Below are 57671 nucleotides of genomic sequence, written 5' to 3'. Positions count from 1 at the left end.
ATGCGCAAGGCCGCCGTGAGCAGGTCCTGGACGCCCTTGATGTGTCCGCGGAGCTGGTCGCGCGCCGCTGAGTGGATGGGGAACTTCGCCTGCTTGGGGGTCCGCTTGGCCCGGTCGGCGGCGTCGATCATCCGGTCGGCAGCATCGGAGCGCTTGTAGTGCTCCTCCATCTCTTTGGCCAGTTCCTCGGACTCGACGCGCCCCTCGGTCCAGCCCTGGATCGTCTCCAGCGTGTGTCCCAGTGTGCCGTCGGGTGCCGCGAGGACCTGCAGCACGATCGTGCCGCGTTGGTACTTGATGGTGCGCTGCGGCAGGTCGAGCGCAAGCTGGCGCGCCCGCTCACCGATCTCCTCGCGCCTGTCGACGGCGGATGCGGCTGCCGGCGCGTCCAGGTTGCCTGGCCGGATCTCGGCGGACTGCCGCACCGCGTGCACCAGCTCGTCCAGCACCCGCGCCCAGGGCCCGGACAGGCCCGACAGGGAGGTGTAGTCGGTCAGGACGCTGCTCGCCCAGCGCGCCGACAGGCCGCTCCGGATGGCCGCGGTCAGCAGGACCAGGTGGGCATCGCGGTCGTGGTCCCAGGGACGGTCCTCGTCGGCCGTCCCGAACAGCTCCTCGGCCTCCACCTGCAGGTCAGAGGCCCAGACCGGGGACGCGTGGAAAGCGGCATCCGCGAACCCGAGCGCGAGCGCGCGGTGCACCGGGGCGCCAGCGGCGCGGGTCAGCCAGTAGGACTCGGCGAGCCGGCCCTGCGTGACCAGGTTGACCACCGGGGCGGAAGCACCCGACCACACGTCCGTCGCCGACTTCACGGCGTGGGTGGAACGGCGTGGGGCGGGGACGGGGAGCGGGTCCGGTACCACGGCATTCTTCGCCGCAGGCGTTTCCGATGAAGAGGCGGCAGGCTGCTCGCCCGCAGCGCGAAGCGTGGCGGGCCTGGGCTCCTCGGACTCCCTCGGGTCGTCCGGCTCCTTCGGCGCGAGCACCTCGGGCGTCCGGCTCTGCTTCTGCTCCCTCTCCGGTTCGGCCGTGGGGCTGGTCAGGGCCTCGACGGTGGAAGTCTCCATCTCGATGGTGGACATCACATCGTCAACGGGGACGATCATCTCCGACTCGGCAGCGCCAGAAACTTCTTCCGAGTCGCCCCCGGCGTTGACAGGCGCCGGGTCCGGGTCGCTCTCGGAAGTCTCCTCCCCTGGCTGACCGATGCCGGCCTCCGTACCGAAGCGGGGAGCGTCACCCTCGTCCGGCGCCTGTCCGCGCAACTCCCGAATCCGCTGCTCGTACTCCGTGATCTGGTCGCGGAGGTGACCCCGAAGCATCTCACTCGAGGTCGCCTCGAACACGGTGCGGGCCTCGTCGAGCGCCTGCGCGGTCTCCAGGATCTCCCGGTCGATCTCCTGCCGGCGACGCTCATCATCCCGGATACGATCGACGAGCGCCTCGGCCGCCTCCCATTCCTGGTCGTCGCCCCAGGCGCCCCCCGCATCGGCGTCTGCGAGGGCGCGGCTCAGAGCTCGACGCTCCTGAACCCACAACACGGCTTGGCGCAGCAACTTCCGGTCACCGGCCAGCCGTCCGGCGCGGACGGCCGCGACGAACACGTCCAGCCGACTGGCCAGAGCCTCCGCAGCCTCTTTCAGCCGAACCGTCTCCTGCCCGATCCCGTCGGCGTCCGGTTTCAACACGATTTCGCTCCCCCGCGCTCCTGGTGGAGCGGTCCTCTCTCCATCGGCGCTCGATCTCGACGCATCGGCGGCATCCCGCACCGCCTGGCCCGCACAGGAAAGTCGTTCGTAGTCGGCTTCCGTCAGGGGAGCCGCATGGCTCGCGGCGACCTCATGAAGCTCCTCTGCGTGGTCACACGCGAGCCGGTGGGCCGGCAGATCGCCGAAGAGGAGGAGTCCATAGAGCATGAGCTGCGCCAGGTCCGGCGGCAGATCTCTCAGCATCTGCGTGAGCTGCGTAAGATCGGGATTCGGTATCTGCTCCTCGTACCCCAGCTCGCACAATCGGGAGCCCGCGAGCCTAGCGCCGCACGCACAGAGGCTGACAAGCAGCTTTTCGGGAGCCCGGGTTACCCACATGCGGGCGCCGGGGGTCTTGCGCAGCTTCGAGGTCGCCGGTCCACCGTGGTACTGCAGGGCCGAAGGGCCATGCGTCTTCTCGACGTGCCGGAACAGCATGAGCACCAGTTCAGGCTTTTCCTGCAGCCACTGCCTGAACGACGAAACCGAGAACACCATCCACCTCCTTGCCCCGCGCCCGCAGCGCACCTCTCCCCAGTTCCCGTCCCTCGGCTCACGCGCGGCTCGCGACCTCATGCCGCTTCGCCACGCCCAGACTCAGAGGTTCGGTAACCGGTAGTCATATCAGACCACGACGACAAGGCCTTACCTTCTGGGTGGATCACGTCCGCTGCCGTAGCGCATCGACGGCTGTGACCTCGCTCAGACAACGGCGGGGCTGATCCCGGAACATCTCGAGGGCCGCGTGTGTGCCCGCAGCGTAGGTGGACCAGCCTCATCAGGAGGTTGCGTCCGAGGAGGTGGTGTAGCGAGTAGCTCCGTAGAGGGGTGGCTGGCTGCAAGCTCGCCTTCCGCGACCTGCCGGCGTGCGTGTCACGAACCCTTTCTGCCATGGTCGCGCGCGGGCAGAACAAGTGCCGTCTTGCTGGCCGCCGGATGTGCCTGCCTCAGTGGGTTGAGCGGGTCCTAGCCCGAGGGCTGTGGGGTGCCGGTGGCCTGCGGCGGGGTGAAGGGGCTGGGGCTGGCGGCGAGGCCGTCGCTGGTGAGGGTGGGGGCGAGGTCGGTGAGGAGGGGGTGGGTGGCGGCGACGGTGCGGAGGATGCCGGTGGGGGTGTTGTAGCTGTCCAGGCGTCGGCCGCGGCCGCTGGTGAGCAGAGGACCGGTCTCGGGGGTGCTGTGGGGGGCGGCGGTGCGGCGGTGGGGGAGGTACTCGGCGACGGCGAGCGCGACGGGCGGGGGGACTTCGCGCAGGGCGGTGCCGCCGCCCTTGAGGGTGATGCGGGCGGTGGTGCGGTGCTGTTCGTGGATCCAGTCGTCGAGGTCGAGGGCGACGGCCTGGTGGGCGCGCAGGTCCATGCCGAGGATGAGGTAGCCGAGGGCGCGGGCGCGTTCGGCGTGCGGGCCGCGGTAGCGGTCGAGGGCGGAGAGGAAGAGGGCGGCTTGGGTGGCGTCGAGGGCGGGCCGGCCGGGGGGCAGGGTGGCAACGGGAGGTCGCAGGCCGCGGGGGAGCGGGTTCCTCACCCGGGGGTCGGTCTCGGCGGCGTGGCGGTAGAAGGAGCGCAGGCAGCTGATGCGCCATGCTTCGGTGCGGGGGTTGCCTGCGGCGGCCCAGTGGCTCACGTCGCGGGCGCTGGCGCGCCACACCTTCGCCCCGATGTGCTCGATCCAGGCGGTGGCCTCGCGCTCGTAGTCCTCGCGGGTGCCCTCGGCGTAGGGGCGGCCGGTGAGCCAGTCCTGCAGGACGGCGTAGGGGTCGGGCTCCATGGGACAGAGACTTGCACGAAGAACGACTTGTGATAACAGCCTTAGCAAATCTCTCGGGACCTGGCGCCTTCCGAAGCACCGTTCGGAAGGCGCGCGTGAGGGGCGCGGCGCATCTCCGCAAGAAGAGTGGCCCTGTCATGGCTGTTATCACAAGTGAGTGCGGGATGCGGGGCTCCGCACTGGCTATCGGCAGGTCTTCGGGAACCGCCCTGCCGTTGCGGACACCAGAAGGACGTGGAGTCCTTCTTGCCCAGCCAGCAGAACCCGACCGGCGACCGCCGCGCCTTCGCCGCGCTCTTCGACGAGCACGCCCGGACGGTGCACGCGCACGCGGCCCGCGCCACCGGGGACGGAAACACCGCCGATGACGTGGTGTCACTGACGTTCCTCGAGGCCTGGCGCCTGCGGGACAGACTGCGCGGCGACGTGGTCAACCCGCGGGCGTGGCTGCTGGGCATCGCCACCAACGTGCTCCGCAACACCGCGAGAGCCGCGCGCCGGCACCGTGCGGCGATGTCCCGCCTTCCTCCCCGTGAGCCGGTGCCGGACTTCGCCGACGAGGTCGTGGGCAGGATCGCCGACGCCGCCACGGCAGCCGCAGCCGTGGCGGCGCTCGGGCGGCTGCGCCGCAGCGAACGCGAGGTCTTCACCCTCGTGGTGTGGTCGGGACTGGGCTACGCGGAGGCCGCACAGGCCCTGGGCATCCCCGTGGGCACCGTCCGGTCCCGGCTGTCCCGCGCCCGGGACAGACTCCGCAGGACCGTCGCGGCACAAGGCCCGCCAGAGCGGAGATCGAGGGAACCGGACCGCGGCCGCGGACACCACGTCCACGACAGCCGGTCGTCCATGAGGAGCCACCCGGGGAGGCAGCCGTGACCACCGCACCCGCAGACAGCCATGAGCAGGACGAGCACCGCGAGCGCCGCGAACTCGGACGACTGCTGCCACCGCCGCCCCACCCGGGCCTGCCACCCGGCCGTCTGGGCACGACCAGGGAGTTCCTGCTGAACGAGATCGACCGCTCCCACCGCGCCTCCGCCCCCACCGCCCGGCGACGGGTCCGCCTCGTCCTGACGGCAGCGGTCGCCACCGCCGCCGTCGCCGTGGTGGTGGCCACCCAGGGCAGCGGTGCGCCGGGTGAGAGGACGCCGCCGGCCACTACGGCATCCGTGCAGCTCCTCAACCGAGTGGCGCAGGTTGCCTACACCCAGTCCCAGGCGCAGCCCCGCGCCAGCCAGTACACCTACGTCAAGACGGTCGGCCACAGCACTTCACTGAGCGAGAAAAGCGACGGCTCGATGCAGCGCGACACCATCACTCAGAACCGGGAGGACTGGACGCCGGTGGACGGCGACCGGCCAGGCCTCCAGCGCAGCAGCGGCGGCGACCGGCAGACCCCCGCCCTCCACGGCGGCACGCTCAACTCGCCCACCTACGCGTTCCTGGCCGACCTGCCCACAGACCCGCAGGCCCTGCTGAAGCGGATCTACGCCGACGCCGACCTCAACCACGGACCCGGCTCCGGGTCGACCACCGGGCCGGACCAGGAGGCCTTCACCACCATCGGCGACCTGCTGCGTTCCTCCGTCGCGCCTCCCCGGGTCAGCGCGGCGCTGTACCGGGCCGCAGGGCGCATCCCCGGGGTGGTGACGGTCGACGACGCCGTCGACGCCGCCGGCAGGCACGGCGTGGCCGTCGCCCGGGTCCACGGCGGCGAGCGCTCGGAGTGGATCTTCGACAGGCGGAGCCTGCGCCTGCTCGGCGAGCGCACCGTCCTCCTGGAGGACGGCCCCTGGGGCAGGACGGGCGACGAGGTGACCTCCATCGCCGTCGTCGGCCGCGGCATCGTCGACGCCGCAGGGCAGACCCCCGGCACGAGATCGAACCCCTGATCGAAACCAGCCCGTCGCCGGCCGATCCGCCTGAAAGGCCGGAGCGGTGCGCACGTGTGCACGAGGTGACGAACGCTGCCGGTGTGCCCCGACCGGGTCAGCCCTCCCGGCGGGGCAGCAGGCTGGCGGGGCGCAGGGTGCCGGGGCCGTAGCGGACGGCGGCCGACGCCTTCATCGACTCGCTCACCAACCCGAACACCGTCCGGAACTACGGCATCGCCATCGGGAAGATCGCCGAGCGGATCGGAGAGGGCCGCCCGCTCGCCACCGTCGCCGACGACGAGGTCGGCGGCGCGCTGGAACTGCTCTGGGGCGACTCGGCGGTGAACACATGGAACGCCCGCCGCGGCGCGGTGCTCTCCTGGACGAACTGGTGTGCCGAGCGCGGCTACGACGGGCCGGCGGTCCCGGCCTGGGCGAAGCGGATGCCACCCCCGGACTCCGACACCCCGGTCCGCTCGAAGATGGCGATCGACCGGCTGATCGCCCGCCGCAACGTCCACCTGCGGGAGAAGACCCTGTGGCGGACGCTCTACGAGACGTGCGCCCGCTCCGAGGAGATCCTCGACGTCAACATCGAGGACCTGGACCTGGCCGGGCGCCGCTGCCCGGTGAAGGCCAAGGGCGCCCAGCCGAAGGTGCGTCGGCGCGGCACCGCCCGTGCCGACTACGTGCTGGAGACGGTGTTCTGGGACGCCGGCACCGCCTGGCTCCTGCCGCGCCTGCTCAAGGGCCGCACCCGCGGGCCGGTGTTCGTCACCCACCGCCGCCCCGGCCCCGGCAAGGTGCTCTCCGCCCGGGACGTCTGCCCCGACACCGGCCTGGCCCGCCTCTCCTACGGCCAGGCCCGAGCCCTGCTCGACCAGCACACCGCCCTCGCCGGGCCCGGCACCGGCTCGGACCTGCACGAGTACCGCCACTCCTCCCTGACCCACCTCGGCGAACAGGGCGCCTCCGAACTGATGCTGATGGCCAAGTCGAGGCACAAGAAGGTCGAGAACGTCCGCCGGTACTTCAAGCCCTCCGCCGAGGCCATCGCCGAGGTGACCAGCCTCCTCGCGCCCGGCGACGCCCGACGCTGATGTCCTCTTCACTTTGACTGATCACGGAAGGCCCACACGTCGGCCGCTGGTACTCGACGCCGACGTAGGCGTCGACGAAAACCACCTGGTCAGGCAGTCGATAGGACTGTCACATCCCGCGTATAGAGTCCGCCCGAAACTCGCAGGTTGCTGCTGAAGGAGCACAGGTGTCGAGAACAACCCCGCCCCGACCTGTGGACATCGCGTCCCTGTTCCCGGAGCTGGCGCCGTTGGCCCGGCAGGCCGTCCGCCTGCACCCACGTGCCGGCGTGCCGTCCGTCCACGACAGCTCCGTCGGCGGACCGCTCCTGTGGCCGTCCGACGAGCAGTGGCCGACCTGCGCGCAGGAACAACCACCACTGGAAGCCGCCCGTCTCCCTCGATGACGTCCGCCGAAGGCGGGCGCTGCTCGAAGCCGCCTGGCTCCGCCACCGTGAGTCAGGCGAGGACCTCCTCACCCCCGACCAGCGTGCCTACCTCGACGGGCTCCAAGCCGGACACCCTCCGCGCCCCGGGCCGAACGCCCTGCTGCCGGTCGCCCAGCTCTACTTCCGCGACGTCCCCGGGCTCACGGGCCCGGAGGGAGCCGACCTCCTGCAGGTGCTGTGGTGTCCTCTGCACCACGACGGCGAAGCGCTTCCCGCGGCCCGCCTCGTCTGGCGCAACGCCGCGGGCGCCGGCGAGCTGCTCACCGACCCGCCGAAGCCCGCCGACGTCGAGCACTACGGCCACTACGTTCCCGAACCCTGCGTCCTGCACCCCGAGGTCGTCACCGAATACCCCGCATCGCACGAACTCCCGGAAGAACTCGCCGACCGCCTCTACGCCTGGGGAGAAGAGCAGGAGGACGACCCGGATGCAGAACCCGGCGGTGCCTACTACCAGTACGAGCTCTCGGTCGCCCCGGCTGGAAGATCGGCGGCTGGGGCCCGTGGAGCTTCCGCGATCCCTCGCCCATGCACTGCCCGAGCTGCGAAACCGAGTACCGGCCCCTGCTCACCGTCAGCAGCGGGGAGTGGAACGGCGGAAGTGGCAGCTGGATCCCTCTCGAAGATCGGGTCCCCCCGGAGCGCACCGGTCTGCGCAGCCCCTCCGACCCGCCAATGGTGGAGATCGGCAGGGGCTACAACATGCAGATCTACATCTGCCCGACCTCGTTCGACCATCCACATCTCGAAGTCATGCAGTAAGTCCTTCACCCGGTCGTGTGCTGGGCGTCCCCCACCCACCTGTAGCGGTCAACTGACGACGGCTGGCTGTGCGATCTCGTCGATGTCTACGGCGGCATCCTCGACGAGGCCCACCAGTTGGTGGCCGGCACCCCGGCGCCCGGCCCGAGATGTGGCCGCTGCAGGCCGCCGAACCCCCGGTGCCGGACGGCACCGTGCTCTCCGAGCAGCGGCAGACCACTGTCGAGATCGGCGACCTCACCGAGGGCGTCGCGCTGCGGCTGGCCGTACGTGGGAAGGGGGGAGACCCTGCCAGGCTTCGGAAGCAGGCCCCGTCCTGAGCGAAACCGGGCTCCGCGGACGGCATTGACTTCCCCTGCCGCCTCCTGATGTGCTGACCCGTCAGGTGCGCCAGGAGTCTCAGGGGGAGAGATGGCACTGGGCAGGCGGTTTCCGCGGCCTTCGGCATTGCAGCGCATGTTCTTCGACCGCGAGGACTGCCTGGCCCGCTACGTCGAGGGGCTCGAGAAGATCGGCAACGGTCCCCGCGTCCTCAACGTCGTCGGCGTCGGCGGCATCGGCAAGACCCACCTGCTGCAGGAGCTGCGCCGCCGCACCGACCCCGCCCGCTACCGCACGGCGGCCCTGGACCTCCAGGTCCCCGAGCTGCGCCAGCAGGAGACGGCCGTCGACTCCCTGCGGACGGAGCTCGGGGCGCAGGGAGCCGAGTTCGACCGGTACGACATCGCCTACGCCACCCTGTGGCGCAGACACCACCGCGAGCAGTACCCGGCCGACGGCGGGACCCGCTTCGTCGAGCAGAGCGAGCTGCTGTCCTCCATCCTCGACGACGGGGTCATCGGCATCCCGGTCTTCGGCACCGCCACCCGCCTGGTCCGGCTGGCCCTCAAGGGCGTGGCGAACAAGCGGCGCAAGGACCTGATCGCCTCGGACGAGACCCTGCGCATCCTCGACGAGCTGCCCACCGGGGAGCTGCTGTACGAGACGCTGGCCCTGTTCGTGGACGACCTGCGGCTCTCCGGCAGCACCGCGCGGCCGCCCGTGCTGTTCATCGACGCCTACGAGGCCCTGGCCCCCTCCCCGCTGTCGGTCGGCCGCGACGGAGCGGCCGACCAGTGGCTGCGCGACCTGCTGGGCCAACTGGACTTCGGGCTTGCGGTAGTCGCCAGCCGCGAACCCCTGGCCTGGGCCGCGGCCGACCCGGACTGGCGCGGACACATCGCGACGGTCCGGGTCGGCGATCTTCCCCTGTCCGCCCGGGAGGACCTGCTGGCGGCCGGCGGAATGGACGACCGGCGGCTGCGCCGGACGATCGCCGAGGCCAGCGCCGGGGTTCCCTACTACCTCCAGCTCGCCGTGGACACCGCTGCCCGGGCCGACCGCGGCTCCGCGCCGGTGGTGAGCACCGCGCAGATCGTCCAGCGCTTCCTGCAGCACGTGGCCCCCGACGAGATCCGGCTGCTGCAGCTGCTCAGCGCCTCCAGGCTGTTCGACCAGACGATCTTCCGCTTCCTCGCCCGGAAGTTCGACCTGCCCGGCGGCCTGCTGGTGTGGGAGGGCCTCACCTCCTACTCCTTCGTCTACCCGGCGGCCGCACCGGGCTGGCACCGACTGCACCAGCTCATGATCCAGACGCTCCAGGGGCAGCTGTCCCCCGCCGTCGCCCGCGAGGTGCACCGCGGCCTCGCCGACTTCTGGACCGCTCACGCGGACGGCACGGACGACGCGGCAGCCGCCCGCACGCTGCCGCGCTCCGCGGCCCTGCGCGAGGCCGCCTACCACGGGCTCCACGCCGGCACCGCCTCCGCGGCCAACGTGCTGCGCACCGCCGACGCGGCCGCCCTGGCCGGAGGGCGCCAGGTCGTCGACGGCATGGGGGACGACCTGGCCGAGTACCTGCACGTCCGGCCGGACGCCGATGCCTCCTTCCGCACCGCCGCACGCTGCCTGGAGGTGGAAGGCCTGCTGGTGCTCGGGGACGCGACGGCGGCGATCACGGCCGCGGGGGACGGCCAGGCCGGTGTGGCCGACCCCGTCTCGCGCCGGTTGACCCTCGCCACGGCCAACGCGCTGCGGATCGCCGGGGAGAGCCGCGCCGCCCTGGCCATGTTCGAGGACATCTGGCGCCAGTACTCCGGCCCGGGCGACCTGCCCGCCGGGTTCGGCACGGCAGACCTGCTGATGTGCACCGGGGACTTCTCGGGTGCCTTCGACCTCGTGGAGCAGGTCACGGCGGTCACCCCGGCGGACGACCTCGTCATGCAGGGCGACCTGCATCGGCTGGTGCACCTCGCACACCGCTTCCTGCTGCAGCCGGACGAGGCGCTGGCGGCCCTGGGGGAGGCGGCCCGGTGCTACGACCGCGCCCAGTGGGTGATCGGGCAGGCGAACGTCCTCACCAACCGCCTGGAGATGCTCGCCACCAGCGATCCGGAAGCCGCCCTCCGTGCCGCTCCCGCAGCCCTGGAGGCGCAGCACGAGCTCGGCGCCCTGCACGAGACGGGCAAGTCGCTCACCGCGCTCGCCATCGCCGAGACCCTGCTCGACCGTACCGCCGAGGCCGCCGCGACCTTCGACGCCGCCTGCGCCGCCCTGGACCGCGCGGGCTACCGCTCCGGACGAGCCAGGGCCGAGCTGTACCGGGCCCTGCTGCACCTGCGCCAGGGGGACGCCGAGGCGGCACGGCACTCCCTGAGGTGGGCGGTCGACGAACTGCGGGCCGTCGAGGTCTACCCTTCGCTCGTGCTCCTGGCCCGGCGCTGGGCCGACAGGCAGGGCTGGGACGAGCCCGGGATCACCCGGGCCGCCGAGGCCGCCCTGCACCTGGTCAAGCCCCTGGGGTCCCTGGAGGGCTTCCTGGACCGGATGGACTCGTACCTCGACCGACTGATGGGGTAGCAGGCATGCAGTGGCAGTCCCTCTACGAGCAGGCACGCGCCCAGCAGGACCGGGCCGGCGGCTACTACAACACCAACGTGCAGGTGCGGACCGACGCCGGCGACGTCAACCTCCGCATCCCGCTCGACGGCGCGGACTCCATGGACATCCGGCTCTGGGACGAGGCCGACGTCCTGCGGACGATCCGGCCCTACGTCTCCCACGCCCCTCGGCTGCGCCACTCCTCGGAGCACCCCAGGTTCCAGGTGCAGGACTTCATCGAGGGCAGGGTGGTCAACGACTTCGCCCCCAGGGGAACGCCGGTCCCCGACCACGTGCTGACGGACGTCGCCGGCCTCACCGCCGAACTGGCACGCATTCCACGGGAGCGGGTTCCCGCCCTGCCGGCCGGATGGCCGGCCGACGGCGACTGCCCGGCCTTCGGCAGGCGTCTGGCCCAGCTGACCGAGGAGGTGCACCGCACCTTTCACGACGAGTACGGGGAGCTCTTCAAGCGGCTGGACATCCCCGATGCGCCCCTGGCCGTGGTCGACGAGCGCTGGGACGAGCTCTCCTCCCGCCCCTACCGGCTGGTCCACTCCGACCTGCACCGGAAAAACATGATCGTCTCGTCCGGCGCGACGTTCTTCCTCGACTGGGAACTGGCCCTGTGGGGCGACCCGGTCTACGAGATCGCCGTCCACCTGCACAAGATGGACTACGTCGACGCGCAGCGGGACGAGGTGCTGCGGCTGTGGCAGCTCCGGATGCCTGCGGAACTCACCGCGTACTGGCAGGACGACCTCCAGGTCTACCTGGCGCACGAACGCGTGAAATCCGCTGTCGTCGACACCGTGCGCTACTCCAAGGAGTTCGCGGCGGCCGAGGGCCGACAGGAGCGCGACCGGCTCGCACGACGCCTGGCGGGCAAGCTCAACGCCGCACGGCCGGTGTGGGGCCTGCCGGCCGACGTGACGGACCGAGGGGTCCACTCCGTGCTGTCCTCCGCGCCCTGCTGAATAGGCAGGACCGCCGGAGAAGGAAACCACGTACTGAACGTCAGACACTCGGCAATCGGTAAGGCGGCAGATCCGCAGCGCATCCCACTCGCATGGCGGGAAAGGGTCGCACAGGACAAAAGCGCTCCGCTTCGATGGAGCGATTGAGCACGGGCTGCACTGCAAACTCCCAGCCGCGGGCCGAACCTCGCCTGCCAGATTCCTGCGAGAAGCCTGCACAATCTGCTGCTACCCGGGTCAGCATCAGGGCATGAGTGAGGCTTGGAAGGTTATTCAGAACGGTCCTCGTGATCGGTAAATCTCCAGCACCGCGACCGTCGCGAGGACGGTGCCGAAGCGGTCGAGCGGTCCTCGGTAGGGCGTGGAGAGAATCTTCCAGGTCTTGAGGTGGGCCACGGCGCGTTCGACGGGGCTGCGCAGGCGGGCGTGGTGGCGGTTGGCGTCCTGCTCGGCATCGGTCAGCGGGCGGTGGCGCGGCTTGCGGTGCGGGATGCGGCAGTCGGTGCCCAGGTAGCCCAGGTCGGCGACGGGGATGCCGGTGCGTATCGCGCCGGCCAGACCCGATTTCCGGTAGGCGGTGCTGTCGTGGCGGGCTCCGGGCAGGGGCCGGCCGACGGCCAGGAGCCGGCCGCGCAGGTCGGCGGCGAGCTGGATGTTGTGGCCGGTCCGGCGGTGCTTACCGGAGTTCATGCCGGAGGTGTTCTTCCAGGCCCAGCTCGGGGTGAGGGTGCCGTCGACCAGGACGAGTGTCCCGCGGCGGATGCGCCGGGCCGGACGGGTGGCCTGCTCCAGAACGGCGGCGATCACGGGTGTCAGGGTGCGGCACAGGCGGGCGACCGTGGCCTGTGAGACGCCCCAGAGCTCACCGGCGAGCTGCTGGGTGGCGTTGTTGCGCAGGACGAACAGCACCAGCGTGACCGCATCGGCCAGCGGCAGGGCCCGGGGCCGGCCGCGTCGGCGGTGGAAGGACGGAACGGCGCGGCCGACCAGGTCCACCAGCCTCTCCAACTGCCGTCGGTCCAGTCCGGTAGTACGGTGGCACGGCAACGGCCCCTCGCTCGCAGCATCGGTTGGTGTAGGAACCCCGAACGCTACCGGCAGGGGCCGTTGTCACGCCCACCGTGAGCCACCACACGACCGTTCTGAATAACCCTCTTGGTGTATTTGATGCACCCGTTCACGCACCGCTTCTATGCCCTACGGGCTTTGAAGGTGCTGCGCACATCCATAACAAGCGGGAGGCGGCCAAGGAGCTCTGTTTCTATGCCCTACGGGCTTTGAAGGTGCTGCGCACGCCGGCCGGTACCCGGTGGACTTCGACATCAAGTTTCTATGCCCTACGGGCTTTGAAGGTGCTGCGCACTGCCGACCGACAAGTCCACCCAGCTGCGCCGTCAGCGTTTCTATGCCCTACGGGCTTTGAAGGTGCTGCGCACATGGCTACATGTACTGGTTCGGGGGCTCCCTGCTGGTGTTTCTATGCCCTACGGGCTTTGAAGGTGCTGCGCACCCTATCGCACATGAAGGGGCGTTGAACAGCACAGATGAAGATCGTCGCGCGGTCCTGCCATCGAGCCCACCTGAAGGTGTGTGGCGCAGGCCACATTCAAGGTGATCAAGCGGTTGACATGCAGAAACGACATGCGCGCACCTGACTCCTTTCCGGGCGTGGCGGACAAGGCTGTACGTGGTCCACCGCAGTGCTGTGCCGGGGATGACGGGCGGCGCGCCTGCGGCTCACCGCAGATTGGGGCTGCGGGTGAGGCCGACCAGAGTGAGGATGTCGCCGATCATGTGCTCGAAGAAGGCGTCGATGCTGGGAAAGGCGAAGGCGAGGTGGCGGGAGACAGCCAGTCCCACAGTGCCGTAGACCTGGCGCCAGCAGGTGAGCATGACCAGGACGGCTCCCAGGGGGAGGTCGGGTTTGACGGCCTGCTGGTAGACGGTGAGCTGGCTGCGGAGGACGGGTTCGATGCGGTCGTCCTCGGGATAGCGGAGGACGCCGTCGCGGATGAGGCTCAGGAAGAGCTCCCCGAAGGCGCCGCCGAGCTCGCGGGCGAGCACTTCGGGGATGCCTGCCTCGGCGGCTGCGGCGGAGGGGTGGGCGTCGCCCATGAGGAGGCTGAAGCCCGCGGGGTTGGCGAGGGACCAGGTGAGGATGGCGCGGATGCCGGCGTGGAGCTGGGCGCTGCGGTCGTCGGGGTCCTGGCGGTGGAAGGCGGCGGCGACCTCGGCGATGAGGTCTGCGGTGAGGTCGTCGTAGAGGGCGCGGACCAGGCCCTGCCTGCCGTCGAAGTAGCGGTAGAGGGCGGGCGGGCTGACGCCGACCCGGTGGGCCACGGCGGTGAGGCTGAGGCCGTCGAGTCCGTCGGCGGCGGCGATCTCGCGGGCGGCGGCTTTGGCGTCGCGGATGAGCTGCTGGCGCAGCCTGGTGCGGCGCGGGACGACGGGGTCTTCGGTACGGGCGGTTATGTCCGCTTCCACGGGTCCTCCTCGCGGCCCCGCACCTCTCGACCGCGGCACGGGTGCCGCATCGGCTGGTGTCGATTGGTGCAGACCGCTTGCGCTGATGGTGGGTCAGCCAGTTTATTGGGCTCGCAACGTTACGGTGCTTCACCGCCGGTGTCAGCCGCATGCGGTGGTTCTGTCGTGTCGAGTCGGGGGACGGGATGCGCGTACGCCTGGTGGTGTTCGAGGCATGGAACATCAGCCGCTTCATCTTCGTGACGAACAAGCGCAGGGAGATCGCAGGTGCCTCCGGGCTGATCACCTACCTGGACCGCAAGTGGGTGCAGGACGCCCTCCGCGGCCTGCACGCCGGCTTCGAGCCCGGGTGGCGGATCGAGCACCGCCCCGTGGAGCTCCTGGAGACGGGGGCCGGAACGGCCAAGGTCCTGGTGCGCGACATGGAGGAGGCGCGCCGGCTGGTGACGCTGGTGACCGGTGCGGCGTTGCGCGACGCTCCGGGGCTCGAGGTCTGCGGCGTGGTGAGCGAGGCCTTCGACTGGTCCGTCGAAGGGCAGTTGCACGGCGCGCTGCAGGAGGCCGCCGGCCTGCTGGCGCCGGTGCGGACCTCGCTGCCCGGCCCGGACGCCCGGTTCCTGCGGCTGCCGGTCGCGGACCAGTGCCGCAGCACGGGCCTGCCGGCGGAGTCGCTGATGCGGCAGCCGGACGGCTCGTACGAGCCGCGCTCGGCGGAGAGCAGCGCCAAGTGGCTGGCCTACGGCCGGCAGGAGGAGGGGGCGGGGCTGGGGCGGCTCGCCGAGCTGGCCGGCACCGAGCCGCGGGCGCTGGGGAAGGTCGTCGAGCATCTGAACGACGAGGCCGAGTGGGTCGGGGTCGTGTATGCGGACGGCAACGGCCTGGGCAAGGTGTTCGGCGCTTTCGAGGAGTGCGTCGACGGGGGGTCCAACCGCGCCTACGCCGACACGCTGCGCTCGTTCTCCGGGGCCATGCAGGCCGCGGCCCGCCAGGCGTTCGGCGCCGCGGTCGGGGAGCTGCGGGAGGCGGGCGCCGCGCTGGGGAAGGGGCGGGGGCCGGTGCCGGTGCTGCCGCTGATCCTGGGCGGCGACGACATGGTCGCGCTGTGCGCGGGGCAGTGGGCGCTGCCGTTCACCGAGGCCTACCTGCGGGCGTTCGAGCGCCTGGCCGCCGCATCGGAGGCGATCGCCGGGCCGCTGCTCAGACAGGGCCGCGTCTCGGCGCTGTCGGCGTGTGCGGGGGTGGCGGTGGTCAAGCCGCACTTCCCCTTCGACGCCTCCCAGCGGCTGGCGTATGCGCTGCTGGTGGAGGCGAAGCAGGTGAAGGCCGAGGTCGACGGGCCCTGCTCGGCGCTGTCGTTCCACGTGCTGCACGACAGCTCGGGGGCGGACCTGGACCGTATCCGCGGACAGATGGAGGTCGCGGACGGGATCCGCGGAGGCGGACCGCCCCGCGAGGGGGGCGGCGCCCTGCTGACCGCCCAGCCGTACGTGGTGGGCGACGCCCGGCGGGACGCGCCCTGGGTGCGCGGCCGCCACTGGGACGACCTGCTGCAGCGGGCCTCGGCCGTGGCCGCCCGGAGCGAGGACGGGGACGGGGGGCAGGGCGGCGACGGTGAGCGGCGGCTGCCGGCCTCGCAGCTGCACGAGCTGCGGGAGGCGCTGTTCCTGGGGCCGGACGTCGCCCAGGCGCGCTACTCCAACCTCCTCCCCCGCTACGGGGACCGCGGGCTGCGGACGCTGGGGGACGGGGCGGACAGCCTGTTCTGGCGGGAGCGGCGCACCCGGGACGGGGGGCCGGGCCGCCGGGTCACCGGACTCCTGGACGCCCTGGACGCCGACGGATTCCTCCCGGTGGGAGCACAGCGATGACCGCACTGGCCCTGAGGGCGACCATGCTCGGCGACTGGCACGTGGGCAGCGGAACCAGCCGCCACGCGCACGTCGACCGCCTGGTGCAGCGCGACGCCGACGGACTGCCCTACATCCCCGCCAAGTCCCTGGCCGGCGTGTGGCGCGACGCGTGCGAGACCGTCGTCCACGCCTTGGACGGCGGCGGCAGCGGGCCGTGGCACGGATGGCTGGTCCACCTCTTCGGCAGCCAGCCGGCGCTGGAGGAGCGCGGCGTCCTCGACAGTACGGACGGCGGCCCGCCGCGTCCGGCCGCGCTCCTCCTGGACGGGCTTCACTACCCGCCCGCGCTGGCGGACGCGCTGCGCGGCAGGCCCGCCCTGCGGCAGGCGGCGGTCTTCCTCAAGCCGGGCGTGGCCCTCGACGACGCCACCGGGCGGGCCGACGACAGGATGCTGCGCCTCGAGGAGATGGCCCGCGGCGGCACCGTGCTCACCGGCCATGCAGAGCTCGACGGCGTGAACCGGCTGGACGAGGCGCAACTGGCCTGCGCCTGGGCGCTGCTGGACGCCAGCGCACGCCTGGTGGAGGGCGTCGGCGGGAAGCGCCGGCGCGGCGCCGGCCGCTGCCGCCTCGACCTGGTCGCGCCCCCTGCCGACTGGCGCCGCCTGCGCGGCCTGCCGGTCCCGCCGCCGCTGCCGACGCCTGCCGCCCCCGCCCGCCCCGAGCCGCTGCCCGTGGCGGCGGACCGGCAGGACCAGCAGGAGGGATGGGAACTGGCGGACCTGCGCCTGGTGCTTCACCGGCCGCTGGTCGCACACGAGCGCACGGTCGGCAACGCGGTGCGCAGCGCCGGGCGCGTCCCGGGATGGACCCTGCTGCCGGCCGTGCTGGAGCGGCTGGACGCGCCCGCCGCCGCGCTCGCGGCGCGCCGGGGGGAGCTGGCCGTCACCGACGCCACGCTCGAGGTCGACGGCGTCCGGGGACGGCCGGCCCCGCTGGCGCTGCTGCACGCCAAGGGCGAGGGGACCGCCCGGTGCAACCTGCTGGCCGAGACGCCGGCGGCCGGTGTGCCGATGGAGTCCTTCGACGGGCACTACGTCGGCGTCCACCGGCCGGGCAGGCCGCTCGTCCCCCGGAGGTGCACGCTCACCGAGCACACCCACAACACCATCGACGACCGCAGACAGCGGCCCGTCAAGGAGCTGGGCGGGCTGTACACCTACCAGGCCCTGGCGGCCGGGACCGTGCTGCGCGCCCGGGTGCGGGTGCCCGCGGGCCTGCTGCCCGCGGGCTGGCAGGAGCGGCTGTCCGGGACCTGGCGGCTGGGCCGGTCCCGCAAGGACGGCTACGGCCTGACCGAGGTCACCGCGGTACCCGCGGAGGAACCGGCGCTGCGGGCGGTGCCGGCAGGGCCGCTGCGGGTGTGGCTGCTGTCGGACGTCCTGGTCCTGGATGAACGGCTGCGCCCGAGCACCCGGCCGGAGCACCTGGCCGCCGAGCTCGGGCGGGCCCTGGGCGTCGAGCTGCGGCCCGCGGACGGGGCGGGCGGGCCGGGACCGGCGGGGCGGGTCGGCGAGCCGCACCGCTCCGACCCGTGGCACCGGCGGTGGGGTCTGCCCCGGCCCTCCCTGCTGGGGCTGGCGGCAGGCAGCTGCCTCTCCTTCGACGTCGTCGCGGGGAAGGTGACCCCGGAGGCCGTGCGCCGGGTCGAGACGGCCGGTGTCGGACTGCGCCGGGCGGAGGGGTTCGGGCAGCTGGCCGTCGGCGACCCCCTGCTGTACACGGCCCTGGACGGCGCGGACGCGCCGGCCGAGCCGGCCGAGCCGGGCGAGCCGGGCCGCCCCTCCTCGGACGGGCAGGAGCAGGCCTTCCCCGGCGGCGTCCTGGAGGCCCACGGTGCGGCGGTGGCGGTGCTCGAGGAAGCGGCCTGGCGGCAGGAGATCCGCCGCAGGTGCGAGGCCCTGGCCGGCGGCGACCGCGATGCGGTGCTCGGCGAGGACCACCGCACGGTGCCCGCGTCCCAGCTCGGCGGCCTGCGGACCCTCGTCGCGCACCTGCAGGGGCCCGGCGACCGGCGGACGCGCACCTGGTTCGAGCGCCTGCGCCCCACCCCCGGCGGGCAGCGCCGCCGCCCGTGGCCCGACGGCACCGTCGAACGCGTCGGCGCGCTGCTCACCGAGCCCGGCACCGTGTGGGACCTGCTCGACCTGCCCGAGGACATGCTCACCGGCCACCCGGACCGCATCCCGGACCTGCGGGAGCGCCTGTGGCCGCACGCGGTCCGCACCCTGGTCGAGGACTGCCTGACCGCCCACGCCCGCACCACCCGCACCCGGGGGGAGGACGCACGATGACCACGACGACCACGACGGACACGACGGCCACCGAGGACGGTGCCGACCGTGCCGAGGACGCCCGGGCGGCGACGTCCCGGCTGCGGGTACGCGGCTGGCTGCGCGCACTCGCACCCCTGCACGTCGGCGGCGTCGGGCAGGACCCCAACGCCCCCCTGTCCGTGGCCCTGGACGGACGCGGCCGGCCGTACGTACCCGGCACCAGCCTCGCCGGGGCGCTCCGTTCGCTGCTCCACCCCGGCCCCGATCCGCGGACGGGCCCCCGCGGCGAGGCGGCCGGCCGGCTGTGGGGCCACGCCGAGGAACGCGGCCAGGGGGGATCGGCGAGCCGGATCGTGGTCCACGACGCGCTCGTCACCACCGGGTGCGGCCTGGACGGCGACGGCCTGCCGCTGGACATCCTGGACGCGGCACGGCTGGAGACGCGCTTCTCGGTCGGCATCGACCGGCGCACCGGCACCGCCGCCCACGGCTTCCTGCACGCCCGCTCGGTCATCCCCAAGGGCTCGCTGCTGCGGCTGGAGCTGGACCTGAACACCCGCGCGGAGACGGAGGAGGCCGACACCGCGCACCTGAAGGCCCTGCTGCACCTGCTCTCACGCGGACAGCTGCGGGTCGGCGGCGCCCGCACCCGCGGCCTGGGCCGTCTGGAGCTCGTCAGCGGGCAGACCGAGGTCCGGGAGCAGCGCTTCGACAGCGCCGCAGGCCTGTTCGCCGCCCTGGCGGGCGAAGGGGAGCGGTGGGCCCCCGCAGCGTGGCAGGAGGCGCCGGCGCCCGTCCGGCAGGTGCTGTCGGTGTCCGTCGTGTGGAACCCGACGGGGCCGCTGATGGTCCGCTCCGGCACGGACGGCTTCACCGTCGACGCCCTGCCGATGGTCGGCGCGGCAGCACCCGGGAAGGTCGCCCTGGTGCTGCCGGGCAGCTCCCTCAAGGGAGTCCTGCGCTCCCGCGCCGAGCACATCGAACGCACCGTGCGCCGCCTGGACGCCCCCGGCACCGACAACGACGACGCGCCCGAGGCCGACCGCAGCGCCGCCTTCCGCCGCCAGCTCGACCAGCTCCCCGCCGTCAGCGCCCTGTTCGGCGCGGCCCCCCTGGGGGGAGAGGACGACCCGCGGGGCGCCGGCGTCGTCACCGTCGACGACTGCCAGGCGAAGCAGCTCATGCCCGCCGACCTGTGGGACCGGGTCCACGAGCCGGCGGCCGACGAGGCGTCCTCGCCTTTCGCCGAGCTCCGCGACCGCCACCGGCTGGAGCGCGCGGACCACGTGGCGGTCGACCGCTGGACCGGCGGCGCCGCGGACGGCCGGCTCTACAGCGTCCTCGAGCCCCACGGCCTGACCTGGAGCACGATCGGCCTCACCGTCGACCTCGGGCGCCTCACCCACCGCCACGGTCCGCTCGCCGAGGCCGCCCTGGCCCTGCTGCTGCTCGTCCTGCGCGACCTGAAGGCCGGCCGCGTCCCCCTCGGGTACGCCACCAACCGCGGCATGGGGGACATCGACGTCCGGTCCGTCACGCTCACCCTGCCCGGCCGGGCCGACCCGGTGGAGCTGGAGGAGTACCTGGCCGGCGCCGAGGCGGAGAAGCTCACCGCACGCTGGTGCGACTACATCGACGGGAAGACGGCATGACCACCCTCCACGGCCGGTCGCACCCGGACACCACGCTCGCGGACGCCCTGGCGGCGGCCGGGTTCACCGGAGCCGTCGCCCTGCTGTCCTCACCCCACGAGCACGTCGCGGCCCGGGCCGAGGGGGGCCGCTGCAGCACCCCTGCCGCCGACCCCTACCCCCTGGACGCCGTCTTCGAGGCCCGCGTCTTCGACGAGGACCGGGAGCTGCGCTGGCTGTGCACGCACGGGATCCGCGGCCGGGCCGTCCTCCTCGCTGAGGACGAGGCCCTGCTGCCGGGCTCCTTCCCCGAGCGGGTGCCGCCGCTGGCCGCCGTCGGAACGCTGGACGCCCACTACCTGCTGTGGGGGCGGCCGCGGCTCGGGGGCGACGGGTGGACCGCCCTGCACACGCCGCAGATCGGCACCCTCCACGTGCCCTGCCCCGCCCCCGGCCCGGACCGGCGGCTGCGCCTGGCCGCCCGCGAGTACGTCTGCGTGGAGCCTCGGCACGGCAACGCCCACGTGGCCGAGGAGCGGCTGCTGCGCATCGAGCCGACACCGGCGGTCCGGACACCGGCCGCCCAGGCGCCGGACTCCCGCACTTCGGACTCCCCGGCACCGACCGTCCCGACACCGACCGCCCCGACCGGGAGCACGCATGGCTGAGCAGACCAGGAGCGGAGTCCTGTCCTGGGACGAGGAGGCGCAGCAGCTGAAGGTCTCCGTCACCGAGGAGGGAGGCCGTCGGCGCCCCGTCAGACAAGGTCATGACCTGGGCCCCGACCTGAAGGAGATCCCCGGGGCCGAGCTGGACGGCATGGAGGTGGACTTCACCTGGACCGGCGGCAAGATCCGTGACATGCGGCCCCGCGGAAGCACGGCGCCGGCCAGGGTGAGGACCAAGCGGGCCAGGAGCGACCGCTTCATCAACCCCTACACCTTCCTGCCCGCCACCCCCCGCGCGGCCGCCGAGGGCGACCTCGCCGACGGCGCCCCGGCCGGCCACGACCGCCTCCACGAGGACCGGTGGACCGGCCTGCTGCGGGTGCGCCTGACCACGGTCACCCCGCTGCTGCTCCTGGACCCCTCGCGGGCGCGGCAGACCGACCAGCACGGCGCGGCGCACGCCGTCCACCCGGTGCTGTACCGCAACGGCCGCGTGCACCTGCCCGCCACCTCGGTCAAGGGCATGCTCCGTGCCGCGTACGAAGCGGTGACCAACTCCCGCCTCGGCGTCTTCGCCGGGCACGACGGCAGACTCGCCCACCGGATGAAGCCGTCGGTCAGCCGGTCGATGGTCCCCGCACGCATCAGCGACGACCTGGAGACGGTCATGCTGCTGCCCGGGGACACCCCGCCCGGCGGCCAGGCGAAGCAGGGCGGGGCCCCCCTCCTGCACGCCGCCTGGCTGCCCCGCTACAAGGGCCGCCCGGTCCGGTACGAGGACGGCAGCCTCCCCCGCCACGGAGACGAGGTCGTCGCCCTCGTCGAGCGGGTCGAGCACCGCCGTCGGCGGCCCGGCTTCGACTTCTGGCAGGTCAGGTCCATCGCCCCGAAGGACGGGCCGCTGCCCGCCCGACCCGGTCCGGCCCCCCGGAGCGGCGCCTCCGCGCACCGGCCCACCGGCCGCACCAAGCAGATCCGCGGCTGGGTGTGCGTCACCAACCAGAACATCGGCAACAAGCACGACGAGCGGGTCTTCTTCTCCGACGCCGCCGGTCCCGTCGAGCATCCGCTGTCCCCCGCGCTGCGCGAGCAGTGGCGCGACACCGTCCGCGACTACTGGGCGGCCCACCAGGACAAGGACGTCCCCGAACGCGACCGCTTCGCCCAGCAGGGCGGCACCCCCGGCGGCACCCGCACCGGGGAGGAGGGAACGACCTGGAGCCCCCACCAGTACGACCCCGACTACCGCACCCTCCGCCCCGGCTCCCTGTGCTACGCCCACGTCTCCGCGGACGGCCGCACGGTCCTCGGCCTGTACCCCGTGATGATCGCCCGGAGCCTCTTCGCCCTGCCTCCCGCGGACCTGCTGCACCCCTCGCTGCAGCCGGCCCGGTCCCTGCCAGAGCTCTCCCCGGCCGACCGCGTCTTCGGCTGGGTCTCGCCCTCCGGCTCCGGCGCACATCGCGGCCGGCTCCGCATCGGGCCGGTCACCCCGCAGGACGTGGTCCCCCAGACGTTCGAGGACCCGGGCCTCCCGCTGGCCGTCCTCGGGCAGCCCAAGCCGCAGCAGGGCCGCTTCTACCTGGGACGGGGACCGCAGGGGACCGCCCCGCTGTCGAGCAGCACCCCCAAGGACCGGTGGTACGGCCCCGGGCAGGCGCTGCGCGGCCGCAAGGCGTACTGGCACCACAGCGGCCTGGCACCCGACCACTGGGAGGAGCCGACCGAGGACCGCAGCCGGACCGCCGACCGCGCCGGCCGGTTCAGGGAGTACCGCCGCCCCGACGGTGCGCACGGCCCCCAGCGCGACACCCAGAACCGCTCCGTCCTGGGCTGGATCCCGCCCGGCTCCACCTTCACCTTCGACGTCACCGTCACCGACCTCACCGCGGTGGAGCTGGGTGCCCTGGTCTGGCTCCTGGACCTCCCGGAGGGCCACCACCACCGCCTCGGCTACGGCAAGCCGCTCGGCTTCGGCAGCGTCCGCCTGCAGCTCGACCCCGACGCCTGCGCCCTGCGCACCGGGCAGCAGTGGGCGGACTCCTACCGGAGCCTCGACCCCGCCGCCGACCAGCCGCCCGCCGGCCAGGCCGGCATCCTCGAGGACGCCCGCCGGTGCTTCGCGGAGGCAGCGGCCGAGGGGCCGCACGCCGAGGGCCGCCACCTCGAGGCGTTCCTGAAGGTCGCCTCCGGGTTGGACGACGCGGCCGTGCACTACCCCCGCGTCCGCCCCCGGGACCTGCCCGCCGGGGAGCACGTCCCCCCGCACCCCGAGGGCAAGTCCTTCAGCTGGTTCGTCGCCAACGACCAGGAGGAGAACGGCCGGACCATGTCCGGCCGCGGGCAGAGCCTGCCCGCGTGGGACAACCCCCACCTGCCGTTCCACGACGAGAGATGACCACGGCTGCCCGGCGTCGCGCAGCCCTCCGCCCGACACCTCCCAGGAGAGACCCGTGACCACCAGCACCGCCGGAGACCGCACGCCGATCCCGGAACGGCAGGACCAGGACGCGTTCGTCACCGCGCGCGCCGCAGCCCGCACCACCTACGGCACCGCCGACCGCATCCGCCTCCTCCAGACCGCGGGCACCGTCGGGTTCGCCGTCGCGGCGCCGCTGCTGGCCCTGCTCTGGCCGGACGCCTCCAAGGGGCTCGCGCTCGCAGCCGCCGTCTGGCTGGTCGCCGGCCGGGCGGTCCTCAGGCCGTGGCAGCAGCGCTGGCACCAGAGAGGCGTGGTCTTCCAGGAGTACTACGACACCGGGCTCTTCGGCCTGGAGTGGAACACCGCGCTCGCCGAACCGAAGTGGCGGGTGCGCGAGGAGATCGCCGCAGGCCACTGGAAGACCGTGCCCAAGGACCGGGGCTGGTACGAGGACGTGCCTGTCGCCGCCTGGCCGCTGGACGTCCTCGCCTGCCAGATCCAGAACCTCCTGTGGTCGCGCAGGAACCACGCCGCCTACGCCCGACTGCTGTGGGCCGCCCTCGGGTGCGTGACCCTCGCCGCCCTGGCCCTCTGGGCGGCCAAGGGCCTGTCGGTCGGCGCCTTCGTGGTCCAGCTGTTCGTCCCGCTGGCCCCCGCCCTGCTCGACCTGGCCGAACTGCCCCAGCAGCACCGGAGCGCGGCGCAGGCCCGGATCCGCGTGGAGGACAGCATCGACCAGCTCTGGAAGCTGCGCGACTCCGGCCGCGAGATCACCCCCGCGGACTGCCGGGAGGTCCAGGACGCCCTCTTCGCCCTGCGGGAGTCCAACCCGCCCGTCCCCACCTGGCTCCACGAGCGCCTCCACGGGAGCACCCGGAGCGCCAACGCGGCGCGAATGGAAGGCATCCGGGAGGACATCGCCCGCTCCGCGGCCTCCTGACTCCCGGACACGCGCCCCTCGAGGAGGCACCGATGCCCGCCCGCTGGACCCTCCGCCTGCACACCCCCTCGCCCACCCGTCCGGCCACCCCGGCCCAGCTCCACGGCCTGGCCTGCGCCCTCCTCGAGGGCGCAGGCGCCGACCACGCCGCACAGCACAAGCCCTTCGCCGTCTCCCCTCTGCTGGGCGCCGACCCCAGCGCCGGCGAGACGGAGCTGTGCCTGGGGTGGCTGGACGACTCCCGCGCCCCCGACCTCGAGGTCCTCACCGGCCACCGGCTGCGACTCGGGAGCCAGTTCCTCACCGTCCGGCACGCCCGGGTCGAGGCCGCGCCCTACGAGGTGCTGCTCGCCGCGCCGCCGGCCCGCCACGCCGAGATGGCCTTCCTCACCCCGGCCTTCTTCAGCCGGGCCGGACGCTGGATCCCGCTGCCGGACCCGGAGCTGCTCTACCGCGGTCTGCTGCGGAGGTGGAACGCCCACAGCGGCACCCCCGTCCACCCCCAGACGGAGGAGGAGCTGCTCGCCACGGTCGTGCTCACCGGGCACGACGTGGCCAGCGCATCCGTCGACCTCGGCCCCGGCCGCCGGACCGGCTTCACCGGGACCGCCTCCTTCAGCCTCCTGGGCCACGCAGGCCATGACACGGCCGACGCCTTCGCCGCCCTCACGCGCTTCGCCGCCGTCGCCGGCGTCGGCGGCCAGACCACCCACGGACAGGGCTACGTCCGCACCGCCCTGACCACTGCCCGGCCCCGGATGTCCGGCCCCCGGCCCGTGCCGCAGCGGCGGGGCGCCCCACGGCGGGAGGAGGCCGTCCGTGGGTGAGCTGCTGCACCGGGCCGCCGCCGAGGACAGACTCGCTGCGGCCTGGGCGGAGGTCCGGGAGAACGACCTCGCGGACGGCGAGAAGAGCCGCCAGGTCGCCGCGTTCGAACGCGGCGTCCTGCGCCGCCTCGCCGAGCTGGGCGGGCAGCTGCGCGCAGGCGCGTACGAGCCGTCCCCCGTGACCGCCCTGGAGGTCCCCAAACCCTCCGGCGGCACCCGCCTGCTCGCGGTGCCCCAGGTGGCCGACCGCGTCGTGGAGCGGGCCGTCCTCGAGGTGGTCGAGCCGTACGTCGACCCCGTCCTGCTCCCCTGGAGCTACGCCTACCGCAGAGGGCTGGGCGTCCGCGACGCCGTCCACGCGCTGGCCGAGGCCCGCGACGCAGGCTGTGCGTGGGCGGTCCGGGCCGACATCCGCGACTGCTTCGAGGACATCCCGCGCCGGCCCGTCCTGACCCGCCTGCGGGAACTGGTCCCGGACGACGAACTGTGCGCGGTCGTCCGGCGCCTGGTCGAACGCCCCGCCGTCGGGCCGGCCGCCGACCGGGTCCGCACCGGAAAGGGCCTTCACCAGGGCAGTGCCCTGTCGCCCGTCCTGACCAACCTGTACCTGGACTCCTTCGACCGCGCCCTGCTCGCCGCCGGCCACACCGCCCTGCGGTACGCCGACGACATAGCAGTACCCGTGGCCTCCCGAAGCACCGGCGAGGAGGTCCTCGCACACGCGGCAGAGGCACTGCACGGTCTGGGGCTGCGGCTGAACGAGGCCAAGTCGCGCATCACGTCCTTCGACGAAGGCGTGGAGTTCCTCGGCCGCACCCTGGGCCCGCGCGACGGCCTGCGCGGGGAGGAGCTCGCCCATCCCTTGGAGGGCACCGTCCACGTCACCGAGCCCGGCGCCCTGTTGCGGACCCGCGGCGACCGCCTGCGTGTCGTGAAGGGCGAGCAGGTCCTGCTGAACCTCAGCCTCCGACGGGTGCGGCAGGTCGTCTGCACCGGACGCATCGGCATGAGCACCCCGTTCCTGCACCGCGCCCTCGAGCACGGCGTGGACGTCGTCCTGCTGGACGACCTCGGCCGCTACCGCGGCCGACTGGCCGGAACCGCCGGCAGCCACGTGGAACGCCGGGCCGCGCAGCACCGCACCACCGACGAGCCCGACCGAGCCCTGCGACTGGCCCGCGCCTTCGTCACCGGCAAGATCACCAACATGCGCACCGGGCTGCTCCGCGCCGCCCGCCGCACCTCACCCATCGACGCTGCACCCGCGGCAGCCCGCATGCTCGCCGCCCGCGCCGATGCCGCCCGGGCAGCCACTCGTGCCGAACTGATGGGCTGCGAAGGCGCTGCCTCCCGCGACTACTTCGCCTGCCTCGGCGTCATCCTCGGCGAGGCATGGGGCTTCACCCACCGGCAGCGCCGCCCGCCGCCGGACCCGGTCCAACGCACTGCTGTCCTTCGGCTACACCGTCCTGACCAATGAAGCCGTCACCGCCTGCGAGATCGCCTGCCTGGACCCCCAGGTCGGTTTCCTCCACGGCCTGCACCGCGGCCGCCCCAGCCTGGCGCTGGACCTGATCGAGGAGTTCCGCCCCCTCGTCGTCGACTCCACCGTCATCCGCCTCCTGGCCACAGACCAGCTCTCCGCCGCCGACTTCACCTACGACGAGGCGGAGAACGGCCGGGGCTGCCGCATGACCGATGCCGCCCGCAGAACCTTCCTCACCGCCTACGAACGCCGCATGCTCACCCTGGCCCACCACCCCTGGGCCGGCCGCAAGGCCTCCTACCGCTCCGCCCTCACCGTCCAGGCCCGGCTGGTCGCCGCCGTCCTCGACGGCCGCGAGGACACCTACACACCCCTCGCCTGGCGGTGACGCGACATGCCGCATCAGCATCATCTGTTCCTGGTCACCTATGACATCGCCGACGACCGCCGCCGGGAGGAAGTCTCCGACCTCCTCTCCGGCCACGGGCCCCGCGTCCAGTACAGCGTCTTCGAGGTCGCCCTGCCCTCCAAGGCCGCCACCGCCCGCCTGCGCACCGCCCTGAAGAAGCTGATCGACCCAGAGGAGGACCAGATCCGTATTTACCCCCTCCGGGTCCCTGACCTCAACGAGATCACCGTTCTCGGCAACCGCCGCCTTGAGGAACGCGCCGACTTCTGGATCGTGTGATGACCGCCACATCGTTTGCCCTCTGGACCCGCACGCCGAGCCCGCACCGGCTCCGAGCAGCACGGATATGCACACGCCCCGATCGCCTGGGCCATGTACAGGATCACTACGACTCGCCCGAAGACCACCTTGGTGCGCGCGCACCGTTCTCGCACGTCAACCGCATGATCACCTCAGATGTGACCTGCGCCACAGGCTTTCACGCCGACTCGGCGCCAGGACCGCGCAACGATCTTCATCGGTGCTGTTCAGCACCTCTCCAAATGCGATAGGGTGCGCAGCACCTTCAAAGCCCGTAGGGCATAGAAACCGCCTTGATGTCAGCGATCTCTCCCTCGAGGTTGCGCACATGTGCGCAGCACCTTCAAAGCCCGTAGGGCATAGAAACATGTACTCGTCGGTCAGACCGACCGCCAGTGCGCTGTGCGCAGCACCTTCAAAGCCCGTAGGGCATAGAAACTTCGCCAGCTTGGGCTGGATCTGGGTCTTCAGGTGCGCAGCACCTTCAAAGCCCGTAGAGCATAGAAACACCGGAACGACAAGCAGGCTCTCCCAGAAATATTTTTCTTAATCCTCAAAGTCCAGCAAGAAATAAAAAAGGCATCCCATTGCGACTTCCGCGCAATTTTTGAGACCATTGAGCAACTCTGTCGGGGATCTTGAGGTTCCAAGGACAAGGCTGCTGCTGGATTTGAATGTGTGATGTCGGTCAGCCGTCCAAGATCAGGCGGGTCTCGGCGAAGCGGGCGTCGACGAGATGCGGGCGGTACTGGATCTGTTTGAGCCTGCGCTTGACGATGCGGGTGAGCTGGGCGAGGTCGGCGGCGGCGAGGTGGCCCAGACCGCGCTTAGCCTCGATCTTTCGTGACGGTCCGCCGGGTTTCTCGGCGGGCCGTTTCGGCTTGCCGGGTCGGTGGTGGGCAGGCTGATGGCCCGACTGTCGGGTCGGGTGGGCGCCGGGTTCCACGGCTCTGGTCACGGGTGGCTCGTCGGGACAGGTCGTTCTCGATGGTCAGTCTGGGTTCGGGAGGGCCTGCAGGCGCTCGAACGCGCCTGTGATCACGTCGGTCCAGGGCCAGTGCCGGGCCAGGCGGAGCCAGTGGCGGCGGCCGGTGGTGACGAGCCGGGCCGCGGCGGAGAACAGCCGAAGCCGCAGGCGCTTGGGCTCCCAGCACCGGGCGGGCCCGTCCAGGGCGAGCATCGGCATCCAGGCCAGCAGGTCCAGGGCGAGCTGCACGACCTCCAGCCAGATCCGGTTCTGGGCGGCGTCGTGCAGGGGCAGGTTGCGCAGTCCGGTGGCCCTGGCGGCGCGGATGCGGTCCTCGACCCGAGCTCGTCGACGGTGCCGCAGCTCCAAGGTGGCGATCGGAGTGCCGGTGGTGTTGGTGGCGAAGCAGGTCAGGCGCATGCCGTCGGCGTCGGTGAAGCGCAACTGCGCTCCCGGGTGCGGCCGTTCCTTGCGCACGATCAGCCGTATGCCCGACGGCCAGCCCTTCAGGACGTCGCCGGTGAGCTCGGCGACTCAGGCGCCGTCGCGGACCTGGCCGTCGGGCTCGCCCGCCGGGGTCCAGGCCGAAGCCGGCACCGGCAGAACAGCCTGGTGGACCTGCTCGGTGATCGTCATGCCCACCGAGTAGGACAGCCGGCGCCGACGGGCGGCGAGCCACAGTCCACGAACGCGTGGGTGTCGCCGCCGGAGTCCGTGCGGATGAGGGTCCGCCGTCCGCGTCGGTAGGTCTGCGGTAGCTGGGACAGCGCGAGGCGGGCGGCCTCGATGTGGTCGGCGGCGGTGTTGCTGCCCGCGTTCCCGGGCCGCAGCAGAGCGGCGACCGGCTCCCCGGACCCGGCCGGGCCGTGGTCGACGAACGTCATGAGCGGATGGTGGCCGTAGGTCTTCTTTCAGGTTGCGGCCGCGTGCTCCTTGTCGGAGTGCGCGATGACGAGCACCCCGTCGATGTCCACGGTCACCTGCCCGTCCGCGTCGGGGGCCGCCTGCCCGGCCAGCCTCCAGACCCGTTCTCGGACCTCGGCCCGCGCCCGGCGGATCGCCGCGAGCGCACGGGGGCCGACCGCGGCCAGCGTGCCGATGAGGCGGGAGACGGTCGGATCTGAGGCGACCGAGCCGAACACACCCGGCTCAGCCCGCAGCACGCCGACATCGGCCAGGCAGTCCCCGCCCAGCGCCACCGCGAGGGCGACATCCAGCAGGATCTTGCCCGGATCGTGCACCGCCCTGGGCTTGCGCCACGGCGCGAGCGCCTCGGACATCGCGGCATCGAGTCCGGACCTGCGGGCCGTCTCCACCAGCAGCACCCCGCCGGCCTGGGAAACCACCCCGCAACCGCCATCCGAGACACGCACACGCGGGTACGACCCACTGCGCTGACTCACCTGGGAAGTGCCTTCGACCATGGCAGGAACGAGGACCTCGACAATCCTCATTCTTGCTGGTCAGGGGCACTTTCTGCTTTCCTGGCCACCCCTCGGACAGCCCGCTTCATGAAAGCGCGAGGTTAACGTGGGACCACACGCCCTCTCAGCCCGAATCCACCGGTCAGTGACTGCGGCGGGTCAGGGATGATGCAAAGAGGTGCTCGCTGAGCAGGGAGGATGGGAGTTCTCTACGCTTCCGTCCGCCCGACCGGCAAGGCGCCTCGTATATGAAATCCTCCCACAGCCCCGCGATGGTCTCCGCCGCGTTCGGCGAGCCGAACCTGATAGCGGACGCCGGTCTCGTGCGCTGGTCCGACTCGCCGAGCGGTGCGACCTGCCCGGGCTGGCCGTCCGCACAGTCCGGATCGGCGGCGCGGCCAACGGCGCCGGGGCCCATCCCGCCGCGAAGGTGATGAGCCTGGTCGCGGCGATGTGCGCCGGGGACAGCTCCATCGACGACACCGACCGGCTGCGGTACGGCGCCCTGCACCGGCTCCTCACCGGAGTGCGGGCACCCTCCACGCTGTGCACCTTCCTGCGGGCCTTCACCCACGGCCACAGCCGCTAACTCCACGCGGTGCAGCGCGAGTTCCTGCCCCGGCTCGCCCGGCACACCCCGCTGCTGCCCGGCGCCGAAAGGGTGGAGTTCCTCGACGTCGACCCCACGCACCGAAGGGTCTACGGCCGCGCGAAGCAGGGCGCGGAGGTCGGCCGGTTCAAGGGACAACGCACCCTGCACCCGATCCTGGCCACCCTGTCCACCCCGCTGGCCGGACCGGTGATCGCAGCGGTCCGGCTGCGGCGGGGCAAGGCCGCCGACGTCCGCGGCGCGGAATCGTTCACCGCCGACGCCCTGGCCGCCGCCCGCCGGGCCGGCGCGAGCGGCACGGTGGTCGTCAGCGCGGACAGCCGCTTCTGCAACGCCGACGTCGCCGCCGCCTGCCGCCGGGCAGGAGTCCGCTTCTCCCTGACCGTGGAGATGAACCCGCATGTCGCCGCCACCATCGGCGCGATGCCCGAGGACGCATGGACCGCAATCCGCCACCCGAATGCGTTCGTGGACCCCGGCACCGGCGAGCTGGTCTCCGACGCCGAGGTCGCCGAGAACCGGTACACCGCCTTCACCGGCCGGAAGAAGGCCGAACAGGTCACCGCACGCCTGATCGTGCGCCGGGTCCGGCGCCTGCACACCCAGGCCGCCTCCGGGCAGGGCGAGCTGTTCACAGCCTGGAGCTACCACCCGGTCTTCACCGACAGCCCCTTCGAGACGCTCCAGGCCGAGCTGCAGCACCGCCGCCACGCGGTGGTCGAGCTGGGGTACCCCCTCTGGGGGAGTCATCGCGGACGGCAAGTCCGGGCCGCTGGCCCACCTGCCCTGCGGCGACTTCCAGGCCAACGCGGCCTGGCTGACCCTGTAGGCCATGGCGTTCAACCTGCTGTGGGCCGCCGGCACCCTGGCCGGCCCCTTCCACGCCAGGGCCACCACCGCCACCCTGCGCGCCCACCTGATCAACGTCCCGGCCCGCACCGCACGGCGCCTGGTCCTCCATCTGCCGCGGCGATGGCACGGCCGGCACGCCTTCACCGCCCTCTTCGACGCCGCCCACACACCACCCACGCGCTGAACGACCCCGGCCACCCCGCCCGGCGAAGGCCCGACCGGAGAACGACGTGGAAGAGCCGGGCAGAGCGGCGGATGCCTCACGTCCTCGGGCCGGGCCTCCTCCTCGAACCGGCGAAAAGATCAAACCGAAACCAGCCCGGTGGATCCAGGACCAGGGGGAGGCCCCGAGTCCGCACAAGCAGTCCCTACGAGCTGCGCAAGGGAGACCAGCCTTGTGCCGAGACCACCAGTACTTCTGTCCGAGAGAAAAGTCCTGATCGTGCTCTCCATCCTGGCGGGTGAGACCACGGCCGCCGAGGCCGCGCCCGCCGCTGGAGTCTCCGGCCAGGCCATCAGCAACTGGAAGCGCCGCTTCATCCAGGCTGGCCGTTCCGGCCTCGACTCCAACACCGAGCAGCAGACAAGCCGCGAGCAGCAGCTCGTCAACGAGATCGCTGCACTCACGAGCGCGCTGGGCGAGTCCTACCTCCAGTTCCAGGCGATCCGTTCCTCCCTCCGCGCCCGGACCGTTCCCGGTGCCGGCCGTCGGATGGTCCCGTCCCCTCAGTGGCGGTCCGCCATCGCAGTGCCCGCTGTCGCCGGCCCAGGGTTCCGGCCAGGCGGCCGCATCGTCTCGGGCTCACCGGCGGGGTAGCGGCCCGGCCACCGGACAGGACCGTCACGTCGGCCCACAGCCTGCGTTGCGACCGGTCGGGGCCGTCCGCCGACGGCGGGGCCTGGGTGTTCGGGCAGTCACCACGGCGCCTGAACAGCTCCCCGTGGGGTCCGCGCCGAGCGGTCCGGGTGACCGGTCGGTGTCCATGCCGAGGAGGCTGCCGGGACGCCACTCCGCGAGGTGCGTTCCCCCTCCTCGGGTCGGGATCCTGAGGGTGGGCGGGTCCCGGGTCTCCGGGAGCACACCAACGTTCCTGCCGGGCTTGGAGGCGTACACCACCGCTGCAGCCCAGCGTTGCGCTGCTGGTGGGCCCTCAGGTCCGAGGTGTTCCCGTTTCCAGCGCTCCCCCTCGCTCTCCCCCCGGTGCGTACGTGGCCAGTGCGGCCTGCCGAATGCTCCTGCCCGGGAAGGGGTTTCAACGGTGTCAGCGTTGCGGACCACCGACCGTTGAGAGCTGGGCGCGGCGTGCTCCGCCCCCGCACCCGTGGCCAGCGCCCAGGCGGCGCTGGACCCGCCCTGCCGCCTGACCTGCGTGGCCGACGCTTCGCGCCGTCCACGCACCGGTCGGGCCGCGGGCGGCCCTCCCTGGTCAGTTGCCCCCTGAACCGCGGCTGAGCACCAGGAGTGGATCCGGGAGCGGTCCATGAGTGCAGCGGGAGCCTCCGAGCACGGTCACCGGGCTGTGGCAGGACGGTACGACCAGGCAGAACGATGGGCCAGCAACCAGGGCAGGGTCAGCCCCTCGGACGTTCAGGGCATGCAGAACAAACGGCAGGGTCCCCCGGCCACGCACGGAGGCCCGCCACGCCCCTTGATGTTTCCGTCACGGCCTTCGCCGCTGCCGGGACCCAGCACCGCTGGTGCTGCCTACGGTCCGCCGTCCGGGCCGCGCCAGCACGGAAACGCCGCACGTCGGAGCACGCGAAGCGCGATCAGCCACCGGCGTTCCGCCCTGCCGGCCGCACAGCTGCAGCGCGTCCAGAAGCCCATCCGGGGGCCAGAGTCGGGAGCCGAGGAGACACGGTGTCGTTACCCCGAAGAGTCGTTCTTTGTGGTATCGCGCGCGCACGCATGCGCGCGCGTCCTCATCCTATGAGAGGGCGATCCTGCGAAAACGGCGCTGACCTGCGGTAACGCGAAGTCGTTTGTTCTGCGGTTGACAGAACAAACGGGGGGTCGTTTGTTCTGCGTACTAGAAACAAACGGGGGCCGGGCGGGAGGTCGCCGAGGCCATCCGTACCCGGGACGGCAGCGCTCCGACACTCATTCCATCGTTCTGCTCATACAGAACAACTTGATTAACCCTGTGATAGCGTCCCGAGCATTGGGTTCAAGATCAGGGGAGATGTCCGAATGGCAGCACCACCGCCGCAGCCGGGCCGGGACCAGAGGGTCGTGACCTCACTGGACCGCGACGGCAACATGGTCGTGCGCATCGAGAACACGCTCGGTCGGGAGATGGCCTCCGGCCCCGACACCCTCGGTGAGCACGTCGAGGGCTACGTGATCGACGCACGGGTGATGTTCGAGGTCCTCGGCAGCGCGAAGTCGATGCCGAAGGAGTGGTTCATGGTCTGGTGCAAGGTGATCTCCTTGCAGCGCCTCGGCAGCCGGAGCACGAGCGTCCGCGGCTTCGTGAAGACCACCCAGCGCGATCTGCAGAAGCGCTGCGGCCTCAGCCTGGCGAGCGTCAACGAGGCGATGCAGTACTTCTCCTCGCTGCCGTGGATCCGCCCCGTGAAGCGCGGCCTCTACCAGACCAACCCGTTCCTCACGGTCGCCGGCAGCTCCGGCGAGCACGAGGAGTGGCAGAACGAATGGCGGGCCGCCGCAGGGGACAGCTTCCTGCTGCCCGGACCGGGGCACGCGGGTGAGTGGCGCGAGGCGCGCAAGGCGGCGAAGAAGCCGCTCACCGCCCCGAACGTCGTGCCGCTGACCCCGCCGCGGAAGGCTCCGGCCCCGCGGAGGACCAAGCGGGCGGCGCAGGCCTGAAAAGGTTCGGGCCGGCCGTTGTCCGACGGCCGGCCCGAACCTCTTGGGTTCAGCCCTTAGGCTACCAGTACACCCATCACCCGCCCCTGGAGAGCGAGCGATGACTACCGACTCCGTTCCACCCATCCCGTCCGACCGGCCGGTGACGCTGCCCCGCGAGGCGTGCGAGCTGCTGGCGCTGGTCGACTTCACCACCTCCGGTCGGCGTGTACTCGACATCCTGCTCTCCCGGCACTCCCCCGCCGACGGAACCGTGGTGATCAGCAAGCGGGAGCTGACCTCCGCGCTGGGCGCCACGCTGCCCGCGGTGAACCGGGGACTGCGCGAGCTCACCCTCACCGGCGTCGTCCGCCAGGTCGAGGGCGAACGCGGACGCTACCTGCTCCACCCTCTGCTCACGGGGGCGGCCGCCGACCGGCCCGAGGCCGGCGCCGAGGGGATCCGTGCCATCGACCCGGACGCCTTCAAGGAGCAGCGCCGCCGGCGTTACGACCTGGCCGTGGGAGCGGCCCGGCCGGCCGGCGGCGCCCCGTACGTGCCGCCGATCCCCACCGACGAACCGGTGAACGTCCCGCGGGAGGTGTGCGAGCTGCTCGCCCTGGTGGACCTCACCGCCACCGGCCGGCGCGTGCTCGACGTCCTGCTCTCCCGCTACGCGCCCGAGGACGGGACGGCAGGCATCACCCAGCGGGAGATGGCCGCGGCCCTGGGCGCCGCGTTCCCGGCCGTGAACCGCGGCTTCCGGGAACTCGCGCAGACCGGGCTCGCCTGGGGGGTCAAGGGCGGCCGCGGCGTCTACCAGCTCCACCCGCTGCTCACCGGCGGTGCCGTCTCCTCGCCGGTGATGGCCTGCCCCGTGATCCAGGCCGTGGACCCCGACTCGTTCAGCGCGCAGCGCCGCCTGCGCTACGCCACGCAGATCGCGAGCCTGCCGAACACCGCGTGACCTGTGCGCCGGAGACCATGGGATGAATCCGTTTGTTCTGCGAGCGCAGAACAAACGCGACCGAGGAGCACCCCGCCGCTGCACCCGTCGTGCCCCGCGCCGCCACGGCGCGGGGCACTGTGCTTCTGCACCCGCCGACAGGACCTTCTGCACCCGGGTCGTCCCCGGCCGCAGGGCACCGTGGTGCGCCGGTCACCGGGGCGGCCCCCGCAGGAGGAGGACCGGTGGTGAGGCAGCCCGGAGGACGGGCCGGGAGCACCGGGCTCCGAGCCACCAGTAGCGTTCGACCCCGACGTGCGGGGGCCGACCGGGAGGGTGCAGTGGGGGACGGGATCCGGACGGACCGGGCATGGAGCCTGCCGAAGGCGGACCTCCTGGCAGGCCGCAGGGCCCTGTGGTGGACCGCAGGCCCCGACGGCGAACTCGCGGTGATGCTCGTCCATCGGCGCCGGCTGCGGCGCTCCGGCACCAAGGGGTGGGTGGGGTCCCGCCCCAGGCCGCCGTTCGACGCCCTCCTCGTCACGGTCACCGACCAGGGGGAGCGTCGCGTCGCGCTTCCCGCCCTGCAGAATGCCCCCACCCACCTCGCCCTGCTCCCGGACCGCCGCCTGCTCCTCGTCGTCAGCCGTTCCTTCAAGGAGGCGACGACCGGCTCCTGGCAGCGGAACGCCACGGTGCTCGACCCCTCCGGGAAGCTGCTCGACACCTTCTGCATCGGGGACGACATCACCGCTCTGACGACCGACCCCGGCGGCCGCATCTGGACCGTGTACGGGGACGAGGGCATCTACGGCGACAATCCGGTGAGCTGGAAGGGCATGGCCGGGTGGGACAGCGCCGGCCGCGCCGTCTGGAGCCCCGAGGGCAGGCTGCCCGCCCTGCCCCTCGGCGGCTGGACGGCGGCCACCGAGGGGGAGGACGTCTGGCTGGCCTGGTACCCGGGAGGCAGCCCCGGGACGGTTCTGACCAGGATCACCCCGTCCACCGGCGAGACGGCCAACCTGCTCTCCCCCGTCCGCAACCCCGACGGCCTCGCCGTCCGGGGCAACCGCGCGGTGCTCACGGTCCGCGACCACAACCGCCGGTCGGTGGAGGTGGTCCGGGCCGAGCTGGAGGGCACGGACTGGACCGTCACGGACCGCCGCAGGCTCCGCACCCCGGGCCGCGTCGTCCTGCACTGCGGCCAGGGACGCGACGGCGTCCTGTGGCTGCGCGCCGGCCACACCTGGCTCCGCATCCGCGCATGACGGCGGACCGGGCGGGGCGCCTCGGCGGTGGGGTGGACCGCGGGGGGGTGTTTACGACGTAAACACCCCCCACACCCCGTCCGGTGCCATGCTCCTGCGCTCCGGAAGGCTTCCCCCCTTGGCAGAGTGCCGACGGAGACCGACCGGGCGTCTGCAGCCGGCCTGCTCCGCGCCGGGGGTGTTTACGACGTAAACACCTCTGCTCCTCACCGAGGACTGCCCGGCCGCTTCGACACCGCCCCCAGGGACGTCGCAGTGCTGGGGACCCACCACCTACGAGGGCCGCTCTGCCCAACCCAACGGGGGCGGGAACCGAGGACGCTCCGGAGACCTCCGGCAGCCGACAGCACACGGCAGACCTGTGATCGCAACCGTTTCGCGACGGATGAGAGCTATGCCTCACCGGGCGGGAAGGCGGATGACCGTATCGCGCGTGCGTTCTATGGTCGACTGGCCGTCAGGGGAACGGCGGCACCGGACCTGCGGGTCCGGCACACAGCGTTGCCCGGAGACCGCCGCTCGCGGCGGACCGGGACGGGGGAACGCTCGCACCGTCGCGGACAGCCGCACGCCGGCCTCCGGCAGCGCCCAGGGAAACGGGGACCATGGGCATCCACCGCAGGATCGTCACGACCATAGCCGCGACCGGCTCCGCACTCGCACTGCTGCTGTCACCGGCGCTGCCCGCCCAGGCCGCCGGTGCCGGAGCGGGCGGGGGAGCGCTGACCGTCACCGGGGCGGGCGTCCCGGCGCTGACCCCCACCAGCGGGACCGCCGCCGCTGCCGTCGCGCAGGCGTCCGCCCTGCCGTGCCGGCCGGGCGTGAACAAGTTCAACCGCACCCAGGTGTGCATGGTCTTCGACCGCACCGTGAACGTGGTGCGCAACGGCCGCACCGAGGGCACGCTGCGGTTCCGGGTGGTCCAGGCGATGCAGCTCAACGTCAAGAGCCGCACCTTCACCGAGACCGTCACCCTCAAGGGCCTCGCCGCGGTGGGGAACACCGGCGGCATCACCGCCACCCTCGCCGTCTCGTGCGGGGGCACCTGCAGGGCGGCCAACCACTTCCCCCAGGGACGGATCCTCGGCGCCCGCAGCACCATCCAGGGCAACGTCACCTACACCGACAGCACCACGACCCAGCACACCGCCGCCAACCTCTACCAGCTGACCCTGACCAAGCCGGGCTACACCCGTGGCGGCGGCAGCTGGAACTCCCTCGCCCACCGCTGCGACGCCAGCAGGGCCTTCGGCAGGCAGGGTGCCGGCTGCGTCCTTCCCTCCTACACGCCCTTCCTGCTGACGATGAAGCCCCTTCCGGGCATCGCGGCCAACATCCGCCGCATCCAGAACGCCGGACCCCACCACTACGGCCGCTACGCCGCCAGCGGCGGCCACCCGCTGCACCGCACCACGAGCAGCGCCCTGGAGCGGGCCAACCGCACCACGGCCTGCCCCGGCAACCGTCCCCGCCCGACGGGCAAGTCCTGCGACGAGTACCCTTTCGCCAAGACCAGGGAGGGCGCGTCCAGGACCACCAGGCCCGACTGGGGCTGGGCCTGGGTCCCCAACACCGAGCAGAACCAGCAGGGCGGCCGCATCAACGCCTTCTTCATGGCCAACCGCGTCCTGGACGGTGACGCCTTCTGGGTCGTGGTCTGACGATCGAGGGAGCAGCGGTGGCACCCGTGACGGCGCTCGTGTCCGTCTCCGACAACCAGTACTGGATCCACGGCGACACCTTCGACGTCGGTGACTGGGGGTACACCGGCTTCAACGGGCTCGTCGCACCCCTGGCCCTGCCTGGCGTGCCCAGGGAGCCAGGCGAGTTCGCGGTGGTGATGACCGGCACCGGGACCGGCCTGGTCCGACTCACCCTCGACGTCGCCGACCGCGACCCGGGCCCGCCCGACCTCGACGCCTGGGATGAGGTCGTGGAGGTCAGCCTGGATGTGCCGGGCGGCGTGCCGGGTGTGTCCACCGGTGTCGAGGACGACGAGTCCCACCTGCTGCCCGACCTGCCCACCGGAGCCGGACCGCTGCGGCTGCGGGTCCACGCCCGCGGCCGCGACCGGGGCCAGGAGGAGCTCGTCGTCGACGGCGAACCCGTGGAGGAGCACCTCATCCAGGTCTGGCCGGCCCCCGCCGCCCCCACCGCGGTCCGCAAGACCGGCGACGCCTACGGAGCCGGCTTCCGCACCCCGTGAGACACCGCCGGCCCGGGGCCGGTCCCCGCCCCGACATGCGGGCTCGGGACCGGCCCTTCGGTCCTGGCGGCAAGCGGGCCTCGCGGTCCCCGGGTCAGCGCCGAGTCCAGCCCGGTGCAGGCAGGGACTGCCGGCAGGGCCGGTCGCTCTCGCCGGAGCGGATGGTGCGTCACGCCCGAGGCGTCCGGGACCCACCGGCCCCGGGACGTCCCCGTGGTGCAGGGAGCCAGGATCTCCTCGGCCTCGTCCAGCGGTAGATCCGGCGCCCCGGCACGCTGCCGTCCGAGGCCACCCGAATCGTCCAGCGCCCGGCTGCCGGCCGGGACGGCGGCTCGGCCAGGGTGTTTACGCCGTAAACACCCTGGCGCCGGCCGCGCCGATCGGTACGGCCGGCGTCGGCAGGCCCGTACCGCCGGCTGATCCGTCCGTCGTCGTGTCGCCGTTCCCGCCGGCTTGAGGGCCTGCGCTACGTGACCAGGCGGAAGGCGGGGTGGTCCAGCCAAGCCGCCAGGAAGTCCGCATCACCGATGTGCCGGAACCGGCGCCCACCGGCTCCCATGCCGTACGAGACCTCCGCGGTCCTGCCCGGGAGGGGCGACACCAGTGCCCTCGCCTCGGCCAGGCCCGTCCCGTCCGCCGCCCCCTGGCCCGGGGCGGTGCAGCCCAGGACACCGTCGAAGTCGACCAGGGCCCCGAGACGGCGGGCGAGGGCGAAGGCCAGGCGACCGAGGAACGCATGGTTCACCGGACCCGAGCAGAAGGCGCCGAGGACCAGCCCCGACGCGGACACGCAAGGCCCGGGCAGAGGAGAGAGGGCCGACCAGTCCTCGTCCTCCGCGGCCGCGCAGCCGTCGTCCTCCAGGAAGAACGGACCGGCGCCGGCGGGGTCCGGGGTGCGCGGGCCGAGGGCCGTCCCGTCCCGCACGCGGAAGGACAGGCCGTCCGCCTCGGCCGCGACCGCCGTGCAGAAGGCGTCCAGCCACGGTCGCACATCGGCCAGGACGTCCTCGAAGGCGCGCGCCTCCAGGAACCGCAGCCCCACCACCGGTCCCGACAAGACCCCTCCTCGCAGAACTGACCCGGCGCCACCCAGGGAGCGACCTTCCCAGGCATCGTGCGGCGCGCCCGTGGGACGCCGGGACACGCTCCGCCCCGCCGGCGTCCTCGCACGCCAACTCCCGCCCACGGCAAGGCTTCCCGGGGCGGTGGGTGTTTACGGCGTAAACACCTGCCACGCCGACCGATGCAAGCCACTCCGTCTTCCACGCGATCTTCTGGAATGCTGTGCAGCGTCCGAAGTACCAGCACCATCGGGAAGCGAACGGATAGCTCCATGGCACACGTGCATCTTCTGCTCAACCAGAAGGGCGGCGTCGGCAAGTCCACCCTCACGGTCAACCTTGCCGCCGTCACCGCCGAGGCCCTGAAGGGCCGGACCACCGGTGACACCCCCCCGGTCTGCGCCGTCTCCATCGACCCCCAGGGCTCCACCACCTGGTGGGCGGAGCGGGTCGGCGAGGACCTGCCCTTCCTCTTCGTCGACGCCTCCGACGAGATCGACGGCCTCGCCCAGCTCAAGCAGGTCGACACCGTCGAGCACATCTTCGTCGACACCCCCGGCTGGCTCGAGCTCTCCAAGAGCAACGCCGCCCAGACCGGCCGCGACGCCGACCCGCTCGGCTCCGGCCACGCCGCCGACGCGCTGCGCGCCGCTCTCGACAGCGCGGACGACGTGATCGTGCCGCTGATGCCCGCCCCTCTCGGGTTCGGGCCGACCCAGAACACCATCGAGAAGGTCATCGCCCCGCGCGGCCTGCCCTACACGGTCGTCATCAACGACTGGGACCCCCGCGACGGCACCATCGATCTGGAGCAGACCAAGGACTTTGTCAAGGCCAACGGCTGGCCCCTCGCCTCGAGCGTGATCCGCCACTACAAGGTCCACGAGCGGGCCGCGGCCGAGGGCCAGGTCGTCACCCAGTACCCCGCGAACCGGGTCCACCTGCAGGCCCGCGAGGACTTCTACAAGCTCGCCCTCGAGGTCGTCCTCTCGGGGGGCAAGCGATGAGCAGCAAGCGCACCAGCCTGGCGTCCCTGGTCGGCCAGGTCGGCGCCAAGCCCGACGCCCCCGCGGTGCCGCGGCCGGCCGCGCCCGCGCCCGTGGGCGGCACCGTCCGGCTGCCGCTGGACCGGCTCGCGAACAACCCCCACAACCCCCGGCTGACCGTCAGGGCCGTGGAGGAGATGGCGGACAGCCTCCGCGAGCGCGGTGTCATCCAGCCGCTCACCGTGGTGACGCGCAAGGCGTTCCTCGCCGCGCATCCCGGGGACGGGGCCGCCATCGGCGACGCGGCGTATGTCGTCCTGGACGGCAACCGCCGCTACATGGGCGCCCGGCAGGCCGGCCTCGCCGACGTCCCGGTGCACGTCGACGACGACCTCGCCGCGGACTCCGACAGCATCCTGGAGAACGCCCTCGTCGCCGCTGTGCAGCATGAGGCGCTGGACCCGCTGGACGAGGCACGGGCCCTGCAGCGGCTGGTGGAGGTCCACGGGTCGCAGCGGCAGGTCGCCAAGCGGCTGGGCAAGTCCAACGGCTTCGTCTCCCAGCGGCTCACCCTGCTGGAGCTCACGCCCGAGCTCCAGCAGGCTGTGGAGGAGAAGGCGATCCCGGTGGAGGTCGCCCGCAAGGTCGGCCGCCTCGCGCCGGAGGCGCAGGCCGACGCCGTGCGGCAGGAGCTCGAGTCCCGGGCCCAGGTCCCGCCGAAGCGCCCGCGCGCCTCGACGGACACCCCTCCCGTGGAGCCCTCGGAGCCCGAGGCTGTTTACGCCGTAAACACCCCCGGGGAGACCGGCGGCGCGGCGGAGGGGGAGGTGCCGGCCCCCCGGCCCGAACCCGCCCAGGGTGTTTACGGCGTAAACACCTCCACGGCCGCCCCGTCCCGGGACGCCGCCGGACCGGTCATGGCCCCGCTCCTCCCCGGCGCCCCGGCGGAGCACAACGCGGACGTCCTGATGCGCGCCCTGCCCCCGCGGGAGCTGGTGGCCGTCATCGACGTGATGCTGGAGCGGATGCGCGCCAGCTGACGTCCCGTCCGGGCCCGTGCGCCGGAGCCTGTGCTCTGGTGGACGGGCCCGGGCCCGGGCCGAGCCGCACCTATCGTGTCTGAAATGTCCGAGTCAGCGAAAGTGTGGAATTTCGGCTCGTCAGCCGCGGAAAGCCGCAGGTCGTCGAGTCTGCTCCCCGCACCCGCGGGGATGGTCCCGTTCACCTTGAACGTTCTGGGTTCAATACTGCCTGCTCCCCGCACCCGCGGGGATGGTCCCGAGGCGGAGCCTGAGGAGGAGGGGCAGCCCGCCTGCTCCCCGCACCCGCGGGGATGGTCCCCCACACCCCCAGCAAGGAGCCCCAGTCATGAACTGCTCCCCGCACCCGCGGGGATGGTCCCTTCTTCTCCGCCCTCATGCTCCCCTCCACCTGCTGCTCCCCGCACCCGCGGGGATGGTCCCTCGTGAGGCTCCAGCCGATCGCGCAGCAGATTCTGCTCCCCGCACCCGCGGGGATGGTCCCCATCAAGGAACCACCCACAGAACCACCAGGGACTGCTCCCCGCACCCGCGGGGATGGTCCCGGGGCGGAGCCGGGAGAGGCAGGCTGACCGGTCTGCTCCCCGCACCCGCGGGGATGGTCCCCGGGGTCAAGCCTCCGCCGCGGATCCCCCGGCCTGCTCCCCGCACCCGCGGGGATGGTCCCCGCAGCTGCCGGCCCCGGCCCTCGCCGATGAACTGCTCCCCGCACCCGCGGGGATGGTCCCACGATCCGCATGATGCCCACCCCGTGGGATGACTGCTCCCCGCACCCGCGGGGATGGTCCCCTCCAGGCGCCGTCCAACGTCGCCCGGCAGGCCTGCTCCCCGCACCCGCGGGGATGGTCCCTCCAGATGCGCCGAAGGCCCCGCCTCTCGGATCTGCTCCCCGCACCCGCGGGGATGGTCCCCAGCCGAAGCCCTTGCCGGTGGCGAGCTTCGTCTGCTCCCCGCACCCGCGGGGATGGTCCCCAGCCGAAGCCCTTGCCGGTGGCGAGCTTCGTCTGCTCCCCGCACCCGCGGGGATGGTCCCCGCGTCCGGCAGTCGGAGGCCGTCGTCCTGGACTGCTCCCCGCACCCGCGGGGATGGTCCACCGGCCAGCGCGTCGGAGGTTTCGCGGTATTCCTGCTCCCCGCACCCGCGGGGATGGTCCCGACGTGCGGGAGGCCGTAGACAGCCACGGACGCTGCTCCCCGCACCCGCGGGGATGGTCCCGAGCCCTCCCTCGGCACCCTCATGCGGATCGTCTGCTCCCCGCACCCGCGGGGATGGTCCCATGGCGTCATGCAGGTATCGACCGACGCCGCCCTGCTCCCCGCACCCGCGGGGATGGTCCCTCCTCGACGCCGCCATGCCCTACGCCCTCGTCCTGCTCCCCGCACCCGCGGGGATGGTCCTGCGGAGGGGCTGACGTGGCGTTCCGCAACCCGCTGCTCCCCGCACCTGCGGGGATGGTCCCACCGCCACCGGCGCGGTCAACCTCCCCGGCTCCTGCTCCCCGCACCCGCGGGGATGGTCCCGAGGTCACCCATACGCGCCCACGGATCGGGTGCTGCTCCCCGCACCCGCGGGGATGGTCCCCTCATCACGCAGATCGGCGACCAGATGATCATCTGCTCCCCGCACCCGCGGGGATGGTCCCTGGAGTGCCCCGCCCGTCCAGCCCCATCGCAGCTGCTCCCCGCACCCGCGGGGATGGTCCCCGCTCGGACTCGGCGGTGGCCTCGCGCATGGCCTGCTCCCCGCACCCGCGGGGATGGTCCCCCTCGCGCGCGTGGGCGCGTAGGGGCCCCTCCCTGCTCCCCGCACCCGCGGGGATGGTCCAGCTGGGAGCTGTGCCCGGGGTGCGCCGCAGCCCTGCTCCCCGCACCCGCGGGGATGGTCCCGGCGGGGCGGTGTCGCTCATGGTGTGGACTCCCTGCTCCCCGCACCCGCGGGGATGGTCCCACCGGGTCGGCCAGGTCTGCGGCCGTGACTTCCTGCTCCCCGCACCCGCGGGGATGGTCCCTAGGCGCAGCAGCCGGGCTCGGATCTCGTACGCTGCTCCCCGCACCCGCGGGGATGGTCCCATCCGGCAGGTGCTGCGCATCAACCCGGAGAGCTGCTCCCCGCACCCGCGGGGATGGTCCCCAGAAGACCGCCGAGGCGAAGGCCTCGCTGGACTGCTCCCCGCACCCGCGGGGATGGTCCCGGGGCGTCGAAGCGGCGGTGCAGCGGTATGACCTGCTCCCCGCACCCGCGGGGATGGTCCCGGCTTCGTGCACCTGGGCACCGGCATCTCCGGCTGCTCCCCGCACCCGCGGGGATGGTCCCATCGCCACCCCTTCGCCACCCCACACCATCACCTGCTCCCCGCACCCGCGGGGATGGTCCCGCGCAGTCCTCGGGGGTCTAGGTGGTCTCAGTCTGCTCCCCGCACCCGCGGGGATGGTCCCCGTGTGCGGTGGCCGGTGTGGCAGTGACAACCTCTGCTCCCCGCACCCGCGGGGATGGTCCCTCGGCGCGCTTGCGCTCCGCCTCGGCCTTGATCTGCTCCCCGCACCCGCGGGGATGGTCCCTTCGCGCTCACGGGCGGCAGGGGCGGCAGGCCCTGCTCCCCGCACCCGCGGGGATGGTCCCCTGGAGGGGGCGAGGACGTGGCTAGCGAATGCCTGCTCCCCGCACCCGCGGGGATGGTCCCCAGCCCCTGCCACCCCAGCCCAACCGCCAGCACTGCTCCCCGCACCCGCGGGGATGGTCCCGCCGGGGACAGGGGCAGGAGGTCCAGGCGCCGCTGCTCCCCGCACCCGCGGGGATGGTCCCTTGCCCACGGCGGTCACGGTGAAGGTGACCGACTGCTCCCCGCACCCGCGGGGATGGTCCTCCTCGCGTGACTGGCGGGGGCGAATCCGGCGGCTGCTCCCCGCACCCGCCGGGATGGTCCCGACCCCGACGACGCGCGGATCATCGCGCGGTACTGCTCCCCGCACCCGCGGGGATGGTCCCGACGACCTGATGGCGTTCCTGGAGGCCCGTCTCTGCTCCCCGCACCCGCGGGGATGGTCCCGACGACCTGATGGCGTTCCTGGAGGCCCGTCTCTGCTCCCCGCACCCCCGGGGATGGTCCCATGTGCCGGGTCGACGGCTCCCGGGTCCGGATCTGCTCCCCGCACCCGCGGGGATGGTCCCGGCGCCAACATCTTCGGCAGCCTCACCGGGTACTGCTCCCCGCACCCGCGGGGATGGTCCCGGAGAGCGCTACCTGAGACGGCCGGCCCCCCGCTGCTCCCCGCGCCCGCGGGGATGATCCGCTTTCGTTCGCAGGGCTCACCGACCTCGGACGCTGCTCCCTGCGCCCGCCGGAATGGTCCCGATTGGGTCCGCGGTCGCGCCCACCGCGCCGGCTGTTCCCCGCGTCCGCGGGGCTGGTGCCGGGGCTGCTTTGTCTCCCTTCAGCGGCTTCGTCACCCGGCCTGGCGTCTGAGCTCGCCTTACACCGATGCAACGTCCTTATCCGTCCTTACAACTGACGGAGCGCCACAACAGGTGCTACCTTGTTGGCCGTACCCAGAAGCCTAGACGGTGTGGTGATGCCGTTTCCGAAACTGGCAGGACCGCGAGGCTGAAGATCGAACTATGTAGGGGCGCCCACCCCTCTGGCCAAAGATGAACGGGCGCCCCGAGGGAACCTAGGAGGAAAAATGAGCTCCAGGGCTCGCAACACCGCCCGCGCAGCGAGCGGCCACATCACGTCTCGCACCCTTGCACAGGGCTTGGGCCGCCGCAAGGTGGACATGATCACGATTTCGCTGCTCATCGGGTGCGTGATCCACGGGGACGTCCTCAGCACCGAGCTTCAGCAGGCCACCTACCTGGTCATCGCGATCATCCTCTTGAAGGTGGTATCGACGCTCTCCCTGTGGGCTGAGAACAGGATCACTCCGGCCCTCAATCGCTTGCGAAGCTGAGGGCGAAGGGTGTGAGGGTCGATCGCCGCTAGCCTGGTAGGCCTGTCCGCCGTCTTCGACTCGGTTGCGTAGCGCGATGGAGCGGCACAGGGGTGGATGGATTCTCAGGTCGGGCATCTGGGGCTGCCATGCACGCTGCTGAACAGCGACTCGAGGGTGGAGTCGAGCCTTCCCCGCGTCTGCGGGGATGATCCCGGCATGACCACACCGTCATCTGGATGATCACTTTGCTCCCCGCGTCTGCGGGGATGATCTCGCGCTCGGACCGGGGCCGGGACGTGGCCGCGGCCGTCCTGCTCTCCGTGCCTGCGCGGACGGCTTCCGCACCCACGGGTAGCGCGTCGGCCTGGCCGCCTGGTTTGCGTGCCCACGGGGGTTGGTCCCGTCCGGTGGTTCGGTTCCGCGGACGCGGCGAGGGTTTTGTTCGTACCGTGTGCCGTCTGTGGGGGTGGTGCCCTTCGGGTTGCTGCTCGAGGTGCGCCTGGCCGCGGGAGGGGGACTGCAGTGACGACCGAAGATTCTGGTCTGGGCGGGCGGTTGGCCGGGCCGGTACGCAGGGTGTGGGCGAAGCACGACCGCGCATCCGACGACTGGATGCCGCTGTGGCAGCACATGGCGGACAGTGCGGCGGTGGCCGGCCTGCTGTGGGACCGGTGGCTGCCCGCAGCAGTGCGGAGGGTGGTGGCGGAGCCGCTGCCGGGGGGTGAGGCGGACGCGCGGCTGCTGGCGGTGTGGCTGGCGGGGGTGCACGACATCGGAAAGGCCACGCCGGCGTTCGCGTGCCAGGTGGATGCGCTCGCGGACCGGATGCGCGAGGTGGGCCTGGCGATGCCGTACCAGCGGGAGATGGGCACGGACCGGCGGATGGCCCCGCACGGGCTGGCCGGTCAGACGCTGCTGCAGGAGTGGCTGGAGGAGCGCTGCGGATGGCCGGGCCGGGCCACGGCGCAGTTCGCCGTGGTGGTCGGCGGCCACCACGGGGTGCCGCCGGAGTCGGCGCAGGTCGTCGACCTCGACGCCCATCCCGCGCTGCTGCGGACCCCGGGGCCGAGCCAGGGGCTGTGGCGCAAGGTGCAGGAGGAGCTGCTGGAGGCCTGCGCGGACGAGTTCGGGGTGCGCGAGCGTCTCGGGGAGTGGCAGCGGGTGAAGCTGCCGCAGCCGGTGCAGGTGCTGCTGTCGGCCCTGGTGATCGTCGCGGACTGGATCGCGAGCAACCCCGACCTGTTCCCGTACTCCCTGCAGGACGAGGGCCGCTCCCGGGCCGAGCGGACGGCCGCCGCCTGGAAGGCGTTGGAGCTGCCCGAGCCGTGGCGGCCGCAGGAGCCGCAGGGCACGCCCGCCGAGCTGTTCGCCTCCCGGTTCGACCTGCCGCCCGGAGCGGCGGTGCGGCCGGTGCAGGAGGCGGCGGTGCGCGTCGCGCGTGAGATGCCCGAGCCCGGCCTGCTGATTGTCGAGGCGCCCATGGGGGAGGGCAAGACCGAGGCCGCACTGGCCGCGGCGGAGGTGCTCGCCGCACGGGCCGGCGCCGGCGGGGTGTTCTTCGCGCTCCCGACGATGGCCACCAGCAATGCGATGTTCCCGCGGCTGCTCGCGTGGCTGGACCGCCTGCCGGCCCGCGGGGGCGAGCGCCTGTCGGTCCTGCTGGCGCACTCGAAGGCGGCCCTGAACGAGGACTACGCCGAGCTGAAGGCCGCGTCACGGCGGGTCGCGGCCGTCGGGATGGACGGCGACGAGGGGCTGCCCGAGCCGGGTGCGGCGGAGCGGGCTGCGCCGGCGGAGCTGGTGGCGCACCAGTGGCTGAGCGGACGCAAGAAGGGCATGCTCTCGTCCTTCGTCGCGGGCACGGTCGACCAGCTGCTGTTCGCGGGGCTGAAGAGCCGCCACCTCGCGCTTCGGCACCTGGCCCTGGCGGGCAAGGTCGTCGTCATCGACGAGGCGCACGCCTACGACACCTACATGAACTCCTACCTCGACCGCGTACTGGCCTGGCTGGGGGCCTACCGGGTGCCGGTGGTGGTGCTGTCCGCGACGCTTCCGGCCGACCGGCGGCGCGGGCTGGCGGAGGCGTACGCGGGCGTGTCCGCCGGGTCGGAGCAGTTCGCGGCGGTCGGGGAGGCCGGCGGGTACCCGCTGCTCACCGCCGTCTGCCCGGGCCGGCCGCCGCTGCTGGAGGAGCCTGCCGCCTCCGGACGCGGCAGTGCGGTGCAGGTCGAGGCGGTGGAGGACGACCTCCAGGTGCTCGCCGACCGGCTGGAGGGGGAGCTGGACGACGGCGGCTGCGTCCTCGTCGTGCGCAACACGGTCAACCGGGTGCTGGAGACGGCCAAGGCCCTGCGCGGACGCTTCGGGGCGGACGCGGTGACGGTGGCCCACGCCCGCTTCATCGACGTGGACCGGGCCGCGAAGGACCGGCTCCTGCTGGAGCGCTTCGGGCCGCCGTCCGCCGCGGCCGGCGAGCGGCCCGGCCGGCACATCGTGGTGGCCAGCCAGGTGGCCGAGCAGTCCCTGGACGTCGACTTCGACCTGCTGGTCACCGACCTGGCGCCGGTCGACCTGCTGCTGCAGCGCATCGGCCGCCTGCACCGCCACCCGCGCGAGGGACGGCCCGAGCGGCTGCGTACCCCGCGCTGCTGGGTGACCGGCGTGGACCGGTCAGCGGTGCCGCCGGAGCCGGTCCGCGGTTCGCTGGCGGTCTACGGACGCCATGCGCTGCTGCGCTCGCTGGCGGTCCTCGCACCCCACCTCGAGCAGGGGGGAGCGCCGGTGCGGCTGCCGCAGGAGATTAGCCCGCTGGTGCAGCAGGCCTACGGCCCGGACCCGGTCGGGCCGGCCGCCTGGGCCGAGGCGATGGCGGAGGCGCGCCGGGAGCACGAGCAGGTCCGGGCGGAGAAGGCGAAGGCCGCGGACACCTTCCGGATCGCGGCGGCGGCCAGGGCCGGGCGTCCGCTCCTGGACTGGCTGGCCGGCGGGGCGGGCGACGCGGACGACACCCGTGCGGGCCGGGCCCAGGTCCGGGACAGCCCCGAGAGCCTGGAGGTGCTGGTCGTCGAGCGGCTGGCCGACGGCTCGTTGGCGACCGTCTCCTGGGCCGGTGGCGGTCGTGGCGGACTCCCGCTGCCCCAGGACGCGGTGCCCGCGCCGCGGGCGGCGCAGGCCGCGGCGGCCTGCAGTCTGCGCCTGCCCGTGCAGATGGCGCGCCCGTACGTCATCGACCAGGTGATCGCCGAACTCGAGCGGTTCTGCGTCCCGGCCTGGCAGGCGAAGGACAGTTTCTGGCTGGCCGGGGAGCTCGTCCTGCCGATCGAGGCCGGTTGTCAGACCCGCCTGGCAGGCTTTCGGCTCCACTACAGCTTCGACGACGGACTCGAGGTGTCACGTGAGGGATGAACAGGAGGCCGGGCCGGACGGCGCGTTGTCGTTCGACCTGACGAGCCGGCCGTGGCTGCCGGTGCTGCTCCTGGAGGGCGGGGAGGACGTGCTGTCCCTGCGGGAGGTCTTCGCGCAGGCGGCGCGGGTCCGGCGGCTGGCCGGAGACATCCCCACGCAGGACTTCGCGCTGACCCGCCTGCTGCTGGCGATCCTCCACGACGCCCTCGACGGGCCCGAGGACATCGGGGCGTGGGCCGACCTGTGGGAGGCCGAGGAGCCGTTCGCGGACGTGGACGGCTACCTGGATGAGCACCGCGGCCGGTTCGACCTGCTGCACCCGCACGCGCCGTTCTTCCAGACGGCCGGCCTGCGCACCGCGGGCGACGAGGTCTTCTCGCTCAACCGGATCGTCGCGGACGTGCCCAACGGCGACCCGTTCTTCACCACCCGCCTCCCCGGCGCCGAGCGGATCCCGTTCGCTGAGGCGGCCCGCTGGGTGGTCCACGCCCACGCCTACGACACCTCCGGCATCAAGACCGGCGTGGTCGGCGACCCGCGCGTCAAGGGCGGCAAGGCCTACCCCCAGGGTGTCGCCTGGGCCGGGAACCTCGGCGGCGTCCTGGCCGAGGGGGCCACCCTCCGCGAGACGCTGCTGCTGAACCTGGTCGCCGCCGACCACCGGCCCGCCGAGGCCGGCGACCGTCCCGCCTGGCGGCGTCCGCCCGCCGGGCCGGGCGCGGCCGAGGACCTCGCCTCCCGGCCGACGGGCCTGCGCGACCTGTACACCTGGCAGTCCCGCCGCCTGCGTCTGCACGCGGACGCCGACGGTGTGCACGGGGTGGTGCTCACCTACGGCGACCCGCTGGCTGTGCAGAACATGCAGACCACCGAGCCGATGACCGGCTGGCGCCGCAGCCAGGCGCAGGAGAAGAAGCTCGGCCGGCCGCTGGTGTACATGCCGCGTGAGCACGACCCGGCCCGCGCGGCCTGGCGGGGCCTGGCGGCCCTGATTACCCCGCGCGACCCGGACGCCGCCAAGCGCGGCGAGCCCGCCTCCGCCCTGCGGCCGGGGATTGTCGACTGGCTGGCCCGCCTGCAGGCCGAGCGCATCCTGCCCAAGGGCCGGCACATCCGCGTGCGCACCTTCGGGGCGGTGTACGGCACCCAGCAGTCCGTGATCGACGAGATCACCAGCGACGCGGTGTCCCTGGCGGTGGTCCTGCTCGGTGACGCCGACCGGGCTCTGGGCCAGACGGCCGTCGACGCCGTCACCGACGCCGACCTGGCCGTGCGGACGCTCGGCGACCTCGCCTTCGACCTGGCCCGTGCGGCGGGCAGCGAGTCCGAGTCCGGCAAGACCGCCGCCCGCGACGCCGGGTTCGCCGCACTCGACGGCCCCTACCGGCTGTGGCTGGACGCCATCGGCGAAGGCGACGACCCGCAGGAACTGCGTGCCACCTGGCAGCGCACCGCCCGCGCGGTCGTCGCGCGCCTGGCCGAGGACCTGGTCGCCGCCGCGGGGGAGGCCGCCTGGCAGGGCCGGGTCGTGTCCCACGCCAAGGGCGAGACGTGGCTGAACACCGCCCAGGCGGACCTGTGGTTCCGTTTCCGCCTGAGGAAGGCCCTCCCCCTGGCCCACGACACCGCGCCGGTTTCCGTGCCCGGCCAGGCGCCCGCCCCCGACCCGGCCGCCGCTCAGGACGCGCCCGACCTCGACGCCCGGAAGGTTTCCGCATGACCACCGCCCCTCCGGCCACCGCCCCTGCGAGCCCCTCCCGGCCGCGCACTGCCCCGGGCCCGGTCGGCGCCCTCGTCGGCAAGGAGATCGCCCGCCTGCAGCGCGGCTACCTCGACGACCGCTCCGAGGCCGTCGCCGCCCTGGCCCGGCTGCGCCGCGGCGCCGGCAAGGACGCCTCATCCGTCCCGGACCTGTGGGGCCTGGTCGACCTCGGCCCCCTCTACGAGGACCGCTCGCTGCGCCACGACGCCGCCGCGGACGCCGTCGACACCGCGATGGCGCTGTGGGCCCTGCACCAGCAGTCCCGCGGCACCGGCATGCACCGCGCCCCTGGGGACGAGCTCGGCGCCGCCGTGCGGCGCCTGATGCCCGCTTCGGAGATCGACGATCCGGTGCTCAAGCGCTTCGTGCGGGCCGGTACCGCCCCGACCCTCACCGTCCTCGCCACCCGGCTGCGCGAGATCGTCCTGCTGCTGCGCCGCGAGGACCTCGCCCTGGACTACGCGCTGCTCGCCGACCAGCTCTACCAGTGGCAGCAGCCCGGCGGTCCGGACCGGATCAGGCGCTCCTGGGGCCGCTCCTTCCACGCCCACCGCGGCACCCCGACCGACACCACCGACACGACCGGCACCACCGCTGCCGCGACCGACCCGAAGGACGCCTCGTGACCGCTCGCATCATCCTGGACGTGCACGCCCTGCAGAACGTGCCGCCGAGCAACATCAACCGCGACGACACCGGCGCCCCCAAGACCGCCGTCTACGGCGGCGTGACCCGCGCCCGCGTCTCCAGCCAGGCCTGGAAGCGCGCCACCCGCCGCCACTTCGACGAGATCCTGGACCCCGCCGAGCTCGGCGTGCGCACCAAGCGCGTCGCCGAGCTCCTCGCCGAGCGCATCACCGCCCTCAAGCCCGAGCTCGAGGAGGCGCCCGCGGAGGCGCTGGCCATCGCCGCCGAGGTCCTCCAGACGGCCACCGGCTCGAAGATCGAGCCGCCCAAGCGCAAGGTGGAGGCGGCCAGGAAGAGCGGCGACCCCGCGCCCGCGCCCGAGTCCTCCTACCTGATGTTCCTCAGCGCCCGGCAGCTCGACCACCTCGCCGCCCTCGCCGTCGAGGGGAGCGCCGACATCAAGGCGTTCCTGAAGGACAAGGAGGCCAAGGCCCGCGCGAAGAAGATCGCCGACGGCCGGCACTCCGTGGACATCGCCCTGTTCGGCCGCATGGTCGCCGACTCCACCGACATCAACGTCGACGCCGCCGCCCAGGTCGCCCACGCCCTCAGCGTCCACCGGACCGAGACGGAGTCCGACTACTTCACCGCCGTCGACGACCGCAACACCGACGCCGAGCCCGGCGCGGGCATGATCGGCACCGTCGACTTCAACTCCGCCACCCTCTACCGCTACGCGGCGGTCGACGTCGACCTGCTGGAGCGGAACCTCGGCAAGGGCCTCGACCCGGAGGAGTCCCCGGCCACCCCGGTCCGCCGGGCCGTCGAGGCGTTCCTCGACGGGTTCGTCTCCTCCCTGCCCACCGGGAAGATCAACACCTTCGGCAACCACACCCTCCCCGACGCGGTCGTCGTCAAGCTCCGCGCCACCCGTCCCGTCAGCTTCGTCTCCGCCTTCGAGAAGCCGGTGACCGCGGACGCCTCCAGCGGGCACATGGAGCAGGCCTGCGCCCGCCTGGCCGACTACGTCCCCGAGATCGAGCGCGCCTACGGCGACGAGACCTGCCAGACCTGGGTGCTGCGCATCGGCCCCGCCACCGCCAAGCTCTCCTCGCTGGGCACCGAGGCGCCCAGCCTGGCCCGCCTGGTGGAGTCCGTCGGCGCCGCCGTCGCCGACCGCCTGGAGCAGCGCGGATGAGTGTCCTCGCCCTGCAGTTGGCCGGCCCCCTGCAGTCGTGGGGGGCCTCGGCCCGCTTCGCCCGCCGCAGCACCGAGAACGCCCCCACCAAGAGCGGCGTCGTCGGCCTGCTCGCCGCCGCCCTCGGCCTGGACCGCGACGACGATACCCGCCTCGCCGAGCTCGCGGCGCTGCGCTTCGGCGTGCGCATCGACCAGCCCGGCACCCGCATCCGCGACTTCCAGACCGCCCGCCACTTCGACACCGGCGAGGCCATGCCGCTCTCCGAGCGCTACTACCTCGCCGACGCCGTGTTCGTCGCGGCCGTCGAAGGCCCCGCACCCCTGGTCGACCGGCTCCACGCCGCCCTGCGCGCCCCGGCCTACCTGCCCTACCTCGGCCGCCGCTCCTGCCCGCCCTCCCGGCCGGTCGACCTCGGCGTCCACCACGACGCCGACCTCGAGACGGTCCTCGCCGCCGAGCCCTGGCGGGCCGCCGATTGGCACCAGAAGCGACGCCGCCACCAGGAGCGCATCGACCTGACCGTCCACCTCGAGCCCGCCGCCGACCCCGGAGGCAGTACCGGGCGCAACCCGGACGCGGCCCGCGGGGACACCCTGCGCGACCAGCCCCTCAGCTACGACCCCCGCCACCGCCGCTACGCCCTGCGGACCGTCCGCACCGCCACCGTCACCGTTCCCAACCCCCACGCCCGCCCCCGCGAGGCCGCCACCGTGCCCGCGCACGACCCGACCGGACACCTGGAAGGCGCCTGATGCACCTCACCCGCTTCCGCTTCAACACCGCACGCCCGGGCGCCCGACGACTGCTCTCCTCCCCCCAGTCCGTGCACGCCGCCGTCATGTCCTCCTTCCCCGACCTCCTGCCCACCGACGAGCAGACCCCTCGGGTCCTGTGGCGCCTGGACCGCAACGCCGCCGCCGAAGTGCTCCTGTACGTGGTCAGCCCCGGCCGACCCGACCTGACCCACCTGGTCGAGCAGGCCGGATGGCCCGCGGCGGCCGCCTCCGGCACGCCCGGCTGGCAGACCTACACCTACGCGCCGTTCCTCGAGCGCCTCGACAAGGGCACCACCTGGAACTTCCGGCTGACCGCCAACCCCGTCCACTACGCCCGCACCAAGGACGGCGAACCCACCAAGCGCACCGCCCACCTCACGCCGAAGCACCAACTGCAGTGGCTCCTGCAGCGCCAGGACGCCGGCGGCTTCCGCATCCTCGGCAAGCCCCAGGACAAGCAGTTGACCGAGCACGGCGACGAGTACCAGGCCGCCGTCCGCGACCAGCGCAGCCTCGACTTCGGCAAGCGCGGCGCCCGCGGCCGGATCACCCTCACCACCGTCACCTACGACGGCCGCCTCGAGGTCACCGAGCCCGACGCGCTGCGACGTGTCCTGACCGGCGGCCTGGGTAAGGCCAAGGCCTACGGCTGCGGACTGATGACCCTCGCGCCCCTCGGATGAACGCATGACCACCGTCAGCCGCAGGCAGGCGAGCGGCCCGCGTGAGCTCACCCGCGTCGCCGACCGCACCTCGTTCGTCTACCTGGAACGCTGCACCGTCCACCGCGACGCCAACGCCATCACCGCCGAGGACGCCGACGGCACCACCCACATCCCCTCCGCCACCATCGGCACCCTGCTGCTGGGCCCCGGCACCCGCATCACCCACCAGGCCATGAGCGTCCTGGGCGAGACCGGCGCAGGCGTCGTCTGGGTCGGCGAGCACGGCGTGCGGTACTACGCCGCCGGCCGGGCGCTGTCCCGCTCCGCCTCCCTCGCCGAGGCCCAGGCCACCAGCTGGGCCAACCGGCGCACCCGCCTGGACGTCGCCCGGGCGATGTACCGGCTGCGCTTCCCCGACGAGGATTCGTCGGGCTGCACCCGCCAGGAGCTGCTCGGCCGCGAAGGACGCCGCGTCAAGGAGTGCTACCGGGCCGAGGCGCTGCGCACCGGCGTCCCCTGGAGGGGACGCCGCTACACACCCGGCGACTTCGCCTCGGGCGACGCCGTGAACCAGGCGGTTACCGCGGCCGCGCAGGCGATGTACGGCGTCGCGCACGCCGTCGTCACCGCGCTCGGCTGCTCCCCGGCGCTCGGGTTCGTCCACTCCGGCCACGAGCTGTCCTTCGTCCTGGACATCGCCGACCTCTACAAGACCGAGGTCGGCATCCCCGTCGCCTTCGACGCCGCAGCCGAGTCGCCGGAGGACGTCGGCGCCCGGACCCGCCGCGCCCTCAGGGACCGGATCCACGAGCTGCGCCTCCTGGACCGCGTCGTCGCCGACATCCGAGGCCTGCTCCTCCCCGAGGGCAGCGCACCGGCCCCCTCCGACGACCTCGACCAGGTCACGCTCCAGTCCGACCAGGGCCTGCAGGTCGCCTCCGGCGTCAACTACGCCCTCGAGGAGAACTGGTGACGGTCATCGTCCTCACCAACTGCCCCGCCGGACTGCGCGGCTTCCTCACCAGATGGCTGCTGGAGATCTCGCCCGGCGTCTTCATCGGCAACCCGTCCACCCGCATCCGCGAAGCGTTGTGGGAGGAGGTCCGCCAGTACGCCGGCCAGGGTCGCGCCCTGCTCGCCCACACCACCAACAGCGAGCAGGGCTTCACCTTCCTCACCCACGACCACTCCTGGCACCCGGTGGACCACGAGGGCCTCACCCTCATTCGCCGCCCGAAAGACCCGGCCACACCGAGCTCTTCCGCCGCTGCGGCCCCGCGCCCTGGCTGGAGCAAGGCATCCAAGCGGCACCGCTTCGGGAAACGGTGATGGCACATACGCGCCCGATGGTCTCTTTGGCCTTTATGTCCGAACCTCGACAAGTGATGGATTCCCGCGTCCCGCTGTGACAAAAGCCCAGCTCACGCAGTCTGCTCCCCGCGCCCGCGGGGATGGTCCCGCTCGTCACGGCCCCCCGCCGCAGGGCTCTGACTGCTCCCCGCGCCCGCGGGGATGGTCCCGTGACGCCCTGATCGTGGTCCTCGCCGCCCTCCTGCTCCCCGCGCCCGCGGGGATGGTCCCAGGACATGACGCACCGATATGTGACGTACGATCTGCTCCCCGCGCCCGCGGGGATGGTCCCACGATCGGGAAGTCCGTCCGGGAGCAGGTCGACTGCTCCCCGCGCCCGCGGGGATGGTCCCGACGAGGTCGTCCTCTACGCCAAGAAGTTCGGCTGCTCCCCGCGCCCGCGGGGATGGTCCCAACGATCATCCGACGACGGCGAAGGACGCCACCTGCTCCCCGCGCCCGCGGGGATGGTCCCAGAAAGCGGCGCACCCCCCCTTGCCCGGTTGGCTGCTCCCCGCGCCCGCGGGGATGGTCCCCCGACCGACAACTCGGGGGCGGACCCGGATCGCTGCTCCCCGCGCCCGCGGGGATGGTCCCCCACGCCTCGACCTCAAGGTCGGTGCCGGTGCCTGCTCCCCGCGCCCGCGGGGATGGTCCCGCGAGTGGTGGGCGATTCTCCAGAATCACTAGCTGCTCCCCGCGCCCGCGGGGATGGTCCCACCCGCTGCAGCCGGGCCCGCAGCTCGGGGATCTGCTCCCCGCGCCCGCGGGGATGGTCCCACGCTGGTCCGCGGCGCCGTGTCCGAACACGCCTGCTCCCCGCGCCCGCGGGGATGGTCCCCGACCGCGGTTTCACGCAGCGCGTCGGGGCGGCTGCTCCCCGCGCCCGCGGGGATGGTCCCCGGCAGGTGCAGGTCGCCACCACCGCCCGCCACTGCTCCCCGCGCCCGCGGGGATGGTCCCTTCGCCTCCACCCCCGTCAAGGCCGTGGTCGACTGCTCCCCGCGCCCGCGGGGATGGTCCCTTCGCCTCCACCCCCGTCAAGGCCGTGGTCGACTGCTCCCCGCGCCCGCGGGGATGGTCCCGCCGGCCGCCACGGCGTGTGGGGCGGCACCACCTGCTCCCCGCGCCCGCGGGGATGGTCCCCGAGGGTCGGAGCCACCTGGACCGGAACGCCGCTGCTCCCCGCGCCCGCGGGGATGGTCCCAGGCCGGCCCCCGCAGCCGTCCCCGCCCGGGGCTGCTCCCCGCGCCCGCGGGGATGGTCCCAACCTTCGCGGCCTGCTCTAGCGCACCCTTCGCTGCTCCCCGCGCCCGCGGGGATGGTCCCAGGGTCTCTACGCTCGGCGTGGTCTCGCCGGTCTGCTCCCCGCGCCCGCGGGGATGGTCCCTTCGCCCGGTCCGCCGTCGGCTTGTGCGCGTTCTGCTCCCCGCGCCCGCGGGGATGGTCCCGGCCCCCGCATCGGCAGCCTCTGCACCGGCTACTGCTCCCCGCGCCTGCGGGGATGGTCCCCACCTCGGCCAGCACGGCTACAAGAACTGGACCTGCTCCCCGCTCCCGCGGGGATGGTCCGACCACCGTCGCCGCGAACCTCGCCGGCCTGGCCTGCTCCCCGCGCCCGCGGGGATGGTCCCTTCACGCACTCGTACAGGTCGTGGCTGGTCATCTGCTCCCCGCGCCCGCGGGGATGGTCCCCCGGGACGGCGACAACCCCGGCCGCTGGGTAGCTGCTCCCCGCGCCCGCGGGGATGGTCCCGTGACGGTCGCGCCGGGGCCCTGCTTGCCGTCCTGCTCCCCGCGCCCGCGGGGATGGTCCCGAGCCGAAGTCCGCGCGCAGAGACTCCACTTCCTGCTCCCCGCGCCCGCGGGGATGGTCCCGACTTCGCGGTGTCGCCCCTGGTGGTCTGCCACTGCTCCCCGCGCCCGCGGGGATGGTCCCGCCGCCCCCGAGCACTTCGACGACGCGCACCCACTGCTCCCCGCGCCCGCGGGGATGGTCCCCGCGCCGCCGCCGTCGAGCTGCGCTGCGACGACTGCTCCCCGCGCCCGCGGGGATGGTCCCTGCAAGTGCCGCCTGTACCGCCCGGCCGCGCCCTGCTCCCCGCGCCCGCGGGGATGGTCCCTGGTCGTTGACCTCGATGCCGCCCGGGTAGCGCTGCTCCCCGCGCCCGCGGGGATGGTCCCTCCAGCGCCAGCGTGCCGGACTTGAGGCCGCCCTGCTCCCCGCCCCCGCGGGGATGGTCCCCAGCTCCGCGGGTCGTCCGCGGGCGGGTTGCCCTGCTCCCCGCGCCCGCGGGGATGGTCCCGGCTGTCGCAGGGCATCGGCTCGATCCTCACCCTGCTCCCCGCGCCCGCGGGGATGGTCCCGACAAGGCCGACTCGATCCGGGCCCTGCTCGGCTGCTCCCCGCGCCCGCGGGGATGGTCCCCAGACCACCAGCCTCGCGCTGACCTACACCGCCTGCTCCCCGCGCCCGCGGGGATGGTCCCGATCGAGGCTTCCTCGCCTACGCAGGCGGCCCCTGCTCCCCGCGCCCGCGGGGATGGTCCCCCCAGGGCCAAGGGGACCCGCCTCGCCACAGACTGCTCCCCGCGCCCGCGGGGATGGTCCCCACGACTACGAGGGCGAGATCGCCGAGGCGGGCTGCTCCCCGCGCCCGCGGGGATGGTCCCGCGACGCAGTCCCACCAGGTGGTGTCGACATCCTGCTCCCCGCGCCCGCGGGGATGGTCCTTGTGGATTGCCCGCGAGCACGGGTGGAAATTCCTGCTCCCCGCGCCCGCGGGGATGGTCCCGAGAGAAAGAGACCGTCGTGAACGGTACCGGCCTGCTCCCCGCGCCCGCGGGGATGGTCCCAACCCG

The 57671-nt window shown here is 73.0% G+C and carries 43 protein-coding genes, 2 pseudogenes and 4 CRISPR repeat arrays (1 of these 49 cut by a window edge); of the genes and pseudogenes, 37 read left to right on the top strand and 8 right to left on the bottom strand.

What is annotated here, in order from left to right:
• Together ACFY07_RS22175 and ACFY07_RS22170 are read right to left on the bottom strand one after the other, a co-directional pair.
• A protein-coding gene (locus tag ACFY07_RS22175) for a hypothetical protein (RefSeq protein ID WP_390870888.1) crosses the window boundary here: on the bottom strand, positions 1 to 2246 show its 5' end (the start). It extends 3601 nt beyond the left edge of the window; 2246 of the gene's 5847 nt are visible here — the first part of the coding sequence; it begins with the start codon at positions 2244 to 2246; the stop codon falls past the left edge of the window.
• A 468-nt stretch (positions 2247 to 2714) separates the two neighbouring features.
• Positions 2715 to 3512 (bottom strand): hypothetical protein, encoded by a 798-nt coding sequence (locus ACFY07_RS22170; protein WP_390870886.1) that lies wholly within the window; start codon positions 3510 to 3512, stop codon positions 2715 to 2717.
• Between the two features lie 246 nt (positions 3513 to 3758).
• Between ACFY07_RS22170 and ACFY07_RS22165 the strand changes: the two genes are divergently transcribed.
• From ACFY07_RS22165 to ACFY07_RS22150, 4 genes are all read left to right on the top strand, one after another.
• Positions 3759 to 4388 (top strand): RNA polymerase sigma factor, encoded by a 630-nt coding sequence (locus ACFY07_RS22165; RefSeq protein ID WP_390870884.1) that lies wholly within the window; start codon positions 3759 to 3761, stop codon positions 4386 to 4388.
• On the top strand, positions 4385 to 5404 hold the full coding sequence (locus tag ACFY07_RS22160; RefSeq protein WP_390870882.1) for a CU044_5270 family protein: 1020 nt from the start codon (positions 4385 to 4387) through the stop codon (positions 5402 to 5404). Before ACFY07_RS22165 ends, ACFY07_RS22160 begins: the two co-directional genes overlap by 4 nt.
• 173 nt (positions 5405 to 5577) lie before the next feature.
• Positions 5578 to 6486 (top strand): tyrosine-type recombinase/integrase, encoded by a 909-nt coding sequence (locus ACFY07_RS22155; protein WP_390870901.1) that lies wholly within the window; start codon positions 5578 to 5580, stop codon positions 6484 to 6486.
• 167 nt (positions 6487 to 6653) lie between these two features.
• Positions 6654 to 6872: a hypothetical protein gene (locus ACFY07_RS22150; protein WP_390870881.1), complete on the top strand. Its 219-nt coding sequence runs from the start codon at positions 6654 to 6656 to the stop codon at positions 6870 to 6872.
• A gap of 52 nt (positions 6873 to 6924) precedes the next feature.
• Here the strand turns inward: ACFY07_RS22150 and ACFY07_RS22145 are convergent, their stop codons facing one another.
• Entirely contained in the window at positions 6925 to 7218 is a 294-nt protein-coding gene (locus ACFY07_RS22145; protein ID WP_390870879.1) for a hypothetical protein, read from the bottom strand.
• A gap of 607 nt (positions 7219 to 7825) precedes the next feature.
• Here ACFY07_RS22145 and ACFY07_RS22140 point away from each other — a divergent pair.
• The 3 genes from ACFY07_RS22140 to ACFY07_RS22130 all read left to right on the top strand — a co-directional run bounded on the left by ACFY07_RS22140 (position 7826) and on the right by ACFY07_RS22130 (position 11572).
• Complete coding sequence (locus ACFY07_RS22140; RefSeq protein WP_390870877.1) at positions 7826 to 7996, top strand: hypothetical protein; 171 nt, start codon at positions 7826 to 7828, stop codon at positions 7994 to 7996.
• A gap of 136 nt (positions 7997 to 8132) precedes the next feature.
• The gene (locus tag ACFY07_RS22135) at positions 8133 to 10574 is read left to right on the top strand and encodes a hypothetical protein (protein ID WP_390870874.1); all 2442 of its coding nucleotides are present in this window, start codon (positions 8133 to 8135) and stop codon (positions 10572 to 10574) included.
• Positions 10575 to 10579: 5 nt separating this feature from the next.
• The gene (locus ACFY07_RS22130) at positions 10580 to 11572 is read left to right on the top strand and encodes an aminoglycoside phosphotransferase family protein (RefSeq protein WP_390870873.1); all 993 of its coding nucleotides are present in this window, start codon (positions 10580 to 10582) and stop codon (positions 11570 to 11572) included.
• Positions 11573 to 11845: 273 nt separating this feature from the next.
• Here the strand turns inward: ACFY07_RS22130 and ACFY07_RS22125 are convergent, their stop codons facing one another.
• Positions 11846 to 12580 (bottom strand): transposase family protein, encoded by a 735-nt coding sequence (locus ACFY07_RS22125; protein ID WP_390870871.1) that lies wholly within the window; start codon positions 12578 to 12580, stop codon positions 11846 to 11848.
• 178 nt (positions 12581 to 12758) lie between these two features.
• Positions 12759 to 13082: a CRISPR direct-repeat array (repeat unit 37 nt; unit sequence GTTTCTATGCCCTACGGGCTTTGAAGGTGCTGCGCAC).
• A 227-nt stretch (positions 13083 to 13309) separates the two neighbouring features.
• Complete coding sequence (locus tag ACFY07_RS22120) at positions 13310 to 14056, bottom strand: TetR/AcrR family transcriptional regulator (RefSeq protein ID WP_390870869.1); 747 nt, start codon at positions 14054 to 14056, stop codon at positions 13310 to 13312.
• 185 nt (positions 14057 to 14241) lie between these two features.
• Here ACFY07_RS22120 and ACFY07_RS22115 point away from each other — a divergent pair, with 185 nt between their 5' ends.
• Genes ACFY07_RS22115 through cas2 form a run of 10 tightly spaced genes read left to right on the top strand, consistent with a single transcriptional unit; the run spans position 14242 to position 26904 of the window.
• Positions 14242 to 15924 carry a hypothetical protein gene (locus ACFY07_RS22115; protein WP_390870867.1) on the top strand — a complete coding sequence of 561 codons (1683 nt, stop codon included), beginning with the start codon at positions 14242 to 14244 and terminating at the stop codon, positions 15922 to 15924.
• A complete protein-coding gene (locus tag ACFY07_RS22110; RefSeq protein WP_390870865.1) occupies positions 15921 to 18260 on the top strand; it encodes an RAMP superfamily CRISPR-associated protein in 2340 nt (779 codons plus the stop codon). Before ACFY07_RS22115 ends, ACFY07_RS22110 begins: the two co-directional genes overlap by 4 nt.
• Positions 18257 to 19894 carry an RAMP superfamily CRISPR-associated protein gene (locus ACFY07_RS22105; RefSeq protein WP_390870863.1) on the top strand — a complete coding sequence of 546 codons (1638 nt, stop codon included), beginning with the start codon at positions 18257 to 18259 and terminating at the stop codon, positions 19892 to 19894. Before ACFY07_RS22110 ends, ACFY07_RS22105 begins: the two co-directional genes overlap by 4 nt.
• Positions 19891 to 20541, top strand: coding sequence for a CRISPR-associated protein Csx19 (gene csx19 / locus ACFY07_RS22100; protein WP_390870861.1), 651 nt, complete (start codon positions 19891 to 19893; stop codon positions 20539 to 20541). The genes ACFY07_RS22105 and csx19 overlap by 4 nt, the downstream gene beginning before the upstream one ends.
• Positions 20534 to 22939, top strand: a complete 2406-nt coding sequence (locus ACFY07_RS22095; protein ID WP_390870859.1) for a TIGR03986 family CRISPR-associated RAMP protein — start codon at positions 20534 to 20536, stop codon at positions 22937 to 22939. Before csx19 ends, ACFY07_RS22095 begins: the two co-directional genes overlap by 8 nt.
• A 55-nt stretch (positions 22940 to 22994) precedes the next feature.
• Positions 22995 to 23903, top strand: a complete 909-nt coding sequence (locus tag ACFY07_RS22090) for an S-4TM family putative pore-forming effector (RefSeq protein ID WP_390870857.1) — start codon at positions 22995 to 22997, stop codon at positions 23901 to 23903.
• A gap of 32 nt (positions 23904 to 23935) precedes the next feature.
• Positions 23936 to 24730 (top strand): CRISPR system precrRNA processing endoribonuclease RAMP protein Cas6, encoded by a 795-nt coding sequence (gene cas6 / locus ACFY07_RS22085; protein WP_390870855.1) that lies wholly within the window; start codon positions 23936 to 23938, stop codon positions 24728 to 24730.
• A complete protein-coding gene (cas1, locus tag ACFY07_RS22080; RefSeq protein ID WP_390870853.1) occupies positions 24723 to 26210 on the top strand; it encodes a CRISPR-associated endonuclease Cas1 in 1488 nt (495 codons plus the stop codon). Before cas6 ends, cas1 (ACFY07_RS22080) begins: the two co-directional genes overlap by 8 nt.
• Complete coding sequence (cas1, locus tag ACFY07_RS22075; protein ID WP_390870899.1) at positions 26176 to 26604, top strand: CRISPR-associated endonuclease Cas1; 429 nt, start codon at positions 26176 to 26178, stop codon at positions 26602 to 26604. The genes cas1 (ACFY07_RS22080) and cas1 (ACFY07_RS22075) overlap by 35 nt, the downstream gene beginning before the upstream one ends.
• Before the next feature lie 6 nt (positions 26605 to 26610).
• Positions 26611 to 26904 carry a CRISPR-associated endonuclease Cas2 gene (cas2, locus tag ACFY07_RS22070; protein ID WP_390870851.1) on the top strand — a complete coding sequence of 98 codons (294 nt, stop codon included), beginning with the start codon at positions 26611 to 26613 and terminating at the stop codon, positions 26902 to 26904.
• 273 nt (positions 26905 to 27177) lie between these two features.
• A CRISPR array of direct repeats spans positions 27178 to 27433; the repeat unit is 37 nt; unit sequence GTGCGCAGCACCTTCAAAGCCCGTAGGGCATAGAAAC.
• 180 nt (positions 27434 to 27613) lie between these two features.
• On the opposite strand, the gene ACFY07_RS22065 is transcribed toward cas2, so the two are convergent.
• Positions 27614 to 27883, bottom strand: a complete 270-nt coding sequence (locus ACFY07_RS22065; RefSeq protein WP_390870849.1) for a hypothetical protein — start codon at positions 27881 to 27883, stop codon at positions 27614 to 27616.
• 33 nt (positions 27884 to 27916) lie between these two features.
• Positions 27917 to 29295 (bottom strand): annotated as a pseudogene (locus tag ACFY07_RS22060) (IS1380 family transposase).
• Between the two features lie 454 nt (positions 29296 to 29749).
• Here ACFY07_RS22060 and ACFY07_RS22055 point away from each other — a divergent pair.
• The 9 genes and pseudogenes from ACFY07_RS22055 to ACFY07_RS22015 all read left to right on the top strand — a co-directional run bounded on the left by ACFY07_RS22055 (position 29750) and on the right by ACFY07_RS22015 (position 38007).
• Positions 29750 to 29905, top strand: coding sequence for a hypothetical protein (locus ACFY07_RS22055; protein WP_390870847.1), 156 nt, complete (start codon positions 29750 to 29752; stop codon positions 29903 to 29905).
• A gap of 9 nt (positions 29906 to 29914) precedes the next feature.
• Positions 29915 to 30439, top strand: a pseudogene (locus ACFY07_RS22050) (transposase); the annotation flags it as partial.
• A 319-nt stretch (positions 30440 to 30758) separates the two neighbouring features.
• Positions 30759 to 30962, top strand: a complete 204-nt coding sequence (locus ACFY07_RS22045; RefSeq protein ID WP_390870903.1) for a hypothetical protein — start codon at positions 30759 to 30761, stop codon at positions 30960 to 30962.
• A gap of 258 nt (positions 30963 to 31220) precedes the next feature.
• Positions 31221 to 31595: a helix-turn-helix domain-containing protein gene (locus tag ACFY07_RS22040; RefSeq protein ID WP_390870845.1), complete on the top strand. Its 375-nt coding sequence runs from the start codon at positions 31221 to 31223 to the stop codon at positions 31593 to 31595.
• Positions 31596 to 33011: 1416 nt separating this feature from the next.
• Positions 33012 to 33608 carry a hypothetical protein gene (locus ACFY07_RS22035; protein WP_390870843.1) on the top strand — a complete coding sequence of 199 codons (597 nt, stop codon included), beginning with the start codon at positions 33012 to 33014 and terminating at the stop codon, positions 33606 to 33608.
• Between the two features lie 100 nt (positions 33609 to 33708).
• Entirely contained in the window at positions 33709 to 34554 is an 846-nt protein-coding gene (locus ACFY07_RS22030; RefSeq protein ID WP_390870841.1) for a hypothetical protein, read from the top strand.
• Positions 34555 to 34874: 320 nt separating this feature from the next.
• Complete coding sequence (locus tag ACFY07_RS22025; RefSeq protein WP_390870839.1) at positions 34875 to 35801, top strand: hypothetical protein; 927 nt, start codon at positions 34875 to 34877, stop codon at positions 35799 to 35801.
• A 605-nt stretch (positions 35802 to 36406) separates the two neighbouring features.
• Positions 36407 to 37462: a NucA/NucB deoxyribonuclease domain-containing protein gene (locus tag ACFY07_RS22020; protein ID WP_390870837.1), complete on the top strand. Its 1056-nt coding sequence runs from the start codon at positions 36407 to 36409 to the stop codon at positions 37460 to 37462.
• Between the two features lie 17 nt (positions 37463 to 37479).
• Positions 37480 to 38007: a hypothetical protein gene (locus tag ACFY07_RS22015; protein WP_390870836.1), complete on the top strand. Its 528-nt coding sequence runs from the start codon at positions 37480 to 37482 to the stop codon at positions 38005 to 38007.
• Positions 38008 to 38473: 466 nt separating this feature from the next.
• Here the strand turns inward: ACFY07_RS22015 and ACFY07_RS22010 are convergent, their stop codons facing one another.
• Entirely contained in the window at positions 38474 to 39064 is a 591-nt protein-coding gene (locus ACFY07_RS22010; RefSeq protein WP_390870834.1) for a DUF6368 family protein, read from the bottom strand.
• A gap of 276 nt (positions 39065 to 39340) precedes the next feature.
• Between ACFY07_RS22010 and ACFY07_RS22005 the strand changes: the two genes are divergently transcribed.
• The 11 genes from ACFY07_RS22005 (at position 39341) to cas2e (ending at position 54789) form a co-directional block, all read left to right on the top strand.
• Positions 39341 to 40075 (top strand): ParA family protein, encoded by a 735-nt coding sequence (locus ACFY07_RS22005; RefSeq protein ID WP_230747928.1) that lies wholly within the window; start codon positions 39341 to 39343, stop codon positions 40073 to 40075.
• On the top strand, positions 40072 to 41094 hold the full coding sequence (locus ACFY07_RS22000; protein ID WP_390870832.1) for a ParB/RepB/Spo0J family partition protein: 1023 nt from the start codon (positions 40072 to 40074) through the stop codon (positions 41092 to 41094). The genes ACFY07_RS22005 and ACFY07_RS22000 overlap by 4 nt, the downstream gene beginning before the upstream one ends.
• Before the next feature lie 150 nt (positions 41095 to 41244).
• A CRISPR array of direct repeats spans positions 41245 to 44507; the repeat unit is 29 nt; unit sequence CTGCTCCCCGCACCCGCGGGGATGGTCCC.
• A gap of 268 nt (positions 44508 to 44775) precedes the next feature.
• On the top strand, positions 44776 to 45042 hold the full coding sequence (locus ACFY07_RS21995) for a hypothetical protein (RefSeq protein ID WP_390870830.1): 267 nt from the start codon (positions 44776 to 44778) through the stop codon (positions 45040 to 45042).
• Positions 45043 to 45654: 612 nt separating this feature from the next.
• The gene (cas3, locus tag ACFY07_RS21990) at positions 45655 to 48429 is read left to right on the top strand and encodes a CRISPR-associated helicase Cas3' (protein ID WP_390870897.1); all 2775 of its coding nucleotides are present in this window, start codon (positions 45655 to 45657) and stop codon (positions 48427 to 48429) included.
• Positions 48419 to 50149, top strand: coding sequence for a type I-E CRISPR-associated protein Cse1/CasA (gene casA / locus ACFY07_RS21985; protein WP_390870828.1), 1731 nt, complete (start codon positions 48419 to 48421; stop codon positions 50147 to 50149). Before cas3 ends, casA begins: the two co-directional genes overlap by 11 nt.
• Positions 50146 to 50817, top strand: a complete 672-nt coding sequence (gene casB / locus ACFY07_RS21980; protein WP_390870826.1) for a type I-E CRISPR-associated protein Cse2/CasB — start codon at positions 50146 to 50148, stop codon at positions 50815 to 50817. The genes casA and casB overlap by 4 nt, the downstream gene beginning before the upstream one ends.
• On the top strand, positions 50814 to 52016 hold the full coding sequence (gene cas7e / locus ACFY07_RS21975; RefSeq protein ID WP_390870824.1) for a type I-E CRISPR-associated protein Cas7/Cse4/CasC: 1203 nt from the start codon (positions 50814 to 50816) through the stop codon (positions 52014 to 52016). Before casB ends, cas7e begins: the two co-directional genes overlap by 4 nt.
• A complete protein-coding gene (gene cas5e / locus ACFY07_RS21970; RefSeq protein ID WP_390870822.1) occupies positions 52013 to 52771 on the top strand; it encodes a type I-E CRISPR-associated protein Cas5/CasD in 759 nt (252 codons plus the stop codon). The genes cas7e and cas5e overlap by 4 nt, the downstream gene beginning before the upstream one ends.
• Positions 52771 to 53478, top strand: coding sequence for a type I-E CRISPR-associated protein Cas6/Cse3/CasE (gene cas6e, locus ACFY07_RS21965; RefSeq protein WP_390870820.1), 708 nt, complete (start codon positions 52771 to 52773; stop codon positions 53476 to 53478). Before cas5e ends, cas6e begins: the two co-directional genes overlap by 1 nt.
• A 4-nt stretch (positions 53479 to 53482) precedes the next feature.
• Positions 53483 to 54433 (top strand): type I-E CRISPR-associated endonuclease Cas1e, encoded by a 951-nt coding sequence (gene cas1e, locus ACFY07_RS21960; protein WP_390870818.1) that lies wholly within the window; start codon positions 53483 to 53485, stop codon positions 54431 to 54433.
• Positions 54430 to 54789 carry a type I-E CRISPR-associated endoribonuclease Cas2e gene (gene cas2e, locus ACFY07_RS21955; RefSeq protein ID WP_390870816.1) on the top strand — a complete coding sequence of 120 codons (360 nt, stop codon included), beginning with the start codon at positions 54430 to 54432 and terminating at the stop codon, positions 54787 to 54789. Before cas1e ends, cas2e begins: the two co-directional genes overlap by 4 nt.
• A gap of 101 nt (positions 54790 to 54890) precedes the next feature.
• A CRISPR array of direct repeats spans positions 54891 to 57665; the repeat unit is 29 nt; unit sequence CTGCTCCCCGCGCCCGCGGGGATGGTCCC.
• Positions 57666 to 57671 lie beyond the last annotated feature (6 nt).

Origin of the sequence: Streptomyces sp. NPDC001380, assembly GCF_042895785.1 — a bacterium.
Taxonomy (GTDB): Bacteria; Actinomycetota; Actinomycetes; order Streptomycetales; family Streptomycetaceae; genus Peterkaempfera.
Note: the sequence above shows the minus strand (reverse complement) of the source record. Positions and strands in the feature narration are given on the sequence as shown.

Coding starts and splice junctions, on each gene's coding strand:
- ACFY07_RS22105 (WP_390870863.1), top strand. CDS start 18,257: ATGACCACGACGACCACGACGGACACGACGGCCACCGAGGACGGTGCC.
- ACFY07_RS22130 (WP_390870873.1), top strand. CDS start 10,580: ATGCAGTGGCAGTCCCTCTACGAGCAGGCACGCGCCCAGCAGGACCGG.
- ACFY07_RS22005 (WP_230747928.1), top strand. CDS start 39,341: ATGGCACACGTGCATCTTCTGCTCAACCAGAAGGGCGGCGTCGGCAAG.
- cas3 (WP_390870897.1), top strand. CDS start 45,655: ATGGCGGACAGTGCGGCGGTGGCCGGCCTGCTGTGGGACCGGTGGCTG.
- cas2 (WP_390870851.1), top strand. CDS start 26,611: ATGCCGCATCAGCATCATCTGTTCCTGGTCACCTATGACATCGCCGAC.
- csx19 (WP_390870861.1), top strand. CDS start 19,891: ATGACCACCCTCCACGGCCGGTCGCACCCGGACACCACGCTCGCGGAC.
- cas6 (WP_390870855.1), top strand. CDS start 23,936: ATGCCCGCCCGCTGGACCCTCCGCCTGCACACCCCCTCGCCCACCCGT.
- ACFY07_RS22140 (WP_390870877.1), top strand. CDS start 7,826: ATGTGGCCGCTGCAGGCCGCCGAACCCCCGGTGCCGGACGGCACCGTG.
- cas1e (WP_390870818.1), top strand. CDS start 53,483: ATGACCACCGTCAGCCGCAGGCAGGCGAGCGGCCCGCGTGAGCTCACC.
- ACFY07_RS22045 (WP_390870903.1), top strand. CDS start 30,759: ATGGCGTTCAACCTGCTGTGGGCCGCCGGCACCCTGGCCGGCCCCTTC.
- ACFY07_RS22170 (WP_390870886.1), bottom strand. CDS start 3,512: ATGGAGCCCGACCCCTACGCCGTCCTGCAGGACTGGCTCACCGGCCGC.
- ACFY07_RS22055 (WP_390870847.1), top strand. CDS start 29,750: ATGAGCCTGGTCGCGGCGATGTGCGCCGGGGACAGCTCCATCGACGAC.
- ACFY07_RS22020 (WP_390870837.1), top strand. CDS start 36,407: ATGGGCATCCACCGCAGGATCGTCACGACCATAGCCGCGACCGGCTCC.
- ACFY07_RS22135 (WP_390870874.1), top strand. CDS start 8,133: ATGTTCTTCGACCGCGAGGACTGCCTGGCCCGCTACGTCGAGGGGCTC.
- ACFY07_RS22110 (WP_390870865.1), top strand. CDS start 15,921: ATGACCGCACTGGCCCTGAGGGCGACCATGCTCGGCGACTGGCACGTG.
- casB (WP_390870826.1), top strand. CDS start 50,146: ATGACCACCGCCCCTCCGGCCACCGCCCCTGCGAGCCCCTCCCGGCCG.
- ACFY07_RS21995 (WP_390870830.1), top strand. CDS start 44,776: ATGAGCTCCAGGGCTCGCAACACCGCCCGCGCAGCGAGCGGCCACATC.
- cas5e (WP_390870822.1), top strand. CDS start 52,013: ATGAGTGTCCTCGCCCTGCAGTTGGCCGGCCCCCTGCAGTCGTGGGGG.
- ACFY07_RS22115 (WP_390870867.1), top strand. CDS start 14,242: ATGCGCGTACGCCTGGTGGTGTTCGAGGCATGGAACATCAGCCGCTTC.
- cas6e (WP_390870820.1), top strand. CDS start 52,771: ATGCACCTCACCCGCTTCCGCTTCAACACCGCACGCCCGGGCGCCCGA.
- ACFY07_RS22030 (WP_390870841.1), top strand. CDS start 33,709: ATGACTACCGACTCCGTTCCACCCATCCCGTCCGACCGGCCGGTGACG.
- ACFY07_RS22095 (WP_390870859.1), top strand. CDS start 20,534: ATGGCTGAGCAGACCAGGAGCGGAGTCCTGTCCTGGGACGAGGAGGCG.
- ACFY07_RS22000 (WP_390870832.1), top strand. CDS start 40,072: ATGAGCAGCAAGCGCACCAGCCTGGCGTCCCTGGTCGGCCAGGTCGGC.